Source organism: Fundidesulfovibrio magnetotacticus, from assembly GCF_013019105.1.
Taxonomy (GTDB): domain Bacteria; phylum Desulfobacterota; class Desulfovibrionia; order Desulfovibrionales; family Desulfovibrionaceae; genus Fundidesulfovibrio; species Fundidesulfovibrio magnetotacticus.
On sequence record NZ_BLTE01000017.1, the window covers coordinates 1 to 55,338 of the forward strand.

The window sequence follows — 55,338 nt, forward strand, 5'->3', positions numbered from 1 at the left end:
TACCGCGTGCACCCCGAGCCCGACCCGGACAAGCTGGAGACGCTCTTCGGCGTGCTCTCGCGCACGGAACTGGGCCTGTCGCTGCCCTCCGAGCCCACGCCCAAGGGGCTCCAGCAGCTGGTGGAACGCTCCCGGGGCACGGACCTGGAGTTCCTGGCCAGCCGCCTGCTTCTTCGCTCCATGATGCAGGCGCGCTACCACACCGTGAACGCCGGACACTACGGCCTGGCCTCGGAGTGCTACTGCCACTTCACCTCGCCCATCCGCCGCTACGCCGACCTCTGCGTGCACCGCGCCCTCAAGGCCGTGCTGCGCGGCGAGGCCCAGCCCACGACAGCGCGCAGGCTCCAGACCGTGTGCGACACCCTGAGCCTGCGCGAGCGCGCGGCCATGGAGGCCGAACGCGAGATGCTCAAGCGCGCGGCCGTGCTCTTCCTGCGCGACAAGACCGGACAGCAGTTTGAGGGCGTGGTCAGCTCGCTGTCGGACTTCGGCTTCTGGGTGGAACTGCCCGAGGTTCTCTGCGAGGGCCTGGTGCGCCTCTCCACCCTCACGGACGACTACTACGCCCTCTTCCCCGAACGCCAGGAACTGCTGGGCCAGCGCACCGGGCGGCGCTTCCGCCTGGGCCAGCGTGTGCGCGTGACGCTCGAAGACGTGAGCCTGGCGCGCCTGGAGGTGAACCTGGCCCTGGCAGACGACCGCACGGGCCTGCCCCGGCGGCAACAGCGCAAGCTCGCGGGCAAGGCGGGCGGAAAGAAGGGACGCCGCGCGCGCTGACCCCCCTTAAGGCAAACGCACGGGCCGGGCCCGAGCACACGAAGGCGCACCCCGGCCAGCGGGTCGGCCCCGTCTCGCGGCGTCCGCCCCCACGCTTCCTTCTGGCGCTCGTGCGTAAATCCTGCGCATCGCCCCCCGGGGCTGGGCGTCCGCCCCTCTGGGCGCTGCGGGTGCAACAACGCGAAACGCCCCCCCATGCTGGCGTGTTCACTGTTTTCCTTGCGAAGACAAGGCTATGCCGCTATCCATGACAGCGACAGCACTTGCCGGTTCCGGCTGGCGGCTGGTTGTTCGGGCGCCGTCTCAGCTGCCGCATCGGCCGCAGGGAGCTTCGCCATGCCTATCAATACGCCCGCGCCGCCCGCCGACGCCGCCTGCCGCTTCCTCACCGAGGCCGCGGGGGAAGGCGGTCTGAGCGAATCGAGCCTCGCCTACCTCATCGACAGGCCGGGGCAAGGCCCGCTTGCCTGGCTCAAGCCCGAGTTCCGCTGGCCCGACGTGATCTCCCCCGAAGAGTGGGCCCGCTTCTCCCAGGAAGCCAACAGGGGCCTGCACGGCAAGGGCCGTTTCGTGCTGACCTGCGCCCTGTGCGGACCCGACGCTGGCCCCGTGACAGCCTGCGTCTCCGGCCGCCTCGTGCGCGACAGCCAGGGCAAGCCCTCGTGGGTGGAAGGGGCGGTGCGCCTGCACCGCGAGGTGGACGACAGCCCCGAAGCCCTTGCCCGCAGCGAGCTTCGCGCCAAGGAGCTGGCCAAGAACATCGTGGCCGTGGTGGGGCACGACATCCGCTCGCCCCTCATAGGCGTCATCGGCATGCTCCAGCTGCTGCGCAAATCCGGCCTCGACCCTCGCCAGGAGGAATACGCCACCGCCGCCTCCGAGGCCTGTGAGCGCATTCTGGAAATGGCCAAGAACATCCTCGATTTCGCCCGCATCGACTCTGGCAAGGACGAACTGCGCCTGGCCCCCGCCGACATGCCCGCCGTGGTGGACTCCGTGGTGGCGCTGCACCGGGAGCAGGCCAGGCGCGCCTCCATCGCCCTGGTGGTGGAAGTGGAGCCGGATTTCCCCAGGACCGTGCTCACCGACGAGATCAAGCTGCGCCAGATCCTGGGCAACCTGGTGTCCAACGCCGTGAAGTTCGCGCCCGGGGGCGAGGTCCATGTGTCGCTCTCCCACGCGCCGCTGGGGCGCGGGCGCGTGGCCGCCCTGCTGGAGGTGACCGACACGGGGCCGGGCTTCGACATCGCCAAGGCCGGGATGCTCTTCGACCAGTTCGCCCAGCTCTGCCGCGACCCCTCCCACGGCCGCCACGGCGCTGGCCTGGGCCTGGCCATCGTCAAGGCCCTGGCGGACCTCTTCGGCGGTTCGGTCTGCGCCAGTTCCCAGGAGGGCGAGGGGGCCACCTTCCACGTGGCGCTCCCCATACTCGTGCTCTCCGGCGACAGCTGCCTGATGGGCTGAGCCCCCCGACGCGAAAAAGGCCGCGACGCTTGGCGTTGCGGCCTGAGGCTGCTGAAAAAGCCGGCTTTGGGGCATATTCAGCAGCTCTGCGCGAAGCGCAGCCTGGAGCAGGGCGGCTTGGCCGCCCGTAAGCGGCTCCCACAAAACCCGTTTCCGGGTTTGTCATCAAGAAGAGGCCGCAACGCTTGGCGTTGCGGCCTCTCTTCTCGTCGCTGAGTCCCGAAATCCGGAAGGATCAAACGGCCCGGCCGCCCCGCGCCAGACTCGACACGGCGCGGGACAGGTTCTCGCTCCGGGTTATTCCTTTTCCGGGGCGTTGATCACCAGCTGTTTCACCGAGCCCGGATCGAACTGGTAGCGGGCGGTCTTCACCCAGAAGAACTTGCCCTCCATCTCGCGGATGGTCCAGAAGTCGAAGTCGTAGTCCTCGGCGCGGTCGCCGTATTCGTTGAGGGCCATCCAGCCGCTCGCTCCGTAGAAGCGCTGGGCCGTGGCCGTGACGGCCTTGCGCAGCGTGGAGGCGTCGTCGCCCGAGGCCAGGCCCGTGAAGGCCAGGAGCCACACGATGTCGTAGGCCACCACGGCCTGGGTGTCCACGAAGGCCTGGATGCGGTCCTCGATGCGCTTCTCCACCTCGGAGTAGAGGGCGGTTCCGGTCTCGCCCAGGCGTGCGAAGGCCATGCGCACCTTGGCGGCGAAGCGGGCCACGTTCTGATCCTGCACGATGCCGCCGCGCAGGGCCGAGTCGTCGCAGCCGTACCAGCGGGGCTCGTCGAGCCCGGCCAGCTTGGCGGCCTCGCGCAGGATGCCCGCGGTCTGCGCGCCCCTGGCGGCCACCACCACGGCCAGCTTCTTCTTGTCCTTCACGTTCTTGTCGATCTGGGCCTTGAGGTCGGCCACATAGGAGGCGAACTGGCTCACCTCGGGCCGGAAGCGGACGCCGGGCACCACCTGGCCGCCCTGGTTGGCGAACTGGCCCTTGATGTGCGTGACCAGCTCGTCGCCGTACATGTCGCCTTCCCAGATGGGGATGATGTGCGTGGCCCCTTCCTGGCTGGCCAGCACGGCCAGGGCCTCTGCCTGGAAGGCGTCGGAGGGAGAGAAGCGCAGCAGGGCGTCGTCGGGCTTGGCGAGGTAGGGTCCGGCGCTGCCCTGGGAGAGCAGCAGCAGGCCGTTCTTGTCGGCAAAGGGCAGGGCCTGGTCCACCTCGTTGTCGGTGTAGGGGCCGATGACCGCACGCGCCCCCGATGTGGCCAGGAACTTGAGGCGTTCCAGGGCCTTGGCCGGGGTGGACTCGGTGTCCTCGATGAGCACGTTGATGCGGTCGGCCGAGCCGTTCCCGGCCAGGTAGTCGTTCACGTCGGCCACGGCCAGCTCGATGGCCGCGCGCGATGCGGCGCCCTGGGCGGCCTGCGCGCCCGAGAGCGGCAGGAGCGCCCCCACGGTGAGCCGCACCGAGGGGACCTTGGACGCCGCCGGGGTCGCGCCCTTCACGGGCTTGGCCGGAGCGGCGGGCTTTCCTTTCGCCGGGGCCTCGGGCGCGCCGGGCATGGGCGCGGCCGGCACCTGGCCGGGCTGCTGCTCCAGGGCGATGGGCTCGCCGGGCTTGGGCGTCTTGGCCGGGGGCGCTGGCTTGCGCGCGGGCTTGGCTGGCGCGGCGGCGGGGGGCTGCTGCGCGGCGGGGGGGTCGTCCTGGGCCTGAACGGCAAGGGCCGGGAAAAGCATGAGCGTGCAGAGAACGAGAACGGCCGCGAGGCCACGAATGCGCATCAAATCGCCTCCTACGTTGGAAATGCCCTGGCCCCCAGGAAGTCCAGGACGACGAAATAGAGATCCAGGGGGCAGACCTTGACGTCCACCTCGGCGCAATGGGGCAGTTCCGAGTCCGCCACCACGCTGAGCGCCTCGAAGAGGCTGGGGAGGCGGCCCGGTCCGAACATCTCCTCGATGCCGGAGGCCAGCAGCTTCAGGTCCTCCGGGGCTTTCCCGGAGAGTTCCACGGAGGAGTCCTCCCCGAAGTTCATCTCGAAGTGCTCCAGATAGCTGGCGGCCAGGTCCTGCATGCCAAGCTCCCCTAACTGATCATAAGCCGGGACGCCCGAAAAGAAAACGTCAAAACGAGGCCCCCCCTTTATTTGCCAATGCAGAACCCGTCGAAAACCGACCGCAGGACCTCATCCGGGGCGATCTCCCCCGTTATGGCGCTTAGATGGCCGCAGGCCGTCTCCAGGCGCACGCCCAGGAGGTCCGGCGGGGTCCCGGCGGCCAGGTCGGCCGTGAGGGCCGAAAGCTCCTCCAGAGCCAGGGAGAGGAGCGCGCGTTCCCGCTCGCTGGGCGCTGGCCCGCGGGACTCGACGGGTTCGCCCCCGCCCAGGATGCGCTCGCGCAGGCGCGCGCAGAGGGATTCCAGGCCCTGCCCCGTGCGGGCCGAGACGCGCACGCACTCGAAACCTTCCCGGGTGAGCCGGGCGCAAGGGTCGCGTTCGGCGTCGCGGGTCGACGCCGGGGACGGCGCCGACGCGGCGAGCGGGGCCGTTTCCGCATCCCCGGCCGCCGACGCGCAGGGGGGCAGGTCGGCCTTGTTCACAACGGCCAACACCCGGGCCGGGTCCAGGATCAGGTCCCGGACCTGGCCGTCGCCAGGGGCTCGGGCGTCCTCCTCCCCGCTCTCCGGGTCTTGCCGCGCCGCCCCGGGCAGGCGGCGGAGCACCTCCCCGTCAAGGGGGCGCGAGCCGTCCACCACCAGGAGCGTGAGCGCCGCCTCCCGGGCCAGGGCCAGGCCCCGGGCCAGGCCCTCGCGCTCCACGGGGTCCGGGCAGTCGCGCAGCCCGGCGGTGTCGGCAAGGCGAACGGGCAGGCCGTCCAGGACGACCTGCTCCTCCAGAAAGTCCCGCGTGGTGCCCGCGCGCTCGCTCACCAGGGCGCGTTCGCGGCCCACCAGGGCGTTGAGCAGGCTGGACTTGCCCGCGTTCACCGGCCCGGCCAGCACGGCCGAAGCGCCTTCGCGGAAGGGGCGCGCCCGCTCGTGGGCGGCCAGGAGCGCCCGGATGCCGGCCATCACCTCGTCCAGCCGGGCCTGGAAGGCCTGGGGGTCCAGGCATTCCACCTCGTCCTCGGGGAAGTCCACGGCCAGGCAGATCTCGACGCGCGAGGCCTCCAGGAGTTCGCGCAGGGCGCGCACGCGGCGGCCCATGAGCCCCTCCAGGCGGTCCAGGGCAAGGCGCGCGCCCTCGGGGGAGTCGGCGGCCACCAGCTCGGCCACGGCCTGGGCCTGGCTCAAATCCATGCGCCCGTTCAGGAAGGCGCGCAGGGTGTATTCCCCGGGCCTGGCGTGGCGCGCGCCAAGGGCCACGGCCGCGTCCAGCACGGCGCGCAGCACGGCGGGCGAGCCGTGGCAGTGGAACTCGGCCACGTCCTCCCCGGTGTAGGAGCCGGGGCCGGGCATGAAGGCGGCCAGCACGTCGTCCAGCGGGCGGCCCGAGAGGTCGTGGAGCCTGCCGTGGTGCAGGCGGTAGGGCTTGAAGCCCCGGAAGTCCGGGCGCGCGGAGCGAAAGAGCGACTGGGCCACGGCCAGCGCCCGGGGTCCGCTCAGGCGCACGATGCCCACGCCGCCACGGCCCGGGGCCGTGACGATGGCGGCGATGGTCTCCCCGCCGGAGGAGTCGGCGGGTTGGGCGGCCGAAGCCGTGCCGGGAGCGCCGGAGACGGCCGCCCCGGAGGCGGCCTGAAAGGATTTGTCCTGCATGATTGCCTATTTGCTGGTGTGTTCAAACACGCCGTCCCAGCCCTGGGGCGGGGGATTGTCCCGGAGGGCGCGGCAGCGGTCGATGTAGAGGTCGCGCAGCCCGGCGGGCGTGGTTCCGGTCAGGGCCTCGAAGCGCGCTTTTGCTTCGTCGAATCGTCCGGCCCGGTAGGCCGCCAGCGCCTCGTGCCAGTCCGCCAGCTCGGCGGGATCGGCCTGGCGGTGCACGGTGAACACGGTCACCGGTTCGTGCTTGCCCTTGACGCGCACGCGGTCCGCCTCGCGCCAGGCGAAGCCCTCCCCGGCGGCCTCGCGCACGGCCTGGGAGGCCAGGATGTCCACGTGGTAGTACTTGGTGAGCCCCTCAAGGCGCGAACAAAGGTTCACGTTGTCGCCTATGAGGGTGTAGTCGAAGAGGTCCTGCGAGCCGAAGTTGCCCACGCGCACCAGGCCCCTGTTGAGCCCCACGCCCATGTGCAGCTCGAAGCCGTACTTGGCCAGGAACCCCGTGTTGAGGCGCTCAAGCTCCTCGAACATCTCCAGGGCGGCCTCCACGGCGCGGCGTGGGTGCTCCGCCACGTCCAGGGGGGCGTTCCAGAAGGCCATGATGGCGTCGCCGATGAACTTGTCCAGGGTGCCCGCGCTGTCGGTGATGATGCGCGTCATGGGCGTCAGGTAGGCGTGGAGCAGTTCCACCACCTCGGTGGGGCTGAGCTTTTCGCTCATGGTGGTGAAGCCGCGCACATCGGAGAAGAGGATGGTCACTTCCTTCTCCTCCCCCGTGAGCGTGAGCTTGTCGGGGTTCTCCACGATCTCGTCCACAACCTTCGAGGACAGGTACTGGGAAAAGGCTGACTTGATGAAGCGTTTCTGGTGTTCCTCCAGGAGGAACTTGAGGAACGTGAGCAGCGTGAAGCACCCCCCCAGGGCCAGAAGCGGCGAAAGGGGCGAAAGATAGATCCTGAGCGACTCCATGGCCCAGCGCGACCCCGCCCACAAGCCCGCGCCTGCCGCCAGGCTGAGAAGCCCCGCCCAGAGCGAGCGCGTGAATACCAGCTGGAGCGTGATGCCCAGCCCGAACACCGCCAGGAGCACCAGCTCCAGATACCATGCGTCCACGGGGCGGCGCAGGTAGGAGTCGGAGAGCACCATGTCCGCCACGGTGGCGTGCACCTCCACGCCGGGGGTGGACTGATCCAGGGGCGTGGCGCGCACGTCCTCCAGTCCGCGCGCGCTGGTGCCCACGAAGACCACCCGCCCGCGCAACAGGTCCGCGTCGGCGCGCCCGGCCATCACGTCCGAGGCCGAGACGTAGGGATAGGTTCTGGCCTTGCCCCGGTAGTCCACCAGCAGGCGGCCGTGACGGTCCAGGGGCACGGCGCGCCTGCCCAGCGGGCCAAGGTCCAGGTGCAGGGCGATGTCCTGCCCGCCGTAGCCGTCCGGAGCCAGGGCGAGCACGGCCCCCCTGTCTCCGAAGGCGCGCATGAGCGTGGCGGCCGAAAGGCTCGGGTAGGTCTGGCCCTTCCAGGAAATGGCCATGGGCGCCCAACGCACGATGTTGTCGCGGTCGGGGAAGGAGTTGAAGAACCCGGCCCAGCCCCCGGAGGCCGCCAGCTCCGGCAGGGGGCATACAGCGCCCAGGGCACCGGAGATCAGCGGCGGGGCGTCGCCCATGCCCGGGGCGCGACGCAGGGCCACCCGCGCGGGGGGCAGCCGGCAGGTTCCCATGCGGTCGGCGTGGTCCTTGGCTTCAAAGACGAAGAAGAAGCCCAGCACATAGGGCCCCTGCGCCAGGTTGTCGGCCAGGAGGCGGTCGTTGTCCCGCAGGGCCTCGGGCAGGCCCTTGAAGTCCACGTCCAGGCCCAGGGCGGCCAGCTCTTCGCGGATGCGCTTCGGGGAGGTCTGGTCGGCCTCGGAGAAAACGATGTCCATGCCCACGGCCAGCACGCCGTATTCCTGGAGCCTGCCCAGCAGCAGGGCGATCTTGTAGCGCGGCCAAGGCCACTGGCCCGCCTCGGAGAGAGATTTCTCGTCCAGGTCCACCACGGCCACGCGGTCCGAGGGTTTGGGGGGCTCCCGGCGGGAGAGGAGCACATCGTAGATTTTGTAGTCCATGAAGGCCAGCCAGTCCGGCTGGGTCCAGTGGAGCAGGGTGACGGCCGCCGTCACGGCCAGGCCCGACAGAAAAAGGGCCAGCCAGCGCCGCTGCCCCGCCTTGCCCCTGAAAAGGCTCGCCTTGCCTTTCTTCCCGCGCCCCACGGCACTTCCCTCCCGGCGTGAAATCGAGTATGGGCCTGCGTAAGGCGGGCGCTCCCCTCAAGAAACCGCGCCGCCCGCCGATGAACGAGCGTGGACCACCTATCGCCGCAGACGCCGCGCCCCGGGCGCATGATGGCACGTACCGGCCCGGAGGGCAAACGCCTCCTCCTGGCCGCGCTGGCGGGCTATCTGCTGTGCGTCTGGCAGGCCCTGTGCGTGGCCCCGCCGTGGCCGGCCCTTTCGCAGCCCCGGCGGCCCGACCTGCTGGACATGGCCGGGCCGGGGGCCAACCCCGCCCTGGCACGCAAGCTGTCCCTGGAACAATTCAGCGCCTGCCCGCTCACCCCCGGCGAGGTGCGCGCGGCCATCCAGTGGGACAGCGTGCGCCTGCCCGTGGACTTCACCGCCCAGCACCCCGACGACCCCGACGCCTGGAGCCGCATGGCGGCCCTGAGCCTGTGGGGCAAGTCGCGCGCGGTGCAAAGGCCCACGCCCACCTACACTCTTTCCTGCGTGATCCCCGTGCCGCGCCCGGCCGCTCGCACGACCCTCCAGGGACCGCCCGGGCATCTGGCCGCCCGCTTCGAGTCCGGCCCCGGGGGCGCGGCCACCGTGGGGCACACCGCTTCGGCGGGCACCAGCTACGGCACTTTCCAGATCGCCTCCGGCACGCCCACCTACGCCAACTTCATGCGCTACCTCCAGGAACGCGCCCCCGACCTCCACGCCCGCCTCACAGGGCGCGGACCGGCCAACACGGGGGGAACGGCGGGCACCGTGCCCGACGAGTGGCGGCGCATCGCCACCGAGCACCCCGTGCGCTTCGCGCGCCTGCAGTACGATTTCATCCTCTCCACCCACTACCGCCCGGCGGCCCAGAGCATCCTGGAGCAGACCGGCGTGGACTTCACCGCGCTCTCCCCGGCCGTGCGCGAGGTGCTGCTCTCCACGGCCGTGCAGCACGGCGCGGGCGGCGCCATCGCCATCTTCAGCCAGGCCATCGAGGCCATCAAGCCGCGCGTGGTGGAAGAGCGCCGCCTCGTGCACTTCGAGAAGGCCCTCATCGAGGAGGTCTACCGGCTGCGGCTGCGCTCCTGGGGCGACGGGCCTCCCTCGGGGCGCGGAGCCATGGCCAGCCGCTACGGCCGGGAGAAATCCCAGGCTCTGACGCTGCTCGACCGTCACTATTCCGGCACCTAGCAGCCTGTTGAAAAATCCACGCTGGCTGCGTTGCAGCGAAAAGCCAAACCCTCACGTATGTGAAATACGCTGCGGGCTTGGCTTTTTCCCTGCGCCTTGCCAGCGCGTTTTTTGAACAGGCTGCAAGAATCGTCTTTTCAACGGGCGACCAGGCCGCCTCCGGGCGTCGCCTCACTCCGCGGGGGCCGTCACGCCCTCCCGGCCGGGCATGAACCCGCGAAGCACCGGGTGCTCCGAGGCCAGGGCCTCTTCGGGCGTCCCGGAGAAGACGATGCGCCCCTCGTCGAGCAGGGCCACGTGGGTGGCGATCTCGAACACGTCGGGGATGTCGTGGCTGACCATGAGCGCCGTGAAGCCGAAACGGCGGCGCGAGGCGTCGATGAGCCGGAACACCGCCCACTTGCGCAGGGGGTCGAGCCCCGTGGTGGGCTCGTCGAAGAGCACGATGGAGGGCTCGGTGACCAGGGCCCGCGCCAGGGCCACGCGCTTCTGCATGCCCCCCGAGAGCTGGGAGGGGTAGCGCTCGCGCGCCCCGGCAAGCTCCAACTCCTCCAGCATGCGGCCCACGCGGGCCTCCACCTCGCGCCCGGGCAGACGCAGGCGCTCGCGCAGCGGCAGGGCCACGTTCTCGAACACCGTGAGGGAATCGAACAGGGCCATGCCCTGGAACATGTAGGACATGCGCGGCTTGAGCGCGCGCAGCTGCGCGCGGGTCATCTCCCCCAGGGCGCGGCCCTCGAAGCGCACGTCGCCGGAATCCGGACGCAGAAGGCCCATCACGTGCTTGAGCAGCACGCTCTTGCCCTCGCCGCTTTTTCCGATGACCACCGTGAGCCCGCCCTCGGGCACGCGCAGGTCCACCCCGCGCAGCACCGGGCGGCCCTGGAACGAACGGGTCAGTCCCTTGATTTCGATGAGATCGTTCGGCACGCATGCCCTCCTGGCGTGGCTTGTATCCTGATGCGCGCGAAATGCAACACGCCCGGCCGACCGGGCGGGTGGGCATCTTTGGCCACTGGCACGGCGAATGCAAGGTTCCTTGTCACCCCGGCCGCCATAAAGCCCCGGGCAGCTTCTGCCGATAAACCGTTTGAGAGCTGAATGGTCCGCCCGCAAGGCATGGTGTCATCCACTTGAAATGACGGAGTTTTTTGCGACATGCCAAGCTCTTGTTATCCTTCGCGAATGCAAGTATCAACGGGATACAGTGCGCCCGGCCTGCCCTGGCCGAGCGTTCACCCCACGAACGAACGGTGACCGCGCCATGCTCCTCGTGAACAAGACCTTCTACCGCCCCAGCAAGCCGGCCCGCTACCTGGCCATCCTGGACACCCTCGCCCAGGACAGCCAGGTGAGCCAGAACGAGTTGGGCAAGCGCGCCAACCTCTCCGGGGCCATGGTCAACCAGTACCTCAAGGAGATGGTGGACGACCGGCTCATCGAATACGTGCCCGTGAACGGCAAGAGCTACCGCTATCTGCTCACCGAGGAGGGCGAGAACAGGCGCCGCGCCATGTTCTCCAGCTTCTCCTCCGAAACCGTGCAGATCTATACGGCCCTGAAAACCGCCATCGCCCGCAGGCTCGCGGCCCTCAAGGCCCGGGGGCTGGTGAAGCTCGTGCTCTTCGGCGCGTCCGAGACCTGCGAGGTGGTGCTCCAGGCCCTGCGCGCCACCGGAGGGTTCGAGGTGATGGCCCTGGTGGACAGCAACTCCGAACTTGCGGGCAAAACGCTGGGCGGCCACGTCATTTCGCCGCCCGTGGTCCTGGAGTCGCTCAGGCCCCAGGCCGTGGTGATCACCTCCTTCGGCTGCCAGGACGAGATCCACGGCCAGCTCAAGGCGCTGCACGAGAAGAACAAAGTGGAGATCATACGCTTATGAAGACCATCGCTCCCATCCGGCTCGCCTCGGGCGCCCAGATCGGCAACGGCAGCCCCTGCTTCGTGGTCGCCGAAATCGGCAACAACCACCAGGGGGACCTGGCCATCGCCCGCAGGATGGTCGAGGAGGCCGCCCGGGCCGGCGCGGGAGCCGTGAAGTTCCAGAAGCGCGACATGAACGCCATGTTCACCGACGAGGGCCTCCAGATGCCCTACTCCGGCCCCAACAGCTTCGGCCGCACCTACGGCGAGCACCGCCTCGCCCTGGAAATCTCCCTGGACGACATGGCCCAGCTCAAGGCCCTGGCCGAATCCCTGGGCATGGTCTTTTTCGCCTCTGCCTGGGACCAGGTGAGCCTGGCCGAAATGGAGGCCCTGGGCGTCGAAATGCTCAAGATCAGCTCCGCCGACCTGGTGAACGTGCCCCTCCTGCGCCAGGCCGGCGCCACCGGACTGCCCGTGATCCTCTCCACGGGCATGAGCAGCCTGGAGGAGATCGACCACGCCGTGGCCGAACTGCGCCGCTTCCACGACCGCATCGTGGTGCTGCACTGCAACTCCACCTACCCCTGCCCCGACGAGTGCGTGGCCCTGCCCGTGATGGCCCAGCTCTCCCGCCGCTACGGGCTCCACGTGGGCTACTCCGGCCACGAGCAGGGCCTGGGGCCCAGCGTGGCCGCCGCCGCCCTGGGCGCGCGCGTGGTGGAGCGCCACTTCACCCTGGACCGCACCCTGCGCGGCACCGACCATCAGGCCTCCCTGGACCCCGAAGGCTTCGCCCGCATGGTGCGGCTCATCCGCGAGGCCGAGGCCGCCATGGCCGTCACCCGCAAGGAGGTCTTCGAGAGCGAGCGCAAGGCCGCCGTGAAGCTGCGCAAGAGCATCGTCTTCGCCCGCGACCTGCCCGCAGGGCACACGCTCACCGAGTCCGACCTCACCGTCAAATGCCCCGGCCACGGCATCAGCCCCATCCTCTGGGACGACGTGCTCGGCCGCGCCCTGGTGGCCCCCGTGCGCCACGAGGACCTGGTGCAGTGGGAGCTCCTGGGCCCGGCCCTGCGCCCCTCGGGAGAGATGCTCCAGGGCGGGCTGCCCCTGGCCCAGAGCCGCTAGTGCAGCGCCCTCGCACTCCGTCCCTGCGGACTGTCAGGACCGACAGCCATAACCATTGATTTTCATTTTGAAAAACATTCATGCTTTTCAAAATCGCGACACGAGACGCACGCGACCTGACCAACCCCGGACCCGTCATGGGACCTGACCAACAGGCCTGCCGAGGCCCCTCGCGCGAGCCGTTCCCTGGATATTCTTCTAATATATCCGGGGATCGGCTCGCGCGAGGGGCCTCGGCAGGCCATGCGACCCTCCCCACCCCATGAAGGTCCTGCACTTTTCGCTCACGCCCCTGGCGGGCATGCCCGTCCGCCTGGTGCAGGCCCTCAACCGCCACACCCGCGTGCAGGCCCGCCTGGCCGACCGCTCCCGCTTCGGCCGCTACGACCACGACCTCGTCATGGACGAGGACCCCGAGGCCGTGCTTCAGGCCGCCCGCGACGCCGACATCCTCCACCTGCACAACTACCTGGACCTGGATTCGGACCGTTTCGCCCCCCTGGACTTCCGCGCGCTGCAACGCGCCGGGAAGCGCGTGGTCCGCCAGTTCCACACGGAGCCCGGCTTCGTGGCCCGCACCATGGGCATCACCCCCGAGGCCCTGCTGGCCCAGGACATCCCGGCCCTGGTGATCGCCCAGCACCCCGAGCGTCTCTACCGCAAGGCCTACGTGGCGCCCAACTTCATCCCCGAATCCCGCGCGGAGTACGCCCCCTGCGCCGAGCCCACCCGCTGGGACGTGTTCTACAACCCCACCATGAACGCCGGGGCCTGGGAGGACCGCTGGAACACCAAGGGCACGCCCCAGGTGCTCCCCCTGCTGCGCTCCCTGGAGGCCGAGGGCTGGCGCGTGCGCCGCGTCACGCACATCCGCCCCCTTGCCGAGGCCCTGCCCGAAAAGCGCTCCAGCCGCATCTGCCTGGACGACCTCGTCACCGGCAGCTACCACCTCACGGGGCTGGAGGCCCTGGCCATGGGCGTGTGCGCCGTCAACTTCCTGGACGAACGCTCCCAGACTCTGATCCGCCATTTTTCCGGCGCTTCGGGCCACCCTTACGTCAACGCGCGCCTGGAGGAGGCCCCCGCCGTGCTGCGCCGCCTCCTGGCCGACCCGGACCTGACCCGCGAACTGGGACTGCGCGGCCGCCGCTGGCTCCTGGACCACTGGAGCGAGGCCCGCATGATCGGCCACTACGTGCGCGCCTACGAACTGCTCCTGGAGGACCCCGCCCTCCTCACGCGCCAGCCCGAACTCTCCCTGGAGGGCCGGGCCGCGCATTTCCTCTTCAAGGAACTGCCCGACCTGGCGTACAAGACCAGGGCCGACGCCTGGGACCCCTCTGGCGACACCCCGGCCTGACCGTCCTGGAGGACATCCGTGCCCATCGACCGCCGCCTCTTCCTGGCCTGCGCCGCCGGCGCGGGCGCGGGCCTGGCTGCCGGGCTGGCCCTGCCCGCCCTGAAACGCCAGCCGCCGCCCCCCGCCCCGGACATGGACCCCGGACCCTACGCACGCCAACGCTTCCTGGACCACTGGAACTGCACCCAGGCCGTGATGGAATCCCTTGCCGGACCGGGAGGGCTCTCCCCGGAACATGCCCGGCTGGTCTCCACGCCCTTCGCGGCGGGCATGTGGGGCGGGCTCACCTGCGGGGCCGTCACCGGGGCGCTCATGGCCCTGGGCCTGCGCCTGGGCCGCGCCGAAGACGCGGACGGGCCCGGAACCGACCGTTGCAAGGCGGCCGCCCGCGCGCTCCTGGCCAACCTGGGCGCGAGCCACGGCCGACTGGACTGCTCCGCGCTTCTGGGCGTGGACATGGCCACGGACGAAGGCATCGCCCTGGCCGCGTCCCGGGGCCTGTTCAAAAGCCGCTGCCCGGTGCTGGTGGAATCCTGCGCACGGGAGGCCTGGAAACTCCTGGCCTGATGCGGCGGCACGGCTCCGCGACCCGCGCCCCGACGCGCTCCGGCGTTGCCTTGGACGGTTTTCCCTGCTAAATGCCAGATGGGGGGGACGAGCCGGGAACTGACCAGACGGAGCACCAAACATGGGCAGCGATCATCCACTCTCCCGACGCATCCTCGTTGCCGACGACGAAGCCGTGAACCTCAAGGTCCTCGCCGCCTTCGTGCGCGACTTCGGCCACGAGGCCGTCCTGGCCGGGTCCGGCGACGAGGCCCTGGCCCGCTTCGACCCCACCATCGACCTTGCCCTGCTCGACGTGCTCATGCCCGGCATTGACGGCTTCGAGGTGGTGCGCCGCATCCGGCGCGATCCCCTGCTCAAGGACATCCCCGTGATCATGGTCACGGCCCTCACCGGGCGCGAGGAGCGCCTGGCAGCCGTGGAGGCCGGGGCCAACGACTTCATCGCCAAGCCCATCGACAAGACCGAACTCAAGGTGCGCATGGCCTCGCTGTTGCGCATGAAGCAGTCCCAGGACGAGCTCAAGCGCTACCAGGCCACCCTGGAGGACATGGTGAGCCAGCGCACCGTGGCCCTGAGCCTCGCCCTGGAGAACGTGCAGCAGATGCAGCGCTCCGTGGAGGCCTCCCAGCGCGAGACCATCTTCCGCCTGGCCGCCGCCGCAGAATACAAGGACGACAACACCGCCAGCCACATCCGCCGCATGAGCGAATATTCCGCCCTCCTGGGCGGCCTGGCGGGTCTGGGCAAGCACGAAGTGGAAGTGCTGCGCCACGCCAGCCCCATGCACGACGTGGGCAAGATGGGCATCCCGGACTCCATCCTGATAAAGCCCGCGCGGCTCACGCCCGAGGAGTGGGAGATCATGAAGACCCACACCCTCATCGGGCGGCGCATCCTCCAGAATTCCGACTCCGAACTGCTCCAGGCCGCCGAGGTGATCGCCATCTCCCACCACGAGCGCTGGGACGGCACGGGCTACCCCCACGGCGTGGCCGGACCTTCCATCCCCATCTTCGGACGCATCTGCGCCGTGGCCGACGTGTTCGACGCCCTCACCACCCCCAGGCCCTACAAGGAGGCCTTCCCCAACGAGAAGGCCCTGGCCATCATGCGCGAGGAACAGGAGAAAGGGCGGCATTTCGACCCCGCCCTCTTCGCCCTTTTCCTGGACAATCTGGACGGTTTCCTGAATATTCAGGCTGAATTCCAGGATTAGACGCCCGAAAAGGAGTGCGCCATGCCCAAGGAGAACGCCCGCAAGGTGTTGGGAGTCACCGCCGCCGTCTTCGCCCAGATGGGCCGCCTGAGCCGCGAGGAAGCCCTGGAGATCAGCGGCCTGGACGAGAAAACCTTCGACGAGGCCATGCACAAGGCCCAGGTCGCCGAGGAGGCCCTGAAAGCCCATAAGGCCGAACCCGGCTTCTACGACATCGTGGCCAAGGCCGCCGGAGAATACCTCGACGGCGTGCGCAGGTAGACCCTTCCCCGGGGAGCGCCGCCCGGCGCTCCCCATAGCTTGATGACAAACCCCGAAGCGGGGTTTGTGAGATGCGCTTACGGGCGGCAAAGCCGCCCTGCTCCAGGCTGCGCTTCGCGCAGGCCCCCGGGCTGGACAACTCCGGCCTCTTCCTGAATAGTTCCAGGCATCGGCGGAGCGCCCGCGCGCCCGCAACCCCAACACGCATCCGGCGGACTTCATGAACCTCTCCAAGTTGTTCCCTTCCCTTACCGAACGCCACGCCCCGCGTTTCATGGCCCTGGAGATATGGAAATACATCGGCCCCGGGCTTCTGGTCACGGTGGGCTTCATCGATCCGGGCAACTGGGCCGCCAACGTGGCCGCCGGTTCGGACTACGGCTACAGGCTCCTGTGGATGGTCACGCTCTCCACGGTGATGCTCATCGTGCTCCAGCACAACGCGGCGCACCTGGGCATCGCCACGGGCCTGTGCCTCTCGGAGGGGGCCGCGCATCACCTGAGCCCCTGCAAGGCGCGCTTCGTGCTCTCCACGGCGGTGCTGGCCTCGGTGTCCACGGCCCTGGCCGAGCTTTTGGGCGGGGCCATCGCCTTGCGCATGCTCTTCGGGCTGCCCCTGTGGCTGGGGGCGCTGTTGACGCTTGGCGTGGTGAGCTGGATGCTCTTCGCCAACTCCTACCGGCGCATCGAGAAGTACATCATCGGGTTCGTCTCGCTCATCGGCATCTCGTTCGTGTTCGAGCTCTCCATGGTGCACATCGACTGGGGCCAGGCCGTGCGCGGCTGGGTGGTCCCCGCGTTCCCCGAGGGCTCCATCCCCGTGATCATGAGCGTGCTGGGCGCGGTGGTGATGCCCCACAACCTCTTTCTGCACTCCGAGGTGATCCAGAGCCGCCAGTGGAACCTGGACAACGACGCCATCATCCACCACCAGCTCAAGTACGAGTTCCTGGACACGCTGGTGTCCATGCTCATCGGCTGGGCCATCAACTCGTCCATGATCCTGCTGGCGGCCTCGGCCTTTTACGCGGCGGGCGCTTCGGTGACGGAGCTGGAGCAGGCCCAGAACCTGCTCACGCCCCTGGTGGGCGGCGCGGCGGCGGTGGTGTTCGCCCTGGCGCTGCTCTTCGCGGGCGTGGCCTCCACGGTGACGGCGGGCATGGCCGGGGGGGCCATCTTCGCGGGCATCTTCAAGGAGCCCTACAACATCCACGACGTGCACACCCGCGTGGGCGTGGGCATCACGTTGGGGCTGGCCTACCTGATCATCCTGGTGATCCCGGACCCGTTCAAGGGGCTCATCTTCTCGCAGATCGCGCTTTCGATCCAGCTGCCCTTCACCATCCTCCTGCAGCTCTACCTGACCAGCTCCAAGAAGGTGATGGGCAAGTGGGCCAACAAGCCCTCCACCGTGGCGGTGCTGAGCGTGATCGCGGCGGTGGTGATCGCGCTCAATGTGCTGCTGCTGTGGGATACGCTGGGAGGAAATTAATTAAAACAGTTTGACCTTCCAATTATCATTCTCCACCTGGATACTAACGCAGTTATTCGTTTTCGTAGTCAAAACCTTTTTCTCTTCAACAGTCGTTCCACACTCAACATCCAGCCCAGCACAGTAACCCCTGTACGCCTCTGGATCGGTAGACTCATTTCCCCAAACATCAGAAATGATTACCAAATCTGGTTTCATCAACTTCAAAAAACGATCATAAATATGCTCACCCCTTCTTATACCAGATCGCCTTCCATGATGTGGGGCGATCAATATCTTGATATTTCCCTCCAAGTGTTTTGACAAATCTGTATGAGCAAGCACCGCATCCCATCCATCTGGTTCAAGATCCCCAGGAAACACAATAAGAATTCCTCGATACTGCACCGTAACAACAACGCTATAATTGTTCAGGTTATTTTTCGCAGCTTTAGAGAGCTTGTCTCCAGCAACACAATGTGCATTAAATTCGACACCACCAAACGATTCTTTTATGCGCCAGTTTTTCTCTTTTTCAGTGACTGGTTGCGTATAAGTCTGCTCCATCTTTAGCCAAGACTTCATCGGCTCCTTAAGATTACCCTTTCCACCCGGATAAACGAGGTCATCCGGACAATCACTATTTTTCATTCGAACCAGAGGCTTCAGCAACGACATAACATTGGGAAGATCTTCAACATGATCGTTATGAGGATGACTCACAAACAAAACATCGATTTCACCAACCCCCTTCTTGTGCAAGTACTCAGCCGGGGAAAAATCATCACTTCTCCCAGCATCAAATATAACATGCTTATTATTTGGCGTCTTAACAAATGCAGCACTGCCGTGCTCAACCTTCCAAATGTTACACAAAAATTCAATTGCCATTTTTACCCTCGATACGCTTGTCGTAATTTACATTTTCGCTCAAGTTCAAAAACGACTCCCAAAAGTGCTGGGCATACCGCAACGCAATCTCTTTAGACAAATCGCCGAGGACACGCCCAAACACGAACGAGAACAACAACATAAAAATATTCATTATAAGGCCCAGAATCAACATGTCACTAGATCTTCCTAGCAACACGAGAAACAATGACGTAAAAGACATACAGACGGAAACACCAACCCAATACCACCTTGCTCCATATAAATTTCTTGCAAACCCATAGTCTGCAAGGTCAATATACCAAAGTCCATTCGGATCCAATCTCCTAACTACCCCTTTTGCGCGCACAAATGCCTGCCTGCCATACTGAGCCGCCTTTAAAGGATCGCCTTCTTCGAATTCTGGCGACCACGTCGGGAGGTGAAGGCAATCATAAATCACCTTATGATACTGCATCTTCAAATCGCGACCTATCATGTTGTTATTCCACAACAGAAAGCTAACAACTGGTTTCTCACTCGGCTCATTCCATATTTGCTTCTCAGCTCGCTTACCACAATACCTGACAAATACAGAAAATGAATACCACACCACAATAGACAGTATCCCACCTGAAAATGCTGCGACCCCTTGAAATTCAGTAGGTGCACATGCCCAAAGTGTTATTAAAAATGGCGTCACAACGATCAAGCTGGGTGCATACCGCGCCCGTAATTCGTACGAATCAATAGGAAAATTCACATCCCCCCCTGCAAGCGAGATATCAAGGTCCTAAACAACAAACTACATACTAGTCCGCGCAATTTCAACCAATACAAACGATATCTACACATGCCATACACATACGCACCCCAGCACCGACCCATGCTAACTAAATAATTTAGTTGGACAAATAACGCGACAACACATGATCGCCTCATCGGGGCCCAACAACCAACATAATAACTTGCCTTTTTTCGATCCGCGATTAATTGCCCTTTGGCCCAGAAAATCCCCGGAGCCTCCATGAGCGATCACAAAGTCATCCGCATCGAGGGCGCGCGCCAGCACAACCTCAAGAATATCTCCCTGGACATCCCCCGCGACCAGCTGGTGGTCATTTGCGGGCCTTCGGGCTCGGGCAAGTCCACCCTGGCCTTCGACATCGTGTACGCCGAGGGGCAGCGCCGCTACGTGGAATCCCTCTCCGCCTACGCGCGGCAGTTCCTGCCCCAGATGGACAAGCCCCAGGTGGACCTCATCGAGGGCCTCTCCCCGGCCATCTCGCTGGAGCAGCAGTCCGCCACGCGCAACCCCCGCTCCACCGTGGGCACGGTCACCGAAATCTACGACTTCCTGCGCGTGTTCTTCGCCCGCCTGGGCACGCCCCACTGCCCCAAGTGCGGCCAGCCCATCGCCGTGCAGACCACCGACCAGATCGTGGACGACATCCTGGCCCTGCCCGAGGGCACTAAGTTCCTCCTGCTGGCCCCCCTGGCGGAACACCAGAAGGGCACCCACGCCGAACGCCTCAAGAAGCTGAAATCACAGGGCTTCGCCCGCGTGAGGATCAACGGCGAGGTCACGCCCCTGGACCCCCTGCCCGAGCTGGACAAGAACAAGCGCCACACCCTGGAGCTGGTGGTGGACCGCCTCGTGGCGCGCCCCGACAACCGCAAGCGCCTGGCCGACTCCGTGGAGCTGGCCCTGGCCCAGGGCGGCGAACGCCTCATCGTCCACGACATGGACAAGGCCCGGGACCGCCCCTTCTCCACCACCTCGGTCTGCGCGGCCTGCAAGGTGAGCGTGCCCCCGCCCTCGCCCCAGCTCTTCTCCTTCAACAGCCCCCAGGGCGCATGCCCCACCTGCGCGGGCCTGGGCAGCGTGGAATACTTCGAGCCCGACCTCCTGGCCCCCAACAAGGGCCTCTCCCTGGAGCAGGGGGCCATCCTGCCCTGGAAGAACGAGCGCATCCTGGCGCGCTACCGCGAACAGCTCGCGGGGCTGGGCAAGCGCCACGGCTTCGCCCTCTCCACGCCCCTCAAGGACTACTCCCCCAAGGCCTGGGACGCTCTCTTCCACGGCGACCCGGACCTGGGCTGGAAGGGCGTGACCGCCCTCATGGAGATGGGCCAGGCCCTGGGAGCCACCTGGCGCGACGAGCTCTCGCGCTTCCGCCAGAACAGGCCCTGCCCCGTCTGCCAGGGCGCGCGCCTGCGCCCTGAAAGCCTGGCCGTGCGCGTCGACGACATGAACATCTTCGATTTCTGCTCGCTGCCCATCGAGCGCGCCCGGGCCTGGATGGACGCCCGCGCCTTCGCCGGAGCCAGGGCCGTGATCGCGGAGCCCCTGGTGAAGGAGCTCTCCCATCGCCTGGGCTTCCTCTCGGGCGTGGGGCTGGACTACCTGAGCCTGGGGCGCAACATGTCCACGCTCTCGGGCGGCGAGGCCCAGCGCATCCGCCTTGCGGGACAGCTGGGCTCGGGGCTGGTGGGCGTCACCTACGTGCTGGACGAGCCCTCCATCGGCCTGCACCCGCGCGACAACGAGCGCCTCCTGGGCACGCTGCGCATGCTCCAGCGGCGCGGCAACACCGTGCTCGTGGTGGAGCACGACGAGGCCACCATCGAAAGCGCCGACCACGTGATCGAACTGGGTCCCGGCTCCGGGCTCCTGGGCGGGGAGATCGTGCACCAGGGCGACGTGAAGAGCCTCCTGGAATCCGAGACGCTCACCGGACGCTACCTGCGCGGCGACCTCTCCATCGCCCGCCCCGAAAAGCGACGCGAGCCCAAGGGGCATCTCCGGCTCAAGGGGGCGCGCGCCAACAACCTGAAGAACCTGGACGTGTCCTTTCCCCTGGGCTGTCTCACCTGCGTCACGGGGCCTTCCGGCTCGGGCAAGAGCTCCCTGGTGGTGGACACCCTCTACAAGCATCTGGCCCTGTCCCAGGGCATCAAGGTGGACCTGCCCGGCCCCGTGGACGGCTTCGAGGGCGCGCAACTCATCGAGAAGATCGTCTCCATTGACCAGACGCCCATCGGGCGCACGCCGCGCTCCAACCCGGCCACCTACACCAAGATCTTCGACGAGATCCGCGACATCTTCGCCGCCACCTCCGACGCCAAAAAGCGCGGCTACAAGCCCGGGCGCTTCAGCTTCAACGTGCGCGGCGGACGCTGCGAGGCCTGCCAGGGCGACGGCGTGATCACCGTGGAGATGCACTTCCTGCCCGACATCCACGTGACCTGCGAGGTCTGCGGCGGCAGGCGCTACAACCGCGAGACCCTGGAGGTGCGCCACAAGGGGCTCTCCATCGCCGACGTGCTGGACCTGCCCGTGCTGGAGGCGCGCAGGCTCTTCGAGAACTTCCCGCCCCTGGCGAGGCGGCTCGAAATCCTGGAGCAGGTGGGCCTGGAATACGTGCGCCTGGGCCAACCCGCCACCACGCTCTCGGGCGGCGAGGCCCAGCGCATCAAGATCTCGCGGGAGCTGGGCAAGCGCAGCCTGCCGGGAACGCTCTACATCCTGGACGAGCCCACCACGGGCCTGCACATGCACGAGGTGGGCAAGCTCATCCAGGTGCTCCACCAGTTGGTGGACCGGGGGGCCAGCGTGGTGGTGATCGAGCACAACACCGAGGTGATCCTCTCCTCCGACCACGTGATCGACCTGGGCCCCGGCGGCGGCGAATACGGCGGGCGCATCGTCTCCCAGGGCACGCCGGAACGCATCATGGCCGACCCCGAATCCGTGACCGGGCGGTTTCTGACGCCGTAGGGGACCGCCCCTCCGGCCCATGCGCCTTTTCCCGAAATCTTCCTGTTTCCCTGCCTTGTCTCCAAGCGCCGTTGCATCTATCAATGAGGTGACGGTCCTGCCCGCCGGGGCGGCGGGCACGCGGCCGGAAGAACTTCTGCAAGGGCGTGTGGTGGCATCATGACGGATTATCCTGCGATTCTCGGCGTGTTTTCCCTGCGTCGCAACGAGGAGGTGGGCACGGGCGCGACCCAGGCCCGGCACGACCAGCTCACCTACTGGTACGCCAGACAGCTGAGCCCCGACGTGGTGGAGATACAACCCCTCAACGTCTACCACGTGCCCTCGGGCATCAAGAAGCTCTGTCCGCTCGACGAGTTCCTGCGCTCCTACACCCCGGAGCCCCGCTATTACGAGGCCAACACCGTGCCCGCGCTCAACTCGCTGCGGGCCAAGATCGACCAGGGCGAGAAGTTCTTCTCCATGGGCCTCCTGGACGACGCCGAAAAGGCCTTCCTCAAGGCTTTGATGATCGACGAGATGAGCGTGCCCGCCAACTACGGCCTGGGCGACGTGTACTCCGAGCAGAAGGATTTCCAGAAGCTGCGCCGCGTGCTCACGGTGCTCATGGGCCTGGACGACGCATTTTCCGTGGAATACCGCCAGAAACTCAACACCTTCGGGGTGAACCTGCGCAAGCAGGGCTTCTTCGACGAGTCCATCGCCTTCTTCAACAAGGCCCTGGAGCTGCGCAAGGACGACGAGAACATCTATTTCAACCTGGCCCGCGTGCATTTCGACAAGGGCGAGATCGAAAAGTGCATCGGCATCCTGAACATCGCCACCACGCTCAATCCCGAATTCGTGGAGGCGCGGAAGTTCATGCGCTATTGCGAGCGCATGACCACGCAGTAGCGCCCTCCCCTTCCCACGGCGAAAGGCAAGGCCGCCCGGCGAACGCAGGGCGGCCTTTTCGACGTGCGCCGGCCGGCATGGCGACACCCCGGACGACCGGCGACCGCGCCGACTGCCGCGCGCCATGCGCTCCGGCGGTTCTCCGGCGTGGAGCGCGGGATACGAGCCCCGGGCTGAGGGACGGTGCTCGCGGCAGCCTGCCCGTCAGAACGTGCGATCCTGGACCGTGACGTGGCGGGAGCTGTCGAACCAGGGCAGCCGGACGATGAAGCGCGAGCCCGCTCCCGGGGCGCTCTCCACCTCCAGCGTGCCCCCGTGGTTGGTGCTGACGATGAAGTAGGACACCGAGAGCCCCAGCCCCGTGCCCACGCCCGGGGGTTTGGTGGTGAAGAAGGGCTCGAACACCTTGCGCCGGACGGCCTCGGCCATGCCGGGACCGTTGTCCTCGATCTCCACGCGCACGCCGCCCGGCTCCGAGCGGGTGCGCAGCACGATAGAGGGGACGCGGCCTTCCGGCTGGCCGTCGCTCATGGCCTGGGCCGCGTTGCGCAGGATGTTCATGAACACCTGGGCCAGCTGGCCCTCCACGCAGGCCGCCGGAGGCAGGCCGGGTTCGTAATCGCGTTCGATGCGGATGTGTCGGAAGTCGTAGCGTTTCTTGAGGTCGTAGTCCTTGGCGCACAGGGCCAGCGCCTGGTCGAGCACGGCGGCCACGTCGCCCGGGGAGGGATCCGCCCCCTGGCGGCAGAAGTCCAGCATGTCCTGGACGATCCTGGTGGCGCGCACGGCCGACTCCCCGATGGAGCCCAGCAGCTCGGGCACCTGGCGGCGCGCGCAGAAGCCGTGCACGCTCTCCAGGGAGCCTCCCGCTTCGCTGGCGGCGCTCCGGTTTGTCGGGGTGTCCTTGCCCAGGCGGGCCTGGAGCACCTGCACGCTCTGGATGATGCCGCCCAGGGGGTTGTTGATCTCATGGGCCATGCCCGCGGCCAGGCCGCCGACGCTCATCATCTTTTCGGTCTGGAGCATCAGTTCCATCATGCGCCGACGCTCGCTCACGTCGGTGAGCGCCCCGGCCATGCGGATCACGAGGCCCGATCCGTCGCGCAGGGAGGCCCCGCGCCCCAGCACCCAGCGCCAGGATCCATCCTGGTGGCGCAGGCGGTGCTCGATCTCGAAGCTGGACGTCTCGCCCCTGGCGCAGCCCTCCAGGGCCTGCTGCACGCGCTCCAGGTCGTCGGGGTGGATGCGGGCGCGCCAGAGGTCCATCTCGTCGCGCTCGTGCCCGGCGAGGCCCACGATCTCCTTCCAGCGCGCCGAGAAGTAGACCCGCCCGGTGCGCAGGTCCAGGTCCCAGACGCCGTCGTTGGCCCCACGCAGGGCCAGGGCGTAGCGTTCCTCGCTCTCGCGCAGGGCGGCCTGGGCCTGCTTGCGCTCGCTCACGTCGCGGATCACCGCGAGAACCAGGCGCTGCCCTTCCACCGTGGCCCCGCTGGCGCTGACCTCCATGTCCAGCAAGGCGCCGTCCCTGCGCCGGAACACCGTTTCGAACACGGCCCGGCCTCCCTGCACGGCATCGAACGTGCGCCGGATGGCCTCCTGGTCCAGGCCCGCCTCGAAGCGTTCCAGGGGCGCGCCCTGCACTTCGCCCCGCGCATAGGAGAGCATGGACGCGAAGCGCGCGTTGGCCTCCACCAGATTCAGGCGATCGTCCACCACGATGATGCCGTCGCAGCTCAGGTCCAGCAGGGCCTTGCGGCGGTGGATCTCGGCTTCCAGGGCCTGTTGGGACTGCAGGCGCTCGGCCGCGTCGCGCTCCAGGGCCTGGGCCATGTGGTCCAGGGAGCCCGCCAGCCTGCCCAGCGCGCCCTGGCTCTCCGTGAGCCCCGAGCGCGCGGAATATTCCCCCGCGCCCAGGCGTCCCGCCACCTGCACCAGCCTGGCCACCCGCTGATGGATGCCGTAGCGGGCCACCAGCCACGCCAGGCTCCCGGAGAGCAGCAGCGACAACGCCAGCCAGGCCAGATAGGTTCGCGTCACGGCGTCGGCCCGGGTGAAAAGAGACTCCTCCGGAACGCCCACGAAAAGGTTCAGGTACGGCTCCTGCCCGGGCTTGAGGCTCAGGCGGCGCAAGGCGTACACGAAGCGCCGCCCGCCCGTGCCCGCGTCCAGGAAATTCGCATCGCGTCCCATTCCACGGATGCGCTCCCAGATGTTCAGGGCGATGGGCACGCCCAGGGGCATCTGTTCGCTGGCTGGAAAGCGGTAGAGGCGCAGGCCTTTGGCGTCCGTCAGGCCCACGAAGGATTGCTCCGGGAGCATGGCCTTCTCGAACGCTGGGGCCAGATCCTGCAGGCGCAGGGTGGCGATGAGCACGCCCAGCAGGTAGCCCGCCTCGCCCTGCACGGGCTGGGCGAAGGGAAGCACCTGCACCCCGCTGACCCGCCCCACCGCGTATTCGCCCACGGCGAAATCCCCCGTGCGCGTGGCGTCCACGAACTCCCGGCGGTTGGAGAGGTTCTGGCTGGTGAAGGGCAGGGCCGAGGCCACGGCGTTGCCGGCCACGTCCAGCAGGGCGAAGTTCACGTAGCTGGGATTGACCGCGAGGGCCTGGCGCAGAATCGGCGTGGCCTCCCCCGCGGAGAGCGAGCGCACCTCCGGCAGGGTCGCGAGCCGCGCGAGAACCGTCTTGATGCGAAGGGTCTCGTTTTCCTGCTGGGCGGCGTAGTATTCGGCCAGGATGGCGGTGGCCTGGGCGGCGTGGTCCAGCTCCAGCCCCCGGCGCTCCCACCCGGCGAGGAGCACCACCGCCGTCATGGGCAGCACCCCCGCGAGCACGACGAGCAACAGATTGAGCCGGACAGAATCTGGCAGGCGCAACCTCATGAAACGTCCCGTGCCGCGCGGCCGGTCTGGAACATACCAAGAAGACTCATGGATCAAGGCCTAACACCACAGGCGTTCGAGGGCAACACGCGCGCGGAGAGAGGAGGCTGAATCGGCGTCTCGCCAGGAGCGCGGCGGGCGGTGAAAGACCGCGCCGGGAGGCCTCCCGCCGGGGCGGGGCGCTCAGCCCAGCAGCCAGACGGCCAGGGGGGCGAAGAGCGCCGTGAACACGCCCGCCAGGATCATGGCCAGCCCGGCCATGGACCCCTGGGCCTCGCCCTCCTGCAGGGCCGCCGCCGTGCCCTGGGCGTGGGACACCGTGCCCAGGGCCAGGCCCCGGGCCACCGGGTCCTCCACGCCCGCGCGCGTCAGGAAGGGCGCGCCCACCAGCGCCCCCAGGGTGCCCGTGGCCACCACGAAGGCCGCCGCCAGGGGCGGAACGCCGTCGTAGAGCCGGGCGATCTCCACGGCGAAGGGGATGGACACCCCCTTGGGCAGGATGGACATCACCACCTCGCGCGGCATCCCGCCCAGGCGGGCGATGGCCCCGGCGCAAAGCATGGCCGTGGCGGCCCCGGCGGCCACGCTGGCCAGGATGGGCAGGGCGTAGAGCCGCAGGAGCGTCCTGTGGCGGTAGAGGGGCACGGCCAGCCCCACGGTGGCGGGGCCAAGCAGGAAGGTCATGAGGTCCTTGGCCGGGGCGTAGTCGCTCAGGGGCGTGCCCGTGGCCAGGAGCAGGCAGGCCACCAGGGCCGCGGAGAGCACCACCACGTTGAAGAGCGGGTGCGGACGGCGCATGGCCAGCCAGCGCACCAGCACGTAGGCCGCCAGGGTGGCCGCCACCAGGAGCGGCACGGTCAGCTGTCGCACGGCCTGCCCCGCCTGTGCAGCCACTGGGTGAGCCGCCCCACCAGCCAGAAGGGCGCGAAGGAGCTCACCAGCACGGCGGCGGCCAGCACGGCCCAGTGCTCGGCGAACACCGCGCCCCACTCCATGAGCCCCACCGTGATGGGGATGAAGAAGAACACCAGGTGGCGCAGCAGGAAGTCCGAGGCCTTGGAGACGTGCTCCAGGCGCACCACCCCGAGGCAGAGCAGCGTGAAAAGCAGCGCCACCCCCACCACGTTGCCCGGCACGGGGAGCCCGGTGGACTCCACAAGCCAGCAGCTCGAACGGTAGATGGCCCAGAGGATGGCGGTCTGCCAGAGGAAGGTGAACAACCGGTGCATGGAAAGCCTCTCGAGATGCGCCGCAGCGCAGAGGCCGTGCGTATCCGAGCCGGTGGGGGATTGCAACCGCGCGGGATGCGAAGGATCACCCCCGCGACGCGCGGCCCGGCTCGAAGGCGTTCACGCCCCTGGCGATCGCGACGTCGGCAACGAAACGGCCCGGCCGCGCCCAGGGCATCAGGTCACGTCGAAGGTGCCCGCCACCACCACCTTGGAGGCGGCGGTGATGGTGCCGTCCCCGAAGGTGAGGTCCACGTTGGCGAAGTCCATCTCCAGGGAGGCCCCGCTGAGGCTCGTCTCGCCGAAGGCCTGGTTGAGCGTGGCCCCGGTCTGGTTGAGGTCGTCGATGGCGTGGGTGACGCTGGGGCTGGTGACGTTCATGTTCAGGTAGCTCTGCTTCAGTTCGGTGCCCTCCTCCTGGTAGGTGAGCACCACGCGCCTGCCCACGTTGATGTAAAGGGTGTCCTGGGGGTAGACGCGCACGCTCTTGAGGGCGGTGATCTCCAGGTCGGCGTATCTGATGTTGGTTTCGCCGGCGGTGAGGTTGTATGTGCCGTAGTCCTGGGTGCAGTCGGCCAGGGTTGCGGTGTGCGTGGTCCCGGTGTGTGAGGAGGTGACGCACAGGTGCTTCACCCAGGAGGTGAATTTGGTCACGTCCGCGCTCTTGATGTCCTTGGTGGGGCCGATGGCGACTTTCACGCAGGGGCCGATGTAGTTGGTGGAGTAGAGCCCCATGGTGGTGGAGGAGTTCTCGCCCAGGATGATCGTGTTGGCGATGGCCGCCTTCAGGGAGAACCACTGGGGCGTGGTGATGGCGATGCCCTTGGTGGCCATGGTTTCCACGGTGTTTCCGATGGCCTGACCCGCCGCCCTGTCGGCCTGGGTCTGGTCGCCGGTTCCCCCGAGGTTGGGCGGATCGTTGGGCGCGCCGATGCGGATGAAGTTGCCGTTCGTCTGGGAGTACAACAGGATGCGCTCGGAGCCCTCCTTGTCCTCCATGTGAATGCGGTTGCCGCCCGCCGTGGTGATCACGGACTGGGTTTGGTTGTCGCTGGTGACCATGGACGGGGCCTCGGGGTTGTGCAACGCCCCCATGATCACGGGGCGGTCCGGATCGCCCTCCTGATGGATCACGGCCACCTCCGCGCCCTTGTGCAGGGGGAAGTGCATGCCGTGGCCCGGCCCGCCGTAGGGTTGGACCATGCGAATCCAGGTGGAGGCCCTGCCGTCGGCGCGCCCGGACACGTCGAAGGGCATGATCACCTTGTAGCGGCCCTCTTCGTCGAGTTCGGCGTACTTGCCGGAGCCCTCGGCGTCCACGTGGGCCAGGAGGGTCCCGTGCAGGTGGGGCCTGGGGGTCTTGATCTCGGAGCGGTACTGCACGTCGGAGGGGATGGCCGCGAAGGCGTTGCGGTAGAAGAGCCGGTCGCCCAGGCCCTCCACGCCGAGCCCGGCCGTGAGCCAGCTCTCCTGCGCGCCCTCGTGGCGCGACTCCACCACCAGGTAGCCGCGGTTGAAGTCCTCTCGGGGATGTTTCTCCAGGTGGGCCAGGTAACCAGGCTGCACGGTGGGCGCATTGGATTCGCCGAAGAACATCCTGGACCGGCAGCCCAGCGACTGCGCCCGGACTCCAGCCAGGAACGCCGCCTGATGCAGCGAGCGCATGTGCCCGCCGTGCACGTACACCCTGCCGACGCCTTCCTCGCTCACCTGGGCCGTGGCCTGGATGTCCAGGCTGGGGGTGCGGTAGTTGTAGTCCTTCACGAGCACCTCGTGGGGCAGCCGCGTCATCTCGCACTGAAAGTGCTTCACGCCCCTCCCGGCCACCGGGCCGTCCAGGCCCGAAACGTCGCCGTAGGTCAGGCTTCCCCCGCCGGGGTGCGGCTCGTGCACCTCCAGGCTGTCGGTGAGCACGAAGCGTCCGGCCGGTCCGGCCTGGTCGAAGTAGAAGTAGAGCCCGTTGCGCTCGGACCAGCGGGAGATGAAGTTGAAGAGCGTTTCGTTGTACTGGCAGACGTATTCGCGCCGGGGGTAGCTGCCGGAGATGCGCAGATCGAAGTCGATGCCCTGGGCCAGACCGCCGTCTTTGAGGCTTTCGCGCAGGTTCTGCACGAGGTCCTGATTGAGGAAGATGCGGTTGTGCTGCGCCTGGGTGAGCAGCCAGGCCCTGGGCACGAGCACGGCCTTGTGGAAGGCGCGTCCGCCCACGGTGCTCGCCAGCTTGAACTGGCGCAGGATGCCCTTCCAGGTCACGTCGCCGGATCCGGGACGTTTGATGGTGAAGACGGCCTCCGCATGGAGCGCGGTCTCCAGGTCCAGGTCCACCCGGTCGGTGAGGAGGGTTATCTCGAACTCATAGAGTTTGGAGAGGCCCTCCACGCCTGTGAAGCGCACCACGTGGAAGGTTTGCGGGTCCTGGCCCGAAAGGGTGAACGTGAAGGCTGGGCGTTCCATGGCCATGGGCGACCTCCCTGCGAACGGGACCCGGCTTGGCCGGAGCCCGCATGGTTCTGTCCCGGCTTCGCGCGCCCGGCGTGCGGGCCCGCACGGCCACGGCCGATGCGGTCGGGCCGATCCTGACCTGCACGGTATCCTTTCGCGCGCGACGCAACAAGACAAATGCGCGCGGAGGCGTTCAGGTCCGTTCCGGACGCCGCGCCGCCCCGAAGTCGCCCCCGCAGGGGAACTCCAACGTGAAGCTCGCCCCCTGCCCGGAGGCGTAGGAGAGCTCGCCGTGCAGCTGCTCGGCGAGCATGGTGACGATCTGCATGCCCAGGGTGGAGGTGCTGCCGGGGGAGAAGCCCTCCGGCAGGCCCGCGCCGTCGTCGGCGACGCGCAGGGTGAGGCGGCCGTCCGCCTGGGCCGCCGACACCGTGATGCGCCCGGAGGAGCGCCCGACGAACGCGTGCTTGAGGGCGTTGGTGACCAGCTCGTTGACGATGAGCCCGAAGGGGATGGCCTGGTCCAGGCCAAGACTGGCGCCCCGGGCGTCGATCTCCATGCGCAGGTCGCGCCCTCCCCTGCAGGTCTCCACCAGCCCGGGCAGGAAATCCCGCAGGTAATCCTCCAGGGAGATGGCCGTGAAGTCCCGCGAGCGGTAGAGCCGCTCGTGGATGAGCGCCATGGACATCACGCGGCCCCTGCAGTCGGAGAGCACCTGGCCGGCACCGGGGTTGTCCTGGCCGGACTCCTGGAGGCTCAGGAGGCTGGAAATGATCTGAAGGTTGTTCTTCACCCGGTGGTGGATCTCGCGCAGGAGGACCTCCTTCTCCAGTAGAGAGGCGGCCATCATCTCCTCGGCTTCCTTGCGCTGACTGATGTCCAGGGCCACCTGCACGCGCACCCGCCTGCCGTCGAACCAGTCGAGGATGCGGTCGTGGTTGATGAGCCACTTGCCCGTCATCGGGTTGCGGTCCTCCCAGACGTTCAGGGCGTCCCCGGCCAAGGGGGTCAGCCTGTCCAGGGAGCAGTTCTCGCAGGCGTGCTCCCTGCCGCGGAACACCCTGAAACAGAGCCCCCCTGCGGTTTCCACGCCCAGGGAATCCTTGAGCGCCCTGTTCATGAAGAGCACCTCGCGGCTTTCCGCGTCGATCACGTTCACGTAGGCGGGGATGCCGTCCAGGATGGCGGCGAGGGTCTTGTTGGCCAGGGCCAGGCTGTGTTCCGCCTCTTTCCTGGGCGTCAGGTCCGTGACCACGCCCAGCAGGTGGGGCCTGCCGCCCAGCTCCAGGCGCACCGCGCGGACCTCCACGGGAAGCAGCCTGCCGTCCGCGCGCCTGTGGCGCGATTCGAACGTGATAGCGGGCTGGCTCGCGAGCAGTTCGTGAAAGGCGCTCAGGTCCGACGGGGGGTCGGAGGCGTCCAGGTCGTGGATGCCCATGCCCAGGAGCTCTCTCCGGCTGAAGCCGGTCTGCCTCACGGCCGCCGCGTTGACCTCCACGAAGCGCCCCTCCTCGTCGGCCAGGTAAATGGCGTCGGCCACGTTCTCCACCACGGCCTGCAGGCGCTCCCTGCTCTCCTGCAGGGCTTTCAGGGCCTGCTGGCGCGTGGTGACGTCCTGCACGATGGAGAACAGATAGGTGTGCCCGGAGATGTCCACGGGGTTGGCGAACACCTCCACCGTGCGCACCTCGCCGCTCTTGAGCCTGTGCTTGAACAGGAACTGCTGCTGCCCACCTTCGACGGCCCTCCTGCGCAGCGTCGCGATCTCCTCCGGCGGCAGCGTGTTGATCTGGCTGACGTTCATGGTGCGCAACTCTCCGCCCTCGTAGCCGTAGAAGGCGGCGGCCCCGTCGTTGGCTTCCACGATGCGGCCGTCCATGGGGTCGATGAGCAGGAAGGGCACCTTGTTGCCGTGGAAGAGCACCCTGAAGCGCCGCTCGCCGCGCGCAAGCTCCGCCTGGAGCCTCTCCATGTAGGCCATGATGATGGCCACGGCGGCCAGAAGCCCCAGGGACGCGCCGATGAGGAAGCCCCACGGGGCGAACCAGGCCACCGGACGCAGAAACGGATAGTCGAAATGATGCAGACCCCACAGGACCATGGCTGCCCCTGCGATACGCCCCCCAACGCTCTCCTTGCCTGCTATGCTCCACAGGACCACGCCGTTGAAGACCTGGCTTGCCCCGAAAAAGAAATAGTTCGGAATGTAAAGCATTGGCGGAGAAACGCCAAGCAGCATCGCGACTGGAGGCCATATCGCTGCCGCCCCAACAACTGCGATGTACCATCCGCGCACGGCATGTTCGACATAACGCAATGAACCAAGAAGCAGGAGCGATCCAGTCACGGCAACCAGCGTCTGCTCCAGAAGCATCAGACCGGCCATTGGCCCAGCCAGCACGTTGATCAGAATAACGACGTTTCGCAGCGCGTGAGAAAACCAGGCGCATCCCCAAAGCAGCAAGGGGATGCTACGATACTTCGCGTACAGAAAACAATAGAGAAACGTGATAATCGAGAAACAGACTGTCCCTGCGGACAGTGAGATCGGCAGCCAGCTGTTCATTAGCATCACCCTGTCGTCATGCTTACGGTGCGACACCGTGAGACAGGCCCCTGTAACAACAGAGCCGAAGCAAACTATTCGCGGATGATCTTCAAATACATCGGCACAAGCCCCGTGGCAATCGCCAATCGCCTCACGCGAAGACACACACGGGCAAACACTGGCCCAACGCAACGGGCGCTCCAGCCTGAAACGGCCAGAGCGCCCTGCGCTTTCCGAATGGTGGTCCCGACAAGATTCGAACTTGTGGCCTGCCGCTTAGGAGGCAAACCCACCCCTGTTTTGGAGAATTTGCCCGCCCCTTGCAGAGCCTGATACCCATATGATTCAAGACGGTTACGACCATGCGCAACCTGCTGCTTCTTGCGCCGAAGGGGCGCAATAGGGTAGCATTTTGCACCTCAGGGTAGCAGGAGGGTAGCAAGGAATGGGTCGTATCCGGACGAAATTCCTGGGTGTCTACAAACGAGAGAGCCTGACGCGCCGCCACAACGGGAAGCCGGACGTCTGCTTCGACATCTCCCTCAAGGACTCCACCGGGCGGAAGATCTGGGAGAAGATCGGCTGGGCCTCGGAGGGCTACACCGCCGCGACGGCCTCCGAGAAACGGGCCAGGCGCATCCAGGAGCTGCGCGACGGCGTTCGGCTGCCGACGCGCAAGCACGTCCTCACCGTGGACCAGGGCTTCAAGACCTTCAAGGAGAAGGCCCTCACCGGCGACTCGCGCTGGAACCGGACCGTTGAGGCCATGTGGGAGCAGCACATCCTGCCCGTCTTCCGCAACCGCGCCATGGGCTCCCTCACCAGCCTCGACGTGGACACCTTCCGCAACGCCCTGCTCGCTTCCGGTCGCTCCCCGCAGACCGTGCGGCACATACTCGGCTCCCTGCGCCACGTCTACCGCACCCTGGCCAAGTGGGGGCTTTTCGACGGCCTGATCCCGGTCATGGAGATGCCGACGGTCGATTCCGGCCGGCTGCGCTACCTCACCCCCGTCGAAGCCCACGCCCTCCTGGAGGCCATCAGGAGCCGCAGCCTGAAATGGTGGCGCATCTCCCTGCTCTCCCTGCACACCGGCATGCGCCTCGGAGAGGTCCTGGCCCTTCGCGCCCAGGACGTGGACCTGGGTTCCGGCGTGGTCAACGTCAAGGACGCCAAGACGGGCACCCGGGCCGCCTACCTGACCGGCACGGCGAGGGAGGAACTCGGGAAGGCGCTGCCGGATGCCCCGGGCGCCCTGGTGTTCCCCGGCCGCAAGGGTCGGCAGAGCCGCGACAGCTCCGACACCTTCAACCGGGCCGTCGCCCAGTGCGGCCTCAACGCGGGGATCACCGACCCGCGTGACAAGGTGGTCTTTCACACCCTGCGCCACACCTTCGGCAGCTGGGCCATCCAGAAGGGGGTGCCCATCGAGCGCCTCGCCAAGCTCATGGGGCACAGCACCCTGGAGCTGACGAGGCGCTACGCCAAGCTGGCCCCCGACCAGATGCGGTCCTCCGTGCAGGTGATCGAGGACACGTGGCGGGGCGTCACGCATGGCCGAGCACCCGGCGATCCGCGAGAAAGCGCTTGATAGCGTCGTGGGTGTAGTAGACCGACGCGCCCACCTTGACGTAATCTGGCCCCCCTCCCCTGCAGCGCCAGGTCTCCTGCGTCGCCACCGGAAAGCCGTAGAGGGCGAACACCTCACCCGGCGTGAGCAGTTGCTTGCGCTGCAGACGTTCCAGCTCGGCGACCTCCAGGAGCTTGCTCCGGAACGCGTCGCAACTCTGCCCAAGGATCTCCCGCACCGACGAAATCAGCTCGGATTCCATGCCTACACTCCTTCGCAGCGTTCACACATGGTTTCGTACGTCTCCAGCTCCCTGGCCAACGCCTGGGCGACCTGCCGCGCCGGGACCACCCGGCCCCAACCCAGCTCCTGATCCATGGCCCGGTCCAGTCGCCCCTTGAGGTCGCGGACCAGGGCCGCCTGCCCGGCGCATTCGCGCTCGCTCACCTGTCGCATGGCCTGTCTCAGCATGGCCGCGCCTCCACCACCTTGAGCAGCGCCATGACGGCCGTGACGGCCTCGTGCCCCAGGCGCAGGATGTGTTTGGCCTCCTCGGGCGAGATGGCGCCGTCCACCAGGGCGTCCGAGGTGGCCCCCACCAGCTCGCCGAATTCGCGCATGGCCACCAGGCACTGTCTGGTGACGGGCTCCAGCGGTCCCTCGACCTGGGGCAGCTTGACGAACACCCCGCCGCGCTCCCTGGCCAGGAAGTGCAAGGGCGCGTCGGAGCCGGTCACGTCCAGGAGCGGCAGGATGCGTTCCGCGCCGAGCTTGTGGCCGGGCTGGCCGGACAGCTCGCTCATCATGGTGGCGTACTTCCAGTCCAGCAGGTCGGCGATGGTCTGAGCCGGGATGCCCGAAGGCGCGCGCAATGCCAATCGATGAAGTATGGGAGAAATCAGAGGGTAGGCCTTCATGCGAAACCTCGCGTCGGTTTAGCGTGGTGTCGGGCGTGACGGATCGCTACTGGGTGACGAAAGGACACTCAGGCGGCCACGATCGCCGATTCCGTCGCCAGAGAACGGCGCGGTTTGGGGCCGGGCTTGATGTCCTCCGGACGGGGGAGGTATTCCGCCGGGATACCCAGGGCCACCAGCTCGGCGTGACGACGCACGGGGATCGTCTCGCCCCGGCAGAGCTTGGCGGCCGCCGTGCCCGACATGTCCAGCTTCCCGCCGATGGCCTTGAATGTGAGGCCGGAACGGTTGAGAAATATCTGGAGCTTTTCTTCCCTGGATAAATCGGTTAGGTTGTCCGCAAAACACGTTTTCATCGTGCAACCTCACGGAGAGCCGAATGAGTGGGCAGCGGAAAACCGGCCTCACGCTCGACCAGCACAAGCGTTACGGCGCGGATCTCTTTGCTGCTCGGGAAATGCTTATCGAAGTTCATATGGCTGCCGGCGGTGACTACCCCTGCAGGAGCAAGGCCTAACCAAGGGTTGTGCGCGAGGACGGGTCCATACGGGGCGAACTGTTCGGAAAGGGAAGACAAACCTTGGGTGTGCGGCATAAGGTGCCCCCGAGACAGGTTTATGGGTGAAGTCGGTTTGAGCGGCTTCATTGAGTGGGCAGATACGGTTTATCTTTCCACTGGTCAAGATAAAATGCAACTGGAGTGACATTTTGTCTGATATTGGTGACCGGCTAGCCAAGCTTGGAAAAATTCTTGGCAAGGAAGAACAGGAACTTGGGCGCATCGGTGGCGTAACCAAGGAAACGTTCTCCAAGTATAAAAACGGCTTGGCTTATCCTCGCTGTGAAGCCCTCCAGCGGTGGGTCGCTGAGCTTGGGCTCAATGCCAATTGGCTGCTGATCGGAGAGGAACCGATGTTCCGCTCCGAATCGGCAGTTTCCCATTTGCAGGATCCTATCGCTCAGAGAGTGGAGACCGTGGCAAAGGTCATGCGTGAGGCAGGGGCCTCGGACGAAGAGATTCGCCGGGCAGTGATGGCAGCTGTTGGAGCCACCACGAGCCCGGTCGGGGACCAATTCTTCGATGCGGGCGGGAAAGGCCCTGTTGCGAAGAGATCGGTTGCCGGGCCATCCAGTGAGGCCGGGAAGGAGTAGACGTGTCCCAGGCGACCACCCTCACCCTGCTCGCCCAGGGCAGCGAAGGCATCTACCGCGTGGAACTGCGCTGGGCCGCAGATAAGCTCATGATCAGCTGCGACTGCCGGGCAGGGATTTTCAATAAGCTCTGCAAGCACAAGACCGGGGTCCTGGCCGGGGACATCGATATCCTGGCAAACACCGACGAGCAGGAACCATCCAAGGCCATGGCCGAGGCCCAGGCTATGCTCGCCAAGGCTGGCCTGGAGTCTGTCACGGAGTTTTCGACTCAGCTGCGTGCGCTGGAGGCCGAGAAGGACATTTTAGAGCGCAAGATCAAGAATCTCAAGGCGGTGTTCGCCAAGCAGATCGCTGCAGGATTTTCTGTTAGGCCCTGATGTGATTTGTTTGATCAGTCAGAGCCGAGGCTCGTGCTGGTCATGATGAAAAGACTAGTATGAGATGGTCTGCAATTAAAGTCACAGCAAGTTTTGTTGTAGACTGATACATCCTCATACGAAGAAAATTTGGCCATACAGGCAGGAACCAAGAACAAAACAATAATTCAACAAAGGTGCACAACATGAAGACAATCAACACGGATGAAAACTCAAACAAAGCACACAACAAACAGAAGTGTCAGCACAACAACCTGACAAAGGAACGCATGCCTCCATACTATTGGGATACTGGAGACAAAGTTTGCCTTGACTGCGGCGAAGTGTTTTCACCCGAAGAACTAACAAAAATGCGCAACAATACCGACTAGGCACATTCAATCACTCTTGCCATAACCAATTCATCAAGGAGCCAAACACATGACACTTTCTTCAGTTGCTGCACTTCCATATATTGAGAAATGCATCAAGGATATTTCTGATGCAAAAATAAAGATAAATGAGGCTTTAGAATATCACACCCAAGCATTGCCCGGAATCAATACTGGCATCAACAAAGAAAACTCTGTGGAATCGCAAAGATTTTTACTTGAAATAGACGAACACGTCGAGATGCTTCAACGAAAGCTTGAACAAACACTCAACTACATCAAGTCACTACCATAAAGAAACATGACCACCATGCACAATACTAAAGACTTAAAATGACGGCATGCCGACAAATTCGTATTGCAACAAGAGGCTTGCAAAAGGGGATGTCAGTTACTGGAGACAATCGCGCGCGGCCAGAACCTGATTCTTCAATACGGGCGACAAAGACCCTACTGCGAAGAGAGAAAACACAGACTGCCCAGCAAAACGGTAACAAAGGAAATGTTGGCAATTGTTTCCCACACAGCGCAAAGACTTCGGACAAACAAACAGACTAGCGAATCAATGTCAATTGTCAGTGATTTTTATTAATTAATACGGGAGCAATTCCATGCACAGCAAAAAGCAGTTAAAAACTGTCAGCATCCCCTCAGAGTCAAATGACTACTACTCAAATGATGACCTTTACAATATCAAGTCATGGGGCGCAGACCTGTCTTTTAGAGAGCTGATGATTATGTACAGAGAGGGCGAGCTAGAAAAGCCTGAAATCCAAAGAAACTATGTATGGGACAAGTCTGAAGCCAGCAGATTTATCGACTCCGTCCTCTTGGGGCTTCCGATACCCAATATCTTCCTGGCAACAACAAAGCGCGAGTCGCGCCTGATCGTGGATGGCTACCAACGCATAATGACGATATACGACTATGTTCGTGGCGTTTTTTCAAAAGACAACAAGGTATTCAAACTCACCAACACGGACAAAATCAACTCACGGTGGAGAGGCAAAGCATTTTCTGAGTTGGCAGATAATGAGCAAAGAAGAATTAACAACACAACAATCCATGCAATTATCTTTGAACAAACACACCCAAAAGATGATGACACAAGCCTATACCAAGTATTTGAGCGAATCAACACCAGCGGACGAACACTTTTCCCTCAAGAAATTAGAAACTGCGTATACCAGGGAGCACTAAACACCCTGTTGATCGAGCTAAACAGCGCCGTCTCCTGGCGCCACCTTTTGAATTCACGAGAGCATGACAGCAGGATGCGCGACATAGAATTTATACTTAGATTTTTTGCATTGTCATCTGACGACATGCGCTCCAGAAGTAGAGGTCGAATCTCAATAAAAAAATATTTGAACGATTTTATGGGATGCGACAGTAACAACACTGAAGTCTCGATAGACATACTGCGCAACAAATTCACTGGCATGACAGACTTTGTCCACGAAAAGATCGGCCGACATGCCTTTAGCAGCACCCGGGATGGTGACGTTTTTCACTTCCATCCAACGGTGTTTGACGCAATTTCTATCGCATCCTCTTATGCAATCAACAGAGGCATCGCAATACCAACAGACCTATCGACTCGACACGAATCGTTACTCAACAACGACGAGTTTAAATATTTATTGCGATTTGAAACTATGGTCGCAACAAATATAAACCGCCGTATACAACTTGCCGCAAACATCTTGTTTGACATCAGCTATGAATAATACAACTGTACACGGACTGTTGATGACATGCAGTTCAGAACTTAAATCAATCCAGACAAAAATTAAAACACTCGGTGCATTTGATTCTTCGACACCACACTTAACTATGTACGCGCTAATTCGATCATGTGGCACTATTGAGGCCAGTATTAAAACTATAGTTGCAGACTACTTTTCCCGCAATCAGTCAGCAAGACTTAAGAGGTTTATCGACAAAAAGATACGAAATAGCCCGACAAACCCAAGATACGACCACATTCTCAAGCTCCTTGGAGAGTTTGACACAACATGGAAAGACAGCATTAAACTTCGCATCAATACACACAAGAAACGTGACAAAATACTATCGTCTCTTGACTCGCTCTGCAACGCGAGGAATGACCTTGCACATGGTGGCAGACCCAATGTCACAATTAAAGATATAGTGAAATATTATTCGAATTGCACATTAATTGTCAAAGGAGTAGATGCACTAATAGTCTAGAGTTATCTGGGAATCATTTCTCTCACGCAAAACTTCGCCCATCACCATTGGCACTTGGTGTAGCCTGGAGTTTAATCGTTGTGATTCTGATGAGCCATGGCATCCTCTCCAACGCAGACTCTCGCGTTTGCCGCCATGCCCCTTCTTTCAACATCGCGACTATTCACTCCTTAGCTTTTTGACTCCCACTCCTCTCGATGGTAACTCCCCATGAACCCAACACTTGGGGAGACTTCGCGCGCCATGTTTCTGGAGATTTATCGATGTCCCTTGAAATCAAACGAAAAATTGACCGTCTGAAAAACGGAGGGGCTCCTCGCGTCCTTGATCTTTTTGCAGGCTGTGGCGGCATCTCATTGGGCTTTCATTCCGCCGGGTACAAGCTCTGCGCCGCCATCGAGATGGACCCGGTCGCCGCTGCCTCCCATGCTCTCAATTTCTACCCACATCTCGAAGAGAACGAACGGAACCGCCACGCCCGGAGCCGCGACATCGTCCTCACCGAGCCTCATCCGTTCATGCAGGAAATGGGCTTTGACGAGCCGGAGGCTGCCATTGACGTCATCGTGGGCGGCCCGCCCTGCCAGGCGTTCGCCCGCGTGGGCCGCGCCAAGCTGCGCGAGGTTGCCGAGCACCCCCACGCCTTCATAAAGGACCCACGCAGCGACCTCTACCTGCGCTACCTGGAGTACATCAAACAGCTCAAGCCGGTGGCTCTTCTGGTTGAGAATGTGCCAGACGTCCTCAACCACGGCGGCCACAACATCTACGAGGAGATCTGCGAGGTCCTGGAGGATCTTGGCTACACATGCCGTTACACGCTGCTGAACGCCGTCCATTACGGCGTCCCTGAAATGCGCGAGAGGGCCTTCCTGATCGGCTATGCGGCCGGTGTTACTGAAGAGGTGCTCTTCCCCGAGCCGACGCACCGCCACGTGCTCCCCAAAGGCTACGAAGGGTCCCGGCAGGTCGCGCTCAAATTCCTGCCTGAACCAGACCGCGACAGCCTTAATGAGGACAATTCCCGTTTCGTCCCCACGCCCAAAGGCACCCCCGGGCTGCCCCCGGCTGTTACGGCCCGGGAGGCTCTGCAGGATCTCCCCCCCATCCGGGACCACCTGAAGGGAAAACTGAAGAAGGGTCCCCGCCGGTTCGACATGCTCTGGCCATATGAAGAGTCCCGGCAGATCACCGAGTACGGCAGACTCATGCGGTCCTGGCCCGGGTTTGAGAACCAAGTCGGCATCAAAGACCATGTGATCCGGTTCCTGCCCAGGGACTATGCCATCTTTGCCCGGATGAACGCCGGAGACCAGTACCCTGAGGCGTATCGTCACGCCATCGACCTTTTCAATGAAAAGCTCGCCGCGTTGCAGGCGAAAGGACAGGCCCCGGCCAAAGGGTCCAGGGAACACCAGCGCCTCTGGGACGAGACCGTCCCCCCCTATGATCCTGGAAAATTCCCCAACAAGTGGCGGAAGATGGAGGCTGACCAGCCTGCAAGAACGCTGATGGCCCACCTTGGCAAGGACAGCTATTCCCACATCCACTACGACAGCAGTCAGGCCCGGACCATCTCCGTCCGGGAGGCGGCAAGACTGCAGTCCTTCCCGGACGGGTTTGTGTTCATCGGTCCCATGAATCCCGGCTTCAGACAAATCGGCAACGCTGTGCCCCCGCTCATGGCCAAGGCACTTGCGGAAGTCATGCTCAAAACCCTGCGAGGCTGAAGTGTCAGGCAAAATCGCTCTGAAGAGGCTTAGTCGGTCTGATCTCACCTTCTTCCAGCATCAACACGAAACACTTCATGCTGGAAATCAAAAAGCCATAAACCTAAACAAGGATGTGTTTATTAGGTCCTTGTTCCCAGCTCTTCCAGATACTGAAACTGGAATATCTGGCAGCTTTGGTCTAGATATTATGCTACTAGGTCCAGGCTTAAGTGGTGCCCTTCGACTTCAGAGAAAAATTACTAAGAATGGTGAAGGGTATAAAAACTGGAGACTCAATGGAGAGCTGATCCCTCGGATTGTTTCTGAGGATAGATTTGACCCACTTACCCCAGGTGACTTTGTTGTGTTTGATTTTTCAGGAGAAATAATACCATCATCAGCTCGCATTCTATTCGTTGCCGCATCACATCATGAAGACACTTCTCTACACAGGATACTCAATGACAGGCTAGGTAGTGCCAGCATGATCCCTCTGTCTACTACAGAGCTTGAAGGATTAATTGATGCCGCAGGCCTTACCGATTCGCATCCGGCTCTTGAATTCACATTGGATGAAGCCATCGAGGATGCTGCCTTAGGTGGTGTTGAAGGTACAGAACGCCTGTTCAGACGTCGTTCCGGCACCACGATGAACCAGGAAGCCCTGCGGCGCGCCCGGCTCAATGCGGAGGCCGTTGGCAGGGATGGCGAGGCTCTGATCAACTCCTGGTTTTTCTTGCAGACCCGCTCAGGATCAATCCGGCGCCACACCTGGGTTTCCGACACGAACGCCGTCGCTCCATATGACTTTACGATTGAGGACAATTCCGGCAACGAGATCAGGCTGGATGTCAAATCAACAGCCGGCCCTCATGAGCGCCCCCTGCATGTTTCCATGGCTGAGTTGCGGGAAATGTCGGATGAAGGACGACGCTACGATCTTTACCGTGTGTATGCTCTTGAAGAAGACTCCGCCCGGCTAAGGATAGCAGAAAATCTGTCTGGCTTTGCTGCCTCCTTACTCCATACTCTCGCAACTCTGCCGGAGGGTGTCACCCCGGATGGATTTTCGATCTCGCCTGAAGTGCTCCCATTTGGACCTGAAATCGAAATCCACCTGCCAGAGGAAGAAGAGGACTGATCGTGCAGGACAACAGCGACCGGACCGATGTCCTCACCGAGGAACAGCGGCACCGCTGCATGTCCGCCATCAAAGGGAAGAACACCAAGCCGGAACAGAAGCTGCGAAAGCGTCTCTGGAGACTTGGACACCGCTACCGCATCGGGCATGGTCTTCCGGGGAAACCGGACATCGTCTTCCCGTCCCGCCGCGTGGTCATCTTTGTTGATGGCTGCTTCTGGCACCGTTGCCCCGTTCACTTCCAGCAGCCCAAAGCGAATCACGATTTCTGGGAAGCCAAGATCTCCCGCAACGTTGCCCGCGACGCACTGGTCAACGAACAGCTTTCATCAACCGGCTGGAGCGTTGTCCGCATATGGGAGCACGAGGTGCGGCAGGATATCGAGGCTGTGGTCGCCAGGGTTAGGTCCGCCCTGGAAGAGCAGACCATCTGACGATCCAGCATCTACCAGGGAACCACCTTCCCTCCTCCCTCATCCGGCTCGATCGAGCTGCGGCAGTGCCCGGCCCCGAACACGTGGTCCAGGCACCACTCCAGGGCCAGGCCCATGCGGCTCCCGGCCACTGCCGCCTTGCCCACTCGCGAGGACACCGTTTCGTCCGGGTCGCCCCCGGTGAGCACGGAAAGAAACTGGTCCAGCCCCAGAAGCACGTTCCAAAAGTAGCGTCTGATCCTCACCATGGCTTACGGCTCCTCTCCGGCGAGAATCCTGTCGGCGCGCCCGGCGGCGATGAGTCCGGCCGTTTCCAGCGCCCGGATGGAGGCCACCGTGCGCGGATCGGTCAGGTTCATGTATTCGGCGGCCCGGTACTTCTCCCAGAAGACGGCCACGGACGGCACGGACGCTTCCAGGCCTTTCAGGGCTTCCAGCTCGGCCTGGGTGAAGAGGTCCAGGAAGTCGAGCTTGCTCATCCGGGCCAAGCCGCTGTCGGCGTCGCCGAATGGATCGTCCATGAACTCCAGGCACTGCTGCCAGCTTGTCGGAGCGTCCAGCTGGTAGGTGTCCTGCCCCAGCGTGTAGAGCAGCACCGGGTAGGCGCGAAACGTCGGGTTGATGCCGACGCACCGCGCGTGGTCGGAGACGATGCGGACGCCGATCCCGTCCACGTCCAGCATCACGTCCTCGCCCTGTGGAATGTCCACCCCCAGAGAGGCCACGAAAGCCCTGGAAGCATCGTCATACGGAGAATGCAGGATCACGACACCCATTAAAGCCCCCATGCGGTGAAGGTTGAAGAGTCGGCCTTGCCCGCCCCCCCGGCGGCAGGCGAGCAGTTGCCGGATTGTCCGGCTGCGCCGTTGGCGGTGATGGTCGGGGTGCCCGTGAGCGCCCCCCCGTAGAGCAGCTTGGCGCGCCCCCCGCCGCATCCGCCGGTTTCGTTGGTGCCCCCGGTGACGGGCAGGGCGTTGGCCGCTATGGTCAGGCCAGGCCCGACCGTGACGTCATTCTCGACGACAACCACCAGGACGCCGCCCGGACTCCCCTGGCGGTTCTGATCGCCGCTCAGGCCCTGGCTTTGGCAGCTTGGCCCTCCCTGGCCCCCGAACCCGCCGCGCCAGGGCCGTCCTTTGCCGCCGATACCGCCCCACTGGACGTAGTTGATGCCGCAATAGGCGCTTCCCGCGCCCCCTCCACCAGGACCGCCGGTCCCGGCAGCCCCTGCCGCGCCGCCCATGCAGCCCGAATACCAGCCGGACAGGGCCGCGAAATACCCGCCAGCGCCTAACAGCGTCTTGTCGATGATCTTGTTGGCCCCGGCTGTAAGGACGGCCTGGACCACACCCGCGTGATCCTTCCAAAGCTGCGGGTCTCCCAGGTACCAGCCTGCGCGCAGAAACCGCTGGAGGAGCGTCCGGGCATTGGACGTCAACGAGGCGAGCGCGATGGCCGCCGGGATGTCCAGGTCGTAGTTCTCCCAGTCGATGCCCGTGCACCCCTTCCCGTTCATGTGGATGATGGCGGCCGCGCCGGTCACGATCAGGTTCTTGCAGTAGAGGATGTGCCCCCGGCAGGGGTTTTCCACGGTCACCGTGGCCCCGTTCAGGGTGAGCGTGTCGAAAGGTGTGACCTGGATCGGGCCGTTCAGCGTCGAAGGGAGCGTGACCGTCCCCGTGAGCGTCTGGTTCCCCCTGGACGGATACAGCCTGAACAGCTGCTTGCCGCCCTGGATGGTCTGCCGCCAGGTAGTCGCCTTGACGCCCATGGCTAGCTCTCGTCGCCGCTGAAGATGAAGGACACGTTGGCCTGGTCGGAGATGACCCGCACCTTGTCCGGGCTCGCCGAGGCTGCAATGACCACCTTTGAATCGACGAAGAACGGTTCCCCTGCGGCCAGTGTCCCCCGCCAGATCATGCCCTTGGACGCGTTGGCCGAGGTCGTGAGCCTGACGAGGATGGCGGCCACGTTGGTCGCTTCGTTGTTGCAGATGATGAGCCCGGCGGATTCGAATTCCTTGTCGGCCGCCGGAACCACCAAATCCGTTTCCTGGGACACCGCGACGCTGTTCAGCGCATAGTTTTTCAGGGCCATGATGCGTTCCTTTTATCCGAAGGTGAATCGCCGCACTTTGCCGTATGCAACACGCGGCGCGTTCGCCGGGTCCTGCCCCAGCGCGACGCCGGCAAGCGCCGGAGTGAGCACGGCATCCACGAGCTTGCACGTGGTCAGCCCGGTTGCCGATGCGTATTCGACCGCCGCCACGTGCGAACGGGCCAGCGACGCGCCCAGATCGGCACGCACGGCCCGGCCCGCTGCCAAGTGCCCGGTCACGTCGCCCACGGCCGTGAACGTGGCCGGGCCCACGTACTCCACCACCCATCCCAGATCCTTCCAGGCGTCGGACTGGGCCTCCGCTGCGGCCGCGTCCTGGGCATAGCCCCGGGCAACGTCGGCCTGTTCACCGGCGAAGCGGCAGGCCTCGCCAACGTCCACCAGGGCGTCCGGGAATCCCTCCTCGTGGCCGTTGCCGCCGAAGCCGCCGGGATTGGCCTCGGTCTTGCGATCGGCGTTCCAGAACTTGCCCAGCAGGCGCTGGACCGCTTCCGGCAGGCTCATACGACCTCCTCGATGACGATGGTGTCCGACGACGCCAGGCCCGGCGCATCGAAGCCGATCGATGCGGTGTCCGCGAACCGGGCCAGGAAGGCGGTCTGCTGCAGGTACTGCTCGTCGCCGCTGTTGAAGATGAACAGGAACGGCTCGCTGATGCCGCATTCGCGCTGCATGCGCAGGAACTTGTTGACGGCCTCCTCGTGGCGCATGGCCTTGAGGCTGATCTCCGCGCGGCGGTACTTGGTCTTGCGCTGGAAATGCCGGGTGCCGCTCCCGACGATGGTCGTGGCGGAGGGGTCCACCCAGCGCAGCCTGGCCCCGTAGGAGAAGTTGATCCTGGGGGTCCAGTCCTCGACCACGACCAGGCGTCCGGCCTGGAGGTGCCCGCTGGAATTGCCCGGGTCCGAGAGGATCACGTCCATGGCCTTCCCGGCCAGGGTCGCTTCTAGGAGCCGGAAATGCAGGGGCCGCTCGATGCGCGCCAGCTCCTCCTCGCTGATCTGCCCCTTCCACCATCCGGGCGTGGACCAGCGCCTGGAGACGCTGTCGTACCAGCGAGGCCACACGGGGAGCGCCTTGCTGTCGTAGGCCACGGAGGTGCAGGCCGCGTCCTCGTAGAGGATGTGCCGGATGGTGGCGTCCAGGGAGAGGTTGTGGTTGACGAGCGCCACGGCCCGGACCTCGCGGCGCTTGTCGAAAGCGAGCCGCACCGCGCCCGAGCCGTCCTGGGCGTCGGTGGTGCGGGCCACCTGGCCCAGGTAGTCCGTCTGCAGGTTGGATGCGGGCAGGGAGGCCCGCCAGCTGCCGCCGGAAAGCGTCCCTCTGGCGCAGTAGTCCGGCCAGCAGAGCATGCAGTTCCTGATGATCATCCGAGCACCTCGATGACCGCCTCGTCCAGCTCCTCCTGCTCGGTGACGCCCAGCACCAGGAAGTTGCGCCCCTCGTCCAGGCCGAAGCGGTCGTAGACCACGGTCACCACGTCGAGGAAGTCCAGGTCGAAGACGCCGGACTCCCGGTTCATCACCACCGCGAAAGTGAAGCGTTCCAGGCCCGAGGCGTAGAATGCGAAGAGCGCCCGGGCCTGGGCGTTCACGTCGGCGAGCACGGCCAGTTGCGAGACGAAGGCCAGAGCGCAGGCCGCCGGATGCCTGGCCAGCACGGAAGGATCCTCGCGCCGTGCCGTGCGGTACTCCTCACCGGCCCAGCGGGCGTAGGCCGGGGACTGCTCCGCCACGATCTCCGCAAGCTCGCTCTTCCGGCGCACCGTCCAGTTGCGGACTCCGGAGAGCGACACCCGGTAGGGCGGCGCGCCGTCCGCGCTGGAGAACGGCGCGGACCAGTCCAGGGTGTCCTCCTTGATGGTGTCCCGGGTGAAGACGGCCTTGACCGGCTCCGAGCCCGTGAGCGCCCGCAGGCGGCCCGCCCGGAACAGGCCCGCCCGGGTGAAGCCCCACCCGGCCTGCAGGCCGCCGCACAGGGCGTCGCAGACCTCGGCGGCAGTGTCCGCGCTGCCAGCGGCCGTGAAGAAACCCACCGGCTGGGGGCAGGCTGCGGCCAGGGCCGCCAGGGAATCCTCATCGAAGGCGATCTCCTCTTCCGGGTCGTAGGCGGTCACGGCGTCCAGCGCAGTGGGTCCGGCGTAGCGTGACGGCGAGGCCGCAAGCTCGAGCTGCGCCCCGGCGGCGTGCACGCCCGAGGAGCCGTCCCCGGCGTAGGACTGCGCGGAGTCGTCCGCGAGCAACTCCAGGGAGGCGGTAAGCTGGGCGAACTGCCCGGCGTAAGGCTGCCCGGCCACGCTACACCGGATCCAGCCGCCCGGCAGGGCGTCCACCCAGGCGTCCGCCAGCCAGCCGTCCTCGTCGTAGGCCCCGCCCAGGGCGCTGCCGTTCGTCTGGATCTCCAGGACCATCCCGCCCTCGGCGGTGATGTCGAACAAGGCGGCCACGTTGTCCGCCGGGTTGCCGGAGCGCGCCACGCGGAGCAGCACGCGCGAGCGCCCGGCGGGCCGCACGTGCACGCTGAAGCAGTGGATGCCCGTGGCGCAGTCCAGGGTCTGGGCGAGGAGGTGGCCGCCGGTCCCGGTCCCCTCGGTGAGCCGCCAGACCGACATGGAGCCCGGGAAGGCCACCGAGGCATCCGGGGCCGCCGTAAGACCCGATGCTGCCCAGACGGCGTTGCCCAGAGCCTCGCTGTGACGGATCAGGTTGGTGCGCGGCATGCGGATCAGGTGCGCGGACACGGCGCGCAGGAGCCCGGCCAGGTCCTCCACGTAGACGCCGCCGAATTTCGCCCCGCGCACGTCGGCCGTGAGCGTGGCCGAGGCCTGCCCGGGGGCGCGCAGCAGGCCCAGGGCCGCGCAGGTGACCGCCTGGCCCCCGGAGACGGCGGCGGCGCGCAGGGCGGCCAGGTCCGCGCAGTCCTGGAGGATGTCCAGGGGCACGCCGTCGGCGCGCAGGGCCTCGAAGGCCTGCATCGGGCCGTCGTGCGCTTGGTAGATGTCGTCGGACTCGCTCACCAGCACCAGGGGGATGTCGCGCAGCCTGCCCAGGGCGATGGGCTTGGTCTTGCCCATGAGTTCGGTGTCGCCTTCCACGCCCACGCCGTCGGCGTTGTTGCCCAGATAGACGTTGCGCGAGAGGGGGTTGCGGTAGCGCTGCACGTAGTCGCGCAGCTTGACGGTCATGGTCTGCTGGTGGAACTCGGGCGCGGCGGCAAGGCCCGTCACCAGGGGCCTGAACGCGGAGCGCGGCCAGGCGCGGTCGCCCGCCAGGGAGCGCACGCCCCTGTTGTCGAAGCACAGGCGCTTGTAGTGGTCCAGGCGGCCGTCCGGGATGGCGATGGTCGCCGTGCCGTAGCCGCCCTCCCCGCATCCCGGCGTGATGCCGTCGCGAAAGACCCGGCGCTCGTAGTTGAGCGCCACCTGCAGGCGCGGCTCGTAGAACCGGTCGGGGGGATCGTCGGCCGGGCCGGAGCACCAGCCTCCTCCGGCCGTGGTGAAACAGAGCGTGCCGGTCTCCCCGGAGGCGGGGTCCAGATAGTCCAGCTCCAGCAGGTAGACGAGCATCACTGCACCCTCGAGGCCAGACGTTCCAGCGCCGAGGCGGTGCGCACGTTCATGGCGCGCAGCTCCCGCAGTTCCTGGACGATGGCCGTGAAGCCCGCCCGGGAGACGCCGATCATCGCATCGCTGTCCATCCCCACGGCCTGCCGCACGTCCCTGTTGGACCGCACATGGGCCGTGGACCCCGCGCCGATGGTCACGATCTCCGGCAAGCCGCGCTCACCCACCAGGAAGCTGCCCGGGCCGGTGACGCTGCCCCCTCCCGCGAACTCGCCGAGCCACGGCGATGCGGAAGGCGTGCCGTACATGGACTGGTTGAGGGCGTTGTAGAGGTTCAGGGCGTCCTCGGCCGTCCAGGCGGCCTCCTGGGCGCCGGAGGACGCGGGCGGGCCGTCCGAGGCGGACGCGGCGATGGCGGCGTCGGCCGTGGCCACGGCGGCCACGATGGGGTCGGTGTAGGAGCTGTCCACACCCAGGGCGGAGAGGGCCGAGGCGATGGCCTGCCCGGCCGTCTGGATGGACCCGGCCAGGATGGTCAGGTTGGCGTTGGCGAGGGTCAGCTGGTCCACCTCGGCCTGGATGGCGTTCACCTGGTCGTACTGCACCTCGAGCTGCTCCAGGAGGATGTCCGCCTCGGAGCGCGTGGAGGCCTCCAGGGACTCCAGGGTGTCGGTCACGCTTTCGTAGACGCCGTAATAGGTCGCGGAGGACCCGTACACGTCGTGGTACTTGGACAGGTAGGTGGAGGCGAACCCCGCCAGCCTGGAGACGTCGCCGGAATAGGTGGGCGAGGACGGCCCCTCGCCCTGCACCTTGGCCAGGAGCCGGTTGTAGTGGGCTTCCATCTCCGAGAGCACGCTTCGGTTGCTCTTGCCCGAGAGCGTGGTGTTCCACGACAGGCTCTGCAGCGTGGATTCCAGGGAATCGGCCAGCCCGGAGAAGGTGGACCAGGCGCTGGAGACGCTGGTGAGCAGCCCGTCCACCATCACCTTCTGGGTGTTGATGAGGGTCAGCTCGGCCTGCAGCGAGGAAAGGCGGGTCTGGTTGGCCGCCTGGACCAGCTGGACGGCCTGCTGCTCCGTGGAGGAGAACTGGGCCATGTAATCGGCCGCGTTGGCCCATTTGGCGAAGGTCTCGGGGTCGAGCCCGCCGGATGCCGCCTCCTCGTAGCGGTCCCAGAAGTTCTCCAGCGTCACCCCGGCTTCGCCCAGCTGGGCGATGGCCACGGCGGCCTTGGAGGCGTAGCCCTCCAGGGAGGCCTGCCACTGCTCCTGCGTGGTCATGGTGTACTTCTGCAGGATGGAGAACGCGCTGGTGACGTCCTCCAGCCCGCCCATGATGTCGGAGGCCTGGGAGACCCACTCCCCCTGGTAGACCACATTCAGGTAGCCGGTCAGGGCGGCCAGGGACGTGCCCGCCTTGTCCGCGGCGATGGACCCGGCGGCGTAGGCCGCGGAGATCCGCTCCAGCTCGGTGTAGTAGTCTTCCCCGCCCCGGGCCACGTCGTCGAAGGCGTCCCTGAGGTCGTTGGCCGTGATGACCACCTGGGACATGTTGGTGGCCACGTTGGAGGAGGCCTGGGCCACCACGCCGGAGTTGATGTCGAAGGAGAGCGGGAAGGAATAGGTGGACCAGGAGGAGAGGTCCATGCCCAGGTCCTGGGCGCGGGAGCGGACGTTGGAGCTGTCCCTGGTCCAGGCGGTGTTCCAGGCCTTGGCCAGGGCCGGATCCAGGCTGGTCCACTGCTTGTTGTGCGTGGTCTCCGAGGAGCCGAACAGGCCCGAGGTGGTGGTCCGGTTGGATGCCCAGCCGGAGAGGACGGAAGAGAGGGGCGCGGTGACGGTCACCGTGGCCCCGGTCTCGCCGGTGAGCGAGGTCTCGGACGTGGTGGAGCCGGTGAGCAGAGAGCCCACCACGCCGCCCAGCACCGCGCCGACGGGGCCTGCCACGCTGCCCAGGGCGGTCCCGGCCAGCATGGAGGACGTGCCCGCGATGGCCCCGGCGGCCCCGCCCAGCGCGCCGCCGACGGTGCCGCCCACCGTGCCCGTGCCGTTGGGGTAGATCAGGCTGGAGACGCCGTAGCCCAGGCCCGCGCCCATGAGCGCTCCGGACGCGGCCGTGCCCAGGCCGCCCGTGACCGACGTGGTGAGCCCGGAGGAATTGAGCGAGGACACGGCGGCCCGGTCCCCGGCCATGAGGGCCTGATAGCCCGTCATGTCGGACCCGGCCATGCCCGACGAGAACGCCGTGGACGCCGAGGAGACCGCACTGGACGAATAGCCGGAGACGAGCGAGCCCAGGCCGAAGTTGTCGTAGCCCCACTGGTTGAGGCTCTGCACCCAGCCGGATTCCTTGCCCAGGCTGCCCTTGATCAGGTCCCCCAGGAAGTTCCCGGACGATCCGGACTGCCGCCCCTGGACCGTCGCCCTCCCGGAAGCCTGACCCACGGCGGTCATGGAGCCGTCCCGGGCCACGGCGTAGGTCACGCCGTCCAGGGCGACCATGCGCATGCCCGAAGACGCCGCGAAGCTGTCCAGGGAGACGCCGGGAACCGTCGCGCCGGAAGCCCCGCCCGCTCCGGCGATCACGGCGGAGGGCGTCCCGGCCCCGAAGGACGCGGCCGGGACGCCGAAACCCCGGAGCCCCATCCGGGCGGAAACGTCCTCGCCCAGCAGCAGGGAGATGGCGTTGGAGGTGGGCAGGGAGCTGGTGATGCGCTGCGCGCCCAGGGCGCCCGTGAACGCGCCCAGCAGGCCTGCGCTCCCGGCGGCGGACTCCACGGCGGAGACGGTGTCTCCGTTCACCAGGCCGTAGGCGCCGGAGCGGGACCCGGAGCCGCCCGTGCCGAAGAGGGCCTCCAGGGCGGGTCTGAAGAGGTACTTGTCGGTGCCGATCTTCAGGAGGTCCGTGAAGAAGGAGGAGAAGGCCTGCTTGAGCTGGGCCAGGAACTGCTGGACGTAGTTTCCGGCCTCCTTGAGCTTGCCGGTGAGGGCGTCTCCGCCGATCTGGCCGAATGTCCAGTTCACCGCGTCGGCCACGCCGCCTATGCCCTTCGTCACCGCGTCGGCCGTCTGCCGCCAGGTCTCCACAATCTGGCCCTGGGCGCTCCTGTAGAGGCCGGAATTGAGGGCCACGCGATCCGCCAGATAGGCCCCGAAGCTCTCCTCGGTGCCGATGCGGGCCTCCAGCGCCTGCTTGTTCAGCTCGTCGAGCTTGCGGGCCTCCACGGCGCGGATGGCCGATTCGTCCACGCCGCGCTTGCGCAGGTAGTCGAGGGTGGCGTCGATGCCCTGCATCTTCCGGGCGATGTAGCCTTCGTCCAGCCTGGCCAGGTCGCCCAGGGCCGCGTTCTCGATCTGGAACCGCTCCTCGGCGGCGCGGCGGTGGAGCGTGGCGATCTCCCGCCCCTTCTCCTCTTCGCTGCGCCTGGCGTCCCCGGCGATGGCGTCGTATTCCTTGGCGAAGTTCACGGAGAGCTGCTTGAGCTTGCCCTCCACGGCGTGCGACGGGTCGCCAAGCAGATCGCCCAGTTTGGCCTGGGAAGCCCCGTAGGAGCCCAGCACATCGCGGGCGTGCTCGATCTCGTTGCCCGCCAGCTTGATGCCCAGGCGGTAGGTGGCCCAGTACCAGCCCGCCCGTTCCAGGGCCTCCTTGTTGGCTCCCTCGTAGGCCTGGAGCTTCTTGGTGAGCTCGTTGATCTCGTTGGCGTAGTCCTTCCAGGCGGCCAGGTCCCTGGAGCCGTACTTGTCCCCCAGCAGGGCCGCCTGCTCGGAGAGGGCCGCCCCGGAGAGGGAGTCGATGTGCTTCTTGAGGTCCAGCCCGGAGTCCCCGCCGGATTTGCCGCCCGGCGGAGGGGCCAGCGGCGAGGGCGGCTTGATGGAGCCGGGGGGCGTGGCGTTGGGCAGGGGCGTGCCGTCCGGCGTCCGTCCCGAAAGCGCGGGGACCACGCCCTTGGGGCCGGGGCCGTTTCGCACGGCGTTCTCCAGCCAGGCGGGGACCATGCTTTCGCCGAACTGGGCCAGGGTGTCGCGCGTGAAGGTCAGGAACCCCTGGTAATAGCCCTTGAGCATCTCGATCCAGTCGCCCACGAACGTGCCCACGCGGTCCCAGGCCGTGGTGACGGCCTCCACGAAGGTGGTCTGGCCCCACTCCACCTGATGGGCCAGGGCGTTGAGATCGGCCCCGAGCTGCGCCCAGAGCATGGCCTTACGCTCGGCCCAGGCCTTCTCCTCGGCCGCTTCGGCCCGGCGCTCGCTCTGGATCCGGCGCATGTTGTCGGCCATCTCCTTGGTGTAGATGGTGCCGATGCGCCGTGCCTCCTCCAGGCGCGTCTGGTTGGCCCCGCCCCCTTCGTTCAGGAGCGCCAGGGTCTCCTTGTCCACGCTTCCGATGATGTTCTGGAGGACGCCCAGGCGCTTTCCCGCGTCCTCTCCGGCGGCGGACCAGCTCCTGGTGGCGTCGGCCAGCTCAACCCAGAGCTGTCCGGCGTTCTTGAGGTTGCCCTGGGAGTCCCGGACGTCGATGCCCACGGCGGCCAGCTGTTCCCTGGCCAGCCGGGCCGCGTCCGACTGCCCCGTGGTCGCCTCGGTGAGCGCCCGGAAACGCGCGGCCATGGACTCCAGGCTCTGGCCGGTGTCGTCGGCGTAGCGCTTCAGGACGGAAAGCTCCTCCACGGACTGTCCGGTGACCCCGGACATGGCCCCGAGGTCGGCGGCCGTGGTCACGGCCTGCTGCCCGAGCTTCAGGAACACGTCGGAGGCCCCGCGCAGGAACTCCTGGACGAAGTACTTCGCCGCCTCCTGCCCTGCCTGACCGAACCCGCCGGAGATGTCCCCAGCGGCCTGGGCAACGGACCGGCCCATGTCGCCCATGGCCGCCTTGAAGTTGGCGGCCATGTCCTGGCCCTGGCGGGTCAGGCTGCCGTAGGCGGCCTCGAACCCGGAGGAGATGCGCCCCGCGGCCTGGGAGGCCGCCTCGGACATCTGGCTGTAGTAGCGCCGGGCCTCGTCGGGGTTGGAGTAGGCCCAGTATCCGGCAGTCGCCGCGGCCGCCAGGGCGATCTTGCCCTTGTTGCGGGAGAGGAACTCCTCGGTCTCCCGCTCCATGTCCGTCAGGTAGTCCCTGGCCTTGGCGAGGCCTTCGCCGAGGGCCTGGGCCATGTCCTGCCCGGCCTGTTTGGCCTTGCTCTTGGCCGCGGTGAAGCCGTCGCCCACGGCCTGGGCCAGATCCTGGCCGTGCTTGGCGAAGCGTTCCTTGCCGTCGCGGAAATCCTGCTCCAGCTGGCCGTAATCGGCCGCGACGCCGACGGTGACGTTGCCCAGGCGCACTAGGCATCCCTCCCGGGCACGCTAAATGTTGCAAACCTCGCGACCGGCATGCTTACTGCGTCCGATACGATCACGGAGGGTTCGACCATGAGCAAGGTTCTCAAGGCGCTCTGGGCGGTGCTGCTGGCGGTCTGGTTCCTCACCGGATTCCTCCTGGCGGCCGGATTCGTCTCCGCTTCGCCCTCGTTCCCGTTCGCCCTGCTGGTCGGCCAGGCCGCGCTCTGGTGCCTGCCGCTCGCCCTGGTCTGGACAGCGTGGCTCCTGCTGGCCCGGGTGATCCGCCTCGTGCGCGCCCAGGGTCCGGACGTGGCCCGGGGGGCCGGGAAGGCCGCCATCCTGGCAGCCAAGGCCCTGGGCCGTCTGGACTAGTCCCCGGCCTGCTCGTTCATCTCCGCGATGCGCTCCCCGGCCAGGGCCAGCACCTTCTCGAAGCAGTCCACGGCGTCGCGCACCCGGAAGAGGCGCATGGCCTCGTGCACGGCCAGGTGGTTGATGTCCACGGGCCGCCCCATCCCGGCGAAGATCAGCTGCCGCCTGCACGCCAGGTAGACCCTGGCTGCGTCCCGGTTCACCGGCCACAGGGGGGGCGTGCATGCCGTGCAGTCCGGCTCCTCCCCCCTGCGGCCGTGGATTTCCCGGCAATAGCCGCAGTCCGGCCGCTCTAGGAGGCGTCGGACGTGCTCGCGGAGTTTCCCAGCTCGCGCCCCGACTCCGCCCGGACCTTTTCGGCCAGGTCCCTGCGGCATTCGCCGATGAACGCCCCGAAGCCCTCCCAGTCGCGGGACACCCGGATCTTGTTCTTGTCCGTGCAGGAGAGCGGCTGGCCTTTTTCGTCGTGGAAGCCCTCCCAGTTGGACACGGCGGCCACGATGAACGCGTAGCGCCGGTCGCCCATGTTGGCGTTGGCCTCGTATTCGGGCTGGAGGGTGCCGTCCGGGGCCGCTTTCATGGTCTGGCGGAAGGGGCGCATCTTCTCCCGGATGTCGTCTTCCTCGCCGGGCGTGAGGTATTTGACCTCCACCCTGGCCCCGTCGGGGTCGCCCGGGACCGGGTACCAGACCGCCTTCTTGTCGATGAGTCGCATGCTGCCTCCTTGGGGTGGCCCGGGTTAGGGCCGGGTCTCGATGGTCTTCTTGCAGGGGCCGGAGCCGGAGAAGGTGGCGGAGATCTTGCCCACGCCCGCCTTGTCCACGCTGACGTCCAGGGCGGTGATGCGCACCCCGGCGTTGGCGTCGGACACGGTGTCCGGCTCGAAGAACACGACCTCGCCGGTGGCCTGGTGCTTGAGGTAGAACTTGATGTCCTGGATCAGCTGACCGGACTTGAAGGCCGCCTCCAGCACCGCCTGGCCGTCGGCGTCCTTGGGGTCGTAGTTGCCGTCCAGGGAGCCGGACCAGTTCATGATGCCCACGTCGCTCTTGCCCCAGCCGTCGCCGAAGGCCGAGGTGTCCACCTCGTTGGCCTTCATGGACACCTTCCAGGTGCCCAGCTCCATGATGATCTTCTCGGTGGCGCCGTCGCCCAGGGTCACGCGGGCGTTGCGGCCGGAATAGGTGGCCATGGGGTTCCCTCCTTACAGGGGTTGAAGTTGCACGGTGTAGGAGACCACGAAGCGCGCCGCGCCCTGGTCCGTCTCCCGATGCCAGGCCCCGCGCTCCATGCGCAGAAGCTCCAGGCCCTCCACGGGCATGGCGCAGTCGTCGAAGGTCCCGGTGAGCCGCTCGAACAGGTCCCAGCCCGCGTCGCGCGGCGCGTAGAGGTCCAGCTGGACGAAGGCCGTCCGGACGCCGGGACCGGAAAACGTGTAGTCCTGCATGGCCGCCGGGAGGTGGAACAGGCCGTAGGGCAGGGCTTGACCGTGGGGGGCCTCGCCGTCGAACAGCGGGCACTCCTGGGGCATGCACCCGGCCCAGCGGGCGGCCAGGGCGGAGACGAAGGCCCTCACCGGTCGCCCCAGCGCCGGGCCGTGACGTAGCGGGAAAGCTCCGCGGCCGCCCCGCCCGCGTGGGCGGCCTTTTCGCGCCAGGACCGGGCCTCGGCCATGTCGGCGATCCTGGCCCCGGCCCTGGTCCAGCCCTCGCGGCCGATCTTCGCGCCCTGGGCGCGCCCGTAGGCGGCCACGGACCGGGTGGCCAGCGCGCCGCCGTAGCGGTAGCCCACGGCCGCGCCCACGGCCGTGCCCACGGCGGCCCCGGCGTATTCGCCCACGGCCGCGCCGTAGGATTCGCCGAAGTCTCCGGCAAGGCGCATGATGGCCGGGCGGATGAACGGGCGCGGCGGGCGGTGCCCGACCTTGCGTCCGTCCACCACCACGTCGTGCCCCAGCTCGATGAAGCGCGCGGGCCTGGGCACGTGGACCACGGCCTCGTCCCGGTCGCGGTAGACGCGGATGCCCCTGGCCATCTTGCCCGTGCGCCCCTTGGGGGCGTTGCGGCGGATCGTTTCGGCCAGCTTGCGGGCAAGGCGCAGCACGTGC

At 65.9% G+C, this 55,338-nt stretch carries 52 protein-coding genes and 1 tRNA gene (1 of these 53 only partly in view); 23 read left to right on the forward strand and 30 right to left on the reverse strand.

Annotation, left to right across the window (positions count from 1 at the left end; translation table 11 throughout):
• Both NNJEOMEG_RS16335 and NNJEOMEG_RS16340 read left to right on the forward strand, forming a co-directional pair.
• A partial coding sequence (locus NNJEOMEG_RS16335; RefSeq protein ID WP_173086379.1) for an RNB domain-containing ribonuclease occupies positions 1–780 on the forward strand: 780 nt, incomplete at its 5' end.
• A gap of 336 nt (positions 781–1,116) precedes the next feature.
• Complete coding sequence (locus NNJEOMEG_RS16340; protein WP_173086381.1) at positions 1,117–2,244, forward strand: sensor histidine kinase; 1,128 nt, start codon at positions 1,117–1,119, stop codon at positions 2,242–2,244.
• A gap of 297 nt (positions 2,245–2,541) precedes the next feature.
• Here NNJEOMEG_RS16340 and NNJEOMEG_RS16345 read toward each other — a convergent pair whose 3' ends face one another.
• From NNJEOMEG_RS16345 to NNJEOMEG_RS16360, 4 genes are all read right to left on the reverse strand, one after another.
• A complete protein-coding gene (locus NNJEOMEG_RS16345; RefSeq protein ID WP_173086383.1) occupies positions 2,542–4,014 on the reverse strand; it encodes an ABC transporter substrate-binding protein in 1,473 nt (490 codons plus the stop codon).
• Between the two features lie 11 nt (positions 4,015–4,025).
• Entirely contained in the window at positions 4,026–4,307 is a 282-nt protein-coding gene (locus NNJEOMEG_RS16350; RefSeq protein ID WP_173086385.1) for a hypothetical protein, read from the reverse strand.
• Between the two features lie 68 nt (positions 4,308–4,375).
• Positions 4,376–5,989 carry a tRNA modification GTPase gene (locus NNJEOMEG_RS16355; protein ID WP_173086386.1) on the reverse strand — a complete coding sequence of 538 codons (1,614 nt, stop codon included), beginning with the start codon at positions 5,987–5,989 and terminating at the stop codon, positions 4,376–4,378.
• Positions 5,990–5,995: 6 nt separating this feature from the next.
• A complete protein-coding gene (locus NNJEOMEG_RS16360) occupies positions 5,996–8,245 on the reverse strand; it encodes a CHASE2 domain-containing protein (protein ID WP_173086387.1) in 2,250 nt (749 codons plus the stop codon).
• A 129-nt stretch (positions 8,246–8,374) separates the two neighbouring features.
• Between NNJEOMEG_RS16360 and NNJEOMEG_RS16365 the strand changes: the two genes are divergently transcribed.
• Positions 8,375–9,445, forward strand: a complete 1,071-nt coding sequence (locus tag NNJEOMEG_RS16365; RefSeq protein ID WP_173086388.1) for a VgrG-related protein — start codon at positions 8,375–8,377, stop codon at positions 9,443–9,445.
• A gap of 171 nt (positions 9,446–9,616) precedes the next feature.
• Here the strand turns inward: NNJEOMEG_RS16365 and NNJEOMEG_RS16370 are convergent, their stop codons facing one another.
• Entirely contained in the window at positions 9,617–10,375 is a 759-nt protein-coding gene (locus NNJEOMEG_RS16370) for an ABC transporter ATP-binding protein (protein ID WP_173086389.1), read from the reverse strand.
• A gap of 334 nt (positions 10,376–10,709) precedes the next feature.
• On the opposite strand from NNJEOMEG_RS16370, the gene NNJEOMEG_RS16375 reads away from it, so the two are divergent.
• The 7 genes from NNJEOMEG_RS16375 to NNJEOMEG_RS16405 all read left to right on the forward strand — a co-directional run bounded on the left by NNJEOMEG_RS16375 (position 10,710) and on the right by NNJEOMEG_RS16405 (position 17,338).
• Positions 10,710–11,327, forward strand: coding sequence for a winged helix-turn-helix transcriptional regulator (locus tag NNJEOMEG_RS16375; protein ID WP_173086390.1), 618 nt, complete (start codon positions 10,710–10,712; stop codon positions 11,325–11,327).
• The gene (locus NNJEOMEG_RS16380) at positions 11,324–12,439 is read left to right on the forward strand and encodes an N-acetylneuraminate synthase family protein (RefSeq protein WP_173086391.1); all 1,116 of its coding nucleotides are present in this window, start codon (positions 11,324–11,326) and stop codon (positions 12,437–12,439) included. Before NNJEOMEG_RS16375 ends, NNJEOMEG_RS16380 begins: the two co-directional genes overlap by 4 nt.
• A 262-nt stretch (positions 12,440–12,701) precedes the next feature.
• Positions 12,702–13,799: a glycosyltransferase family protein gene (locus tag NNJEOMEG_RS16385; RefSeq protein WP_173086393.1), complete on the forward strand. Its 1,098-nt coding sequence runs from the start codon at positions 12,702–12,704 to the stop codon at positions 13,797–13,799.
• A gap of 18 nt (positions 13,800–13,817) precedes the next feature.
• Positions 13,818–14,366, forward strand: a complete 549-nt coding sequence (locus NNJEOMEG_RS16390) for a C-GCAxxG-C-C family protein (protein ID WP_173086395.1) — start codon at positions 13,818–13,820, stop codon at positions 14,364–14,366.
• 121 nt (positions 14,367–14,487) lie between these two features.
• Positions 14,488–15,585, forward strand: coding sequence for an HD domain-containing phosphohydrolase (locus NNJEOMEG_RS16395; protein ID WP_173086397.1), 1,098 nt, complete (start codon positions 14,488–14,490; stop codon positions 15,583–15,585).
• Positions 15,586–15,606: 21 nt separating this feature from the next.
• Entirely contained in the window at positions 15,607–15,846 is a 240-nt protein-coding gene (locus tag NNJEOMEG_RS16400) for a hypothetical protein (RefSeq protein ID WP_173086399.1), read from the forward strand.
• A gap of 220 nt (positions 15,847–16,066) precedes the next feature.
• Positions 16,067–17,338, forward strand: coding sequence for an Nramp family divalent metal transporter (locus NNJEOMEG_RS16405; protein ID WP_173086401.1), 1,272 nt, complete (start codon positions 16,067–16,069; stop codon positions 17,336–17,338).
• Here NNJEOMEG_RS16405 and NNJEOMEG_RS16410 read toward each other — a convergent pair whose 3' ends face one another.
• Together NNJEOMEG_RS16410 and NNJEOMEG_RS16415 are read right to left on the reverse strand one after the other, a co-directional pair.
• Entirely contained in the window at positions 17,339–18,208 is an 870-nt protein-coding gene (locus NNJEOMEG_RS16410) for a ComEC/Rec2 family competence protein (protein ID WP_173086403.1), read from the reverse strand.
• A complete protein-coding gene (locus NNJEOMEG_RS16415; protein WP_173086405.1) occupies positions 18,198–18,950 on the reverse strand; it encodes a hypothetical protein in 753 nt (250 codons plus the stop codon). The genes NNJEOMEG_RS16410 and NNJEOMEG_RS16415 overlap by 11 nt, the downstream gene beginning before the upstream one ends.
• A gap of 264 nt (positions 18,951–19,214) precedes the next feature.
• Between NNJEOMEG_RS16415 and uvrA the strand changes: the two genes are divergently transcribed.
• Both uvrA and NNJEOMEG_RS16425 read left to right on the forward strand, forming a co-directional pair.
• Complete coding sequence (uvrA, locus tag NNJEOMEG_RS16420) at positions 19,215–21,968, forward strand: excinuclease ABC subunit UvrA (protein ID WP_173086407.1); 2,754 nt, start codon at positions 19,215–19,217, stop codon at positions 21,966–21,968.
• A gap of 159 nt (positions 21,969–22,127) precedes the next feature.
• Entirely contained in the window at positions 22,128–22,862 is a 735-nt protein-coding gene (locus tag NNJEOMEG_RS16425; RefSeq protein WP_173086409.1) for a tetratricopeptide repeat protein, read from the forward strand.
• 204 nt (positions 22,863–23,066) lie between these two features.
• Here the strand turns inward: NNJEOMEG_RS16425 and NNJEOMEG_RS21045 are convergent, their stop codons facing one another.
• The 6 genes from NNJEOMEG_RS21045 to NNJEOMEG_RS16455 form a co-directional block, all read right to left on the reverse strand.
• Entirely contained in the window at positions 23,067–25,745 is a 2,679-nt protein-coding gene (locus NNJEOMEG_RS21045; protein ID WP_173086411.1) for a PAS domain S-box protein, read from the reverse strand.
• Positions 25,746–25,928: 183 nt separating this feature from the next.
• Positions 25,929–26,615, reverse strand: coding sequence for an LrgB family protein (locus NNJEOMEG_RS16435; protein WP_173086413.1), 687 nt, complete (start codon positions 26,613–26,615; stop codon positions 25,929–25,931).
• Positions 26,603–26,974: a CidA/LrgA family protein gene (locus tag NNJEOMEG_RS16440; protein ID WP_173086415.1), complete on the reverse strand. Its 372-nt coding sequence runs from the start codon at positions 26,972–26,974 to the stop codon at positions 26,603–26,605. The genes NNJEOMEG_RS16435 and NNJEOMEG_RS16440 overlap by 13 nt, the downstream gene beginning before the upstream one ends.
• 177 nt (positions 26,975–27,151) lie before the next feature.
• Positions 27,152–29,434 carry a type VI secretion system Vgr family protein gene (locus NNJEOMEG_RS16445; RefSeq protein WP_173086417.1) on the reverse strand — a complete coding sequence of 761 codons (2,283 nt, stop codon included), beginning with the start codon at positions 29,432–29,434 and terminating at the stop codon, positions 27,152–27,154.
• Between the two features lie 175 nt (positions 29,435–29,609).
• A complete protein-coding gene (locus tag NNJEOMEG_RS16450; RefSeq protein WP_173086420.1) occupies positions 29,610–31,517 on the reverse strand; it encodes a PAS domain S-box protein in 1,908 nt (635 codons plus the stop codon).
• Between the two features lie 685 nt (positions 31,518–32,202).
• A tRNA-Arg gene (locus NNJEOMEG_RS16455) sits at positions 32,203–32,266 on the reverse strand.
• 143 nt (positions 32,267–32,409) lie between these two features.
• On the opposite strand from NNJEOMEG_RS16455, the gene NNJEOMEG_RS16460 reads away from it, so the two are divergent.
• Positions 32,410–33,555, forward strand: coding sequence for a tyrosine-type recombinase/integrase (locus NNJEOMEG_RS16460; RefSeq protein ID WP_173086422.1), 1,146 nt, complete (start codon positions 32,410–32,412; stop codon positions 33,553–33,555).
• Here NNJEOMEG_RS16460 and NNJEOMEG_RS16465 read toward each other — a convergent pair.
• The 4 genes from NNJEOMEG_RS16465 to NNJEOMEG_RS16480 all read right to left on the reverse strand — a co-directional run bounded on the left by NNJEOMEG_RS16465 (position 33,512) and on the right by NNJEOMEG_RS16480 (position 34,807).
• Positions 33,512–33,796 (reverse strand): hypothetical protein, encoded by a 285-nt coding sequence (locus NNJEOMEG_RS16465; RefSeq protein ID WP_173086424.1) that lies wholly within the window; start codon positions 33,794–33,796, stop codon positions 33,512–33,514. The genes NNJEOMEG_RS16460 and NNJEOMEG_RS16465 overlap by 44 nt on opposite strands.
• Positions 33,797–33,798: 2 nt before the next feature.
• Positions 33,799–34,005, reverse strand: coding sequence for a hypothetical protein (locus NNJEOMEG_RS16470; RefSeq protein ID WP_173086426.1), 207 nt, complete (start codon positions 34,003–34,005; stop codon positions 33,799–33,801).
• A complete protein-coding gene (locus tag NNJEOMEG_RS16475) occupies positions 33,999–34,406 on the reverse strand; it encodes a phage regulatory CII family protein (protein WP_235957010.1) in 408 nt (135 codons plus the stop codon). The genes NNJEOMEG_RS16470 and NNJEOMEG_RS16475 overlap by 7 nt, the downstream gene beginning before the upstream one ends.
• Positions 34,407–34,519: 113 nt before the next feature.
• Complete coding sequence (locus NNJEOMEG_RS16480; protein WP_173086430.1) at positions 34,520–34,807, reverse strand: XRE family transcriptional regulator; 288 nt, start codon at positions 34,805–34,807, stop codon at positions 34,520–34,522.
• A gap of 289 nt (positions 34,808–35,096) precedes the next feature.
• Between NNJEOMEG_RS16480 and NNJEOMEG_RS16485 the strand changes: the two genes are divergently transcribed.
• The 9 genes from NNJEOMEG_RS16485 (at position 35,097) to NNJEOMEG_RS16525 (ending at position 41,855) form a co-directional block, all read left to right on the forward strand.
• Entirely contained in the window at positions 35,097–35,603 is a 507-nt protein-coding gene (locus NNJEOMEG_RS16485; RefSeq protein ID WP_173086432.1) for a helix-turn-helix domain-containing protein, read from the forward strand.
• 2 nt (positions 35,604–35,605) lie between these two features.
• A complete protein-coding gene (locus NNJEOMEG_RS16490) occupies positions 35,606–35,983 on the forward strand; it encodes a hypothetical protein (RefSeq protein WP_173086434.1) in 378 nt (125 codons plus the stop codon).
• A gap of 185 nt (positions 35,984–36,168) precedes the next feature.
• Positions 36,169–36,354 carry a hypothetical protein gene (locus NNJEOMEG_RS16495; RefSeq protein WP_173086436.1) on the forward strand — a complete coding sequence of 62 codons (186 nt, stop codon included), beginning with the start codon at positions 36,169–36,171 and terminating at the stop codon, positions 36,352–36,354.
• Between the two features lie 49 nt (positions 36,355–36,403).
• The gene (locus NNJEOMEG_RS16500; protein ID WP_173086437.1) at positions 36,404–36,649 is read left to right on the forward strand and encodes a hypothetical protein; all 246 of its coding nucleotides are present in this window, start codon (positions 36,404–36,406) and stop codon (positions 36,647–36,649) included.
• Between the two features lie 316 nt (positions 36,650–36,965).
• Positions 36,966–38,084, forward strand: coding sequence for a DUF262 domain-containing protein (locus tag NNJEOMEG_RS16505; protein WP_173086438.1), 1,119 nt, complete (start codon positions 36,966–36,968; stop codon positions 38,082–38,084).
• A 22-nt stretch (positions 38,085–38,106) separates the two neighbouring features.
• Positions 38,107–38,568, forward strand: a complete 462-nt coding sequence (locus NNJEOMEG_RS21160; RefSeq protein ID WP_173086439.1) for a HEPN domain-containing protein — start codon at positions 38,107–38,109, stop codon at positions 38,566–38,568.
• 263 nt (positions 38,569–38,831) lie between these two features.
• The gene (locus tag NNJEOMEG_RS16515) at positions 38,832–40,298 is read left to right on the forward strand and encodes a DNA cytosine methyltransferase (protein ID WP_173086440.1); all 1,467 of its coding nucleotides are present in this window, start codon (positions 38,832–38,834) and stop codon (positions 40,296–40,298) included.
• A gap of 1 nt (position 40,299) precedes the next feature.
• Complete coding sequence (locus NNJEOMEG_RS16520; protein WP_173086441.1) at positions 40,300–41,421, forward strand: protein NO VEIN domain-containing protein; 1,122 nt, start codon at positions 40,300–40,302, stop codon at positions 41,419–41,421.
• A 2-nt stretch (positions 41,422–41,423) separates the two neighbouring features.
• The gene (locus NNJEOMEG_RS16525; RefSeq protein WP_235957011.1) at positions 41,424–41,855 is read left to right on the forward strand and encodes a very short patch repair endonuclease; all 432 of its coding nucleotides are present in this window, start codon (positions 41,424–41,426) and stop codon (positions 41,853–41,855) included.
• A gap of 11 nt (positions 41,856–41,866) precedes the next feature.
• Here NNJEOMEG_RS16525 and NNJEOMEG_RS16530 read toward each other — a convergent pair whose 3' ends face one another.
• The 8 genes from NNJEOMEG_RS16530 to NNJEOMEG_RS16565 are packed head-to-tail and all read right to left on the reverse strand — an operon-like array spanning position 41,867 to position 52,862.
• The gene (locus NNJEOMEG_RS16530; RefSeq protein WP_173086442.1) at positions 41,867–42,103 is read right to left on the reverse strand and encodes a hypothetical protein; all 237 of its coding nucleotides are present in this window, start codon (positions 42,101–42,103) and stop codon (positions 41,867–41,869) included.
• A gap of 3 nt (positions 42,104–42,106) precedes the next feature.
• Positions 42,107–42,580 carry a hypothetical protein gene (locus NNJEOMEG_RS16535; RefSeq protein ID WP_173086443.1) on the reverse strand — a complete coding sequence of 158 codons (474 nt, stop codon included), beginning with the start codon at positions 42,578–42,580 and terminating at the stop codon, positions 42,107–42,109.
• Positions 42,581–42,630: 50 nt separating this feature from the next.
• Positions 42,631–43,626 (reverse strand): hypothetical protein, encoded by a 996-nt coding sequence (locus NNJEOMEG_RS16540; protein WP_173086444.1) that lies wholly within the window; start codon positions 43,624–43,626, stop codon positions 42,631–42,633.
• A 2-nt stretch (positions 43,627–43,628) separates the two neighbouring features.
• The gene (locus NNJEOMEG_RS16545; protein ID WP_173086446.1) at positions 43,629–43,952 is read right to left on the reverse strand and encodes an amidohydrolase; all 324 of its coding nucleotides are present in this window, start codon (positions 43,950–43,952) and stop codon (positions 43,629–43,631) included.
• A gap of 12 nt (positions 43,953–43,964) precedes the next feature.
• Complete coding sequence (locus tag NNJEOMEG_RS16550) at positions 43,965–44,477, reverse strand: hypothetical protein (RefSeq protein ID WP_173086448.1); 513 nt, start codon at positions 44,475–44,477, stop codon at positions 43,965–43,967.
• Positions 44,474–45,343: a hypothetical protein gene (locus NNJEOMEG_RS16555; RefSeq protein WP_173086450.1), complete on the reverse strand. Its 870-nt coding sequence runs from the start codon at positions 45,341–45,343 to the stop codon at positions 44,474–44,476. Before NNJEOMEG_RS16555 ends, NNJEOMEG_RS16550 begins: the two co-directional genes overlap by 4 nt.
• Positions 45,340–47,538 (reverse strand): phage head spike fiber domain-containing protein, encoded by a 2,199-nt coding sequence (locus NNJEOMEG_RS16560; RefSeq protein WP_173086451.1) that lies wholly within the window; start codon positions 47,536–47,538, stop codon positions 45,340–45,342. The genes NNJEOMEG_RS16555 and NNJEOMEG_RS16560 overlap by 4 nt, the downstream gene beginning before the upstream one ends.
• Positions 47,538–52,862 carry a phage tail tape measure protein gene (locus tag NNJEOMEG_RS16565; protein WP_173086452.1) on the reverse strand — a complete coding sequence of 1,775 codons (5,325 nt, stop codon included), beginning with the start codon at positions 52,860–52,862 and terminating at the stop codon, positions 47,538–47,540. The genes NNJEOMEG_RS16560 and NNJEOMEG_RS16565 overlap by 1 nt, the downstream gene beginning before the upstream one ends.
• Before the next feature lie 87 nt (positions 52,863–52,949).
• Here NNJEOMEG_RS16565 and NNJEOMEG_RS16570 point away from each other — a divergent pair, with 87 nt between their 5' ends.
• The gene (locus NNJEOMEG_RS16570) at positions 52,950–53,231 is read left to right on the forward strand and encodes a hypothetical protein (RefSeq protein WP_173086453.1); all 282 of its coding nucleotides are present in this window, start codon (positions 52,950–52,952) and stop codon (positions 53,229–53,231) included.
• Here NNJEOMEG_RS16570 and NNJEOMEG_RS16575 read toward each other — a convergent pair.
• From NNJEOMEG_RS16575 to NNJEOMEG_RS16595, 5 genes are all read right to left on the reverse strand, one after another.
• Entirely contained in the window at positions 53,228–53,434 is a 207-nt protein-coding gene (locus NNJEOMEG_RS16575; RefSeq protein ID WP_173086454.1) for a hypothetical protein, read from the reverse strand. The two genes, NNJEOMEG_RS16570 and NNJEOMEG_RS16575, sit on opposite strands and share 4 nt — an antisense overlap.
• 89 nt (positions 53,435–53,523) lie before the next feature.
• Positions 53,524–53,946, reverse strand: a complete 423-nt coding sequence (locus NNJEOMEG_RS16580) for a hypothetical protein (protein ID WP_173086455.1) — start codon at positions 53,944–53,946, stop codon at positions 53,524–53,526.
• A gap of 24 nt (positions 53,947–53,970) precedes the next feature.
• Positions 53,971–54,423 carry a phage tail tube protein gene (locus NNJEOMEG_RS16585; protein ID WP_173086456.1) on the reverse strand — a complete coding sequence of 151 codons (453 nt, stop codon included), beginning with the start codon at positions 54,421–54,423 and terminating at the stop codon, positions 53,971–53,973.
• A 12-nt stretch (positions 54,424–54,435) separates the two neighbouring features.
• Positions 54,436–54,807, reverse strand: a complete 372-nt coding sequence (locus NNJEOMEG_RS16590; protein WP_173086457.1) for a hypothetical protein — start codon at positions 54,805–54,807, stop codon at positions 54,436–54,438.
• Positions 54,804–55,338: the 3' portion of a hypothetical protein gene (locus NNJEOMEG_RS16595; protein WP_173086459.1), read on the reverse strand. 68 nt of this gene lie beyond the right edge of the window; only the last 535 of its 603 coding nucleotides appear in the window; its start codon lies off the right edge, out of view; the stop codon is at positions 54,804–54,806. The genes NNJEOMEG_RS16590 and NNJEOMEG_RS16595 overlap by 4 nt, the downstream gene beginning before the upstream one ends.

What these genes read in the sequence shown, in the direction of transcription:
- NNJEOMEG_RS16550 (WP_173086448.1), bottom strand. Translation starts at nt 44,477, where the DNA reads ATGAGCCTGCCGGAAGCGGTCCAGCGCCTGCTGGGCAAGTTCTGGAAC.
- NNJEOMEG_RS16480 (WP_173086430.1), bottom strand. Translation starts at nt 34,807, where the DNA reads ATGAAAACGTGTTTTGCGGACAACCTAACCGATTTATCCAGGGAAGAA.
- NNJEOMEG_RS16460 (WP_173086422.1), top strand. Translation starts at nt 32,410, where the DNA reads ATGGGTCGTATCCGGACGAAATTCCTGGGTGTCTACAAACGAGAGAGC.
- NNJEOMEG_RS16500 (WP_173086437.1), top strand. Translation starts at nt 36,404, where the DNA reads ATGACACTTTCTTCAGTTGCTGCACTTCCATATATTGAGAAATGCATC.
- NNJEOMEG_RS16365 (WP_173086388.1), top strand. Translation starts at nt 8,375, where the DNA reads ATGATGGCACGTACCGGCCCGGAGGGCAAACGCCTCCTCCTGGCCGCG.
- NNJEOMEG_RS16450 (WP_173086420.1), bottom strand. Translation starts at nt 31,517, where the DNA reads ATGGTCCTGTGGGGTCTGCATCATTTCGACTATCCGTTTCTGCGTCCG.
- NNJEOMEG_RS16400 (WP_173086399.1), top strand. Translation starts at nt 15,607, where the DNA reads ATGCCCAAGGAGAACGCCCGCAAGGTGTTGGGAGTCACCGCCGCCGTC.
- NNJEOMEG_RS16580 (WP_173086455.1), bottom strand. Translation starts at nt 53,946, where the DNA reads ATGCGACTCATCGACAAGAAGGCGGTCTGGTACCCGGTCCCGGGCGAC.
- NNJEOMEG_RS16570 (WP_173086453.1), top strand. Translation starts at nt 52,950, where the DNA reads ATGAGCAAGGTTCTCAAGGCGCTCTGGGCGGTGCTGCTGGCGGTCTGG.
- NNJEOMEG_RS16555 (WP_173086450.1), bottom strand. Translation starts at nt 45,343, where the DNA reads ATGATCATCAGGAACTGCATGCTCTGCTGGCCGGACTACTGCGCCAGA.
- NNJEOMEG_RS16345 (WP_173086383.1), bottom strand. Translation starts at nt 4,014, where the DNA reads ATGCGCATTCGTGGCCTCGCGGCCGTTCTCGTTCTCTGCACGCTCATG.
- NNJEOMEG_RS16545 (WP_173086446.1), bottom strand. Translation starts at nt 43,952, where the DNA reads ATGGCCCTGAAAAACTATGCGCTGAACAGCGTCGCGGTGTCCCAGGAA.
- NNJEOMEG_RS16470 (WP_173086426.1), bottom strand. Translation starts at nt 34,005, where the DNA reads ATGCTGAGACAGGCCATGCGACAGGTGAGCGAGCGCGAATGCGCCGGG.
- NNJEOMEG_RS16380 (WP_173086391.1), top strand. Translation starts at nt 11,324, where the DNA reads ATGAAGACCATCGCTCCCATCCGGCTCGCCTCGGGCGCCCAGATCGGC.
- NNJEOMEG_RS16440 (WP_173086415.1), bottom strand. Translation starts at nt 26,974, where the DNA reads ATGCACCGGTTGTTCACCTTCCTCTGGCAGACCGCCATCCTCTGGGCC.
- NNJEOMEG_RS16425 (WP_173086409.1), top strand. Translation starts at nt 22,128, where the DNA reads ATGACGGATTATCCTGCGATTCTCGGCGTGTTTTCCCTGCGTCGCAAC.
- NNJEOMEG_RS21160 (WP_173086439.1), top strand. Translation starts at nt 38,107, where the DNA reads ATGACATGCAGTTCAGAACTTAAATCAATCCAGACAAAAATTAAAACA.
- uvrA (WP_173086407.1), top strand. Translation starts at nt 19,215, where the DNA reads ATGAGCGATCACAAAGTCATCCGCATCGAGGGCGCGCGCCAGCACAAC.
- NNJEOMEG_RS16515 (WP_173086440.1), top strand. Translation starts at nt 38,832, where the DNA reads ATGTCCCTTGAAATCAAACGAAAAATTGACCGTCTGAAAAACGGAGGG.
- NNJEOMEG_RS16585 (WP_173086456.1), bottom strand. Translation starts at nt 54,423, where the DNA reads ATGGCCACCTATTCCGGCCGCAACGCCCGCGTGACCCTGGGCGACGGC.
- NNJEOMEG_RS16405 (WP_173086401.1), top strand. Translation starts at nt 16,067, where the DNA reads ATGAACCTCTCCAAGTTGTTCCCTTCCCTTACCGAACGCCACGCCCCG.
- NNJEOMEG_RS16395 (WP_173086397.1), top strand. Translation starts at nt 14,488, where the DNA reads ATGGGCAGCGATCATCCACTCTCCCGACGCATCCTCGTTGCCGACGAC.
- NNJEOMEG_RS16505 (WP_173086438.1), top strand. Translation starts at nt 36,966, where the DNA reads ATGCACAGCAAAAAGCAGTTAAAAACTGTCAGCATCCCCTCAGAGTCA.
- NNJEOMEG_RS16465 (WP_173086424.1), bottom strand. Translation starts at nt 33,796, where the DNA reads ATGGAATCCGAGCTGATTTCGTCGGTGCGGGAGATCCTTGGGCAGAGT.
- NNJEOMEG_RS16530 (WP_173086442.1), bottom strand. Translation starts at nt 42,103, where the DNA reads ATGGTGAGGATCAGACGCTACTTTTGGAACGTGCTTCTGGGGCTGGAC.
- NNJEOMEG_RS16340 (WP_173086381.1), top strand. Translation starts at nt 1,117, where the DNA reads ATGCCTATCAATACGCCCGCGCCGCCCGCCGACGCCGCCTGCCGCTTC.
- NNJEOMEG_RS16350 (WP_173086385.1), bottom strand. Translation starts at nt 4,307, where the DNA reads ATGCAGGACCTGGCCGCCAGCTATCTGGAGCACTTCGAGATGAACTTC.
- NNJEOMEG_RS16385 (WP_173086393.1), top strand. Translation starts at nt 12,702, where the DNA reads ATGAAGGTCCTGCACTTTTCGCTCACGCCCCTGGCGGGCATGCCCGTC.
- NNJEOMEG_RS16495 (WP_173086436.1), top strand. Translation starts at nt 36,169, where the DNA reads ATGAAGACAATCAACACGGATGAAAACTCAAACAAAGCACACAACAAA.
- NNJEOMEG_RS16375 (WP_173086390.1), top strand. Translation starts at nt 10,710, where the DNA reads ATGCTCCTCGTGAACAAGACCTTCTACCGCCCCAGCAAGCCGGCCCGC.
- NNJEOMEG_RS16355 (WP_173086386.1), bottom strand. Translation starts at nt 5,989, where the DNA reads ATGCAGGACAAATCCTTTCAGGCCGCCTCCGGGGCGGCCGTCTCCGGC.
- NNJEOMEG_RS16540 (WP_173086444.1), bottom strand. Translation starts at nt 43,626, where the DNA reads ATGGGCGTCAAGGCGACTACCTGGCGGCAGACCATCCAGGGCGGCAAG.
- NNJEOMEG_RS16410 (WP_173086403.1), bottom strand. Translation starts at nt 18,208, where the DNA reads ATGGCAATTGAATTTTTGTGTAACATTTGGAAGGTTGAGCACGGCAGT.
- NNJEOMEG_RS16560 (WP_173086451.1), bottom strand. Translation starts at nt 47,538, where the DNA reads ATGCTCGTCTACCTGCTGGAGCTGGACTATCTGGACCCCGCCTCCGGG.
- NNJEOMEG_RS21045 (WP_173086411.1), bottom strand. Translation starts at nt 25,745, where the DNA reads ATGAGGTTGCGCCTGCCAGATTCTGTCCGGCTCAATCTGTTGCTCGTC.
- NNJEOMEG_RS16445 (WP_173086417.1), bottom strand. Translation starts at nt 29,434, where the DNA reads ATGGCCATGGAACGCCCAGCCTTCACGTTCACCCTTTCGGGCCAGGAC.